We start from the raw sequence: 55,213 nt of genomic DNA on the forward strand, positions 1-55,213 counted from the left end.
CACTCCCGGTACAGGACGTCGTGGTGGTCGGCCTGGGCCATGGCCAGCTCGATCCGGTCCCGTACCGACTCCGGGACCACCAGGTCGTCCATCGAACGTCGCGGCTTGCGGGCGGCGAACGACGACGGCTGCTGCTGCGGCTGCTGCTCGTCCGCGTCCGCGGGCTGCGGGCCGGGCGCCGTCCGGTGGCCCACGGGTACCTCGGTCCAGTTGCGCATTGCGGCTCCTAAAGGTCCTGAAGGAAGTCGATGTTCACCTGATCGTGCTGTTCGAGCAGCGCCCTGACCTGCGGGTCGTCGATCTGGTCGAGGGTGAGCGTCTCCTCGGAGACGGTCTCGGGGACGGCGGCCGTCCGGACGACGACGCGGCGGCGGATCCCGACGGCGACCCGGTCCAGGACGATCACCGCTTCCAGCAGGGCGCCCTTGTCCAGGTTGCGAGCGCGCAGCCAGTTCATGACCTCCGTCCGGACGGTGTCCCAGAACGCGACAGCCGCCCCGGCCCCGAGCGCGGCCGCCACGAGACCGACCACGAGCCAGATCACGCGGCTGCCCGCCAGCTGCGCAGAGCCGGGGACGCCCCGTTCCGGAGCAGGTCGGCGCGGACGCCCTGCGGCACGTCCTCCCACGGCAGCGACAGCCGCGCGGTGGACCGCGCGCCGCCCTCGTCGTCGACGACCACGGTGGCGGCGACCGCGCCGTCCGCGCCGCTCTCGAAGGCCAGGTCGACCGCGCCGATCGCGCGGTCGATGCGCTCCCGCAGCACCGAGTCGCCGTTCTCGGCCAGTGCGGCGTGCAGCGCCTCGGCGGTGACTCCGAAGCGGTCGGTCCACTCGCTCTCGTACGCCTGGGCGACCACCCGGCCGAGCTCGTCGACGCGCGGCCGCGCGACCCACCGGCGGCGGGCCCACCACAGCGCCGCCGCTCCGACGAGAGCGGCACAGAGAAGGATCTTCAAGTCGTCGTCCTCCGTCCAGGACATCAGAGGGCCTCGCTCAGCAACTGGTCGCGGGTCTTGGTGACGTCGAACTCGCTGTCGTGCAGCCCGTTCGACAGGGCCTGGGCACGGACCTCCTTCGGCAGCTCCTCCCAGGCGAGCCTCTGCTCGGTGACGACCCTGACCACCGGCTTCTCGCCCTGCTCCAGCGTGCGGAGGTAGGAGGTGATCCGGACGGCCCATTCGTCGTTGACCGTCTCGACGAACTTGGCCGTCTCGTGCAGCAGCACCTTGCGCAACCGCCGCCAGGCGTCGCGGACCAGGCGCCGCATGTCGACGGCGATCCCGTCGAGGTTCTGGAAGGCGAGCCGGACGGCCTCGGCGAGCTCGGGGATGTTGCGGTCGACCCACGGCAGCAGGTGCTCGCGCGTCCAGCCCATGATCTCCGGCCAGAAGTACACCGCGACCGCGGCGACCGCCGTCCCCAGCAGGGGGACGAGAATCAGGACGAGTGGCATGTGGCGTCCTCCTCAGGTTCGCGGCTTGGCCGGGTAGAGCTGGTAGCGGACGGTCCGGGCGTCGCCGGTCAGGATCCGCTCGCGGGACCGGTCCGGCAGGTCCTCCCAGCCGAACTCCTGGGTGACCTTCCGGGAGACCGGGGCGCCGTCGCGCGCCCGGTAGACGATCTCCGCGCTGCGGCGGCACCGGCGGCCCCGCGGCACCTGGTAGGTCACGGTGATCCACACCAGGCCGGAGCGCAGCAGCGCGAGCTGGGCGGCGTCGGGTGCGGGCTGGCCGGCGACGAGCAGGCGAGCCGACGAGTCGTCGCACAGCTCCGCCAGCGCCCGGAACGCCTCCGGGACGGACATGCCGAAGACCTCCGCGACCTGCCCGGCGAGGGCGTCGTAGACGACGGCCACCTCCGCCATGTCGCCTTCGGCGAGCTCCTTCTGCGCCTCGCTCAGCACACGGCCCAGCAGGTCGAGTCCGTAGGCGATCGCAAGGTCCGGACGGCGGTCGGCGTCGAGGCTCTCCCGCGCCTGTTGGAGGTAGCCCTTGGCCGTGTTGATGAGCGGGCTCAGCGGTGATTCCTTCATAGGACGATCGGAGCATCGCGGCCGCTTCCCGCGCAGGCCCCCCGGTGCTTCCGGAGTGCTTCCGATCAGGCGCCGTGGTGGACGTGCGCCGCCCACAGCCCCGGGGCCCGCGGGTAGTCGTCGCGTACCGCCCTGACCGCGTGGTGCAGCGCGTGCGGGACCCGCTCGGGGTCGAGCCGCCCGTCCTGGACCGACCCGCCGTACACCGCGGCGGCGATCCGGGCGGCGATCCGGTCGCTGACGCTCCACAGCGTCCCCACCACCTGCGGGTATCCGGCGAGTTGGAACCCGGCGGCGAGGTGGACGGCCTCGTCCGCCAGCCCGACCCGCGTCCCGGCGGTCTCGCACGCCGACAGGTAGGCGAACCGGGCGGCGCCGAGGTCGAGCCGGGCGATCGAGGCCAGGGTGAGCGGCGCCCCCTCGGCGAGCACGATGCCGCTCGACATCGGCGACCCGAGGTCGGTGCGGGCGTGGCAGGCGAAGTGCGCGACCTCGAAGCGCGGAAGCGCCGCCAGCAACTCGTCCCTGACCGCGTCGCCGCCGCCGAGGACCCGGGCGCCGGGGAGCAGCCCGGCGACGGCGGCCGTCTCCCGCCGCACCCCCGGCAGCGGCGGCTGCCCCGCCGCCTCCGGCACGGCCACGACCAGCGCCCGTCCAGCGGCGGGCTCGGCGGTCCGGCGCGAGCGCGCGTGGACGAGCGAACGGACCGTCGGCGTGTACGAGGAGACCACCCGGTCCAGCACGCTGGCGCCGCCGCCGTCGAGGTGCCGTCCGGCGGCGTGCAGGGGCAGCAGGGAGAGCGGCCCCACCGGCGTCCACCACAGCCGCGTTCCCGGCGCGGGGGCGACGGCGTCGAGCACGGGCTCGGCGATCGTGTCCCACAGCCAGGCGAGCAGGTCCAGCAGGTGCTCCTGCGGGACGTCGCCCCCGCGGAGGTAGCTGGCCCAGGCGTCGGCCTGGGCGCCGTCGAGCCCCGGCAGCGGAACGGAACGGACCCCCGCGCGGTCGAGGATCAGCGCGTCCGCCCGGGCGGCGGAACAGGTCACGATGACGACGGGTTCGTCCGTCATCCCCGCGCGGAGATCCGCCAGCCTCGGCCGGCCGAGGAAGCCCTCCAGCCCCGGCACCCGGCGGATGCGGGCCAGCAGGTCGTCCCAGCGGTCGGCGTCCGCGCGCCGGGTCTCGGCCGCGGCGAGCACCGCGGCGTGCTCGCGCCCGGCGGCCGCCGGCTCGGCGAGCCGGTCGCGCAGCAGGGCCATCTCCCCGGCCAGGTCGGGACGGATCCTCGCCAGGTCGCGTCCCCTGGAGCCGATGGCCTCGGCGAGCAGGACGCCGCGCGCCTGCTCCAGCAGTTCGACCGCGCGCTCCGGACGGCCCGCCGCGAGCGCCGCCGCGGCCGACTCGGCCGCCAGGCCGTGGTGGCGTTCGAGGCCCCGCTCGCGAGCCCCGCGGACGAGGGAGCGCGGCGCGATCCGGGGCAGCAGGTCGATCGACCGCTCCAGCGCGCCCAGCGCCGCCGCCGGACGTCCCGCCCTGGTGTGCGCGAGCGCCAGGGCCCGGCCGCAAGCGACCCGGTCGTACGGTTGCGCCCCCTCGGCGGCCAGGCCGCCGGCGAGCACGTCCGCGACCTCGGGAAGGGGGGTGCTACCGGCCAGTTCGTGCGCACGGAGCAGGATCGTTCCAAGCACCAGCGCCACGGAGGGCCACCACCGGTGGCCCTCCGGAATCACCCCGACCGCCTCTCTCGCGTGCTCGACCGCCTCGGCGATCGCCTTCTCCTCGCCGGGCGACCAGGTCGTCTTCTGCAGCGCCCAGGCGAGGGTGGCCAGCATGCGCCCGCGCTCCTCGCCGGTCGTGCCGACGAGGGCGCGACGGGCCGCGTCGACGTTCTCCCTGCGCTCAGCCGGGTTCCAGGCGACCGTGTCGTCCTGGACGCCCAGGGCCGCGGCCAGCGTGTCGAGGAAAATGGCGCGCCGGGGGCCGTCGCCCGCCAGCCGCACGGCCTCCCGCGCTCTCTCGATCGCCTCCTGGCGGGCACCGGGCTCGTGAAGCACCTCATGGCGCGCACGCAGGACGATGCTGAGATTGTTCAGCAGCGGCGCGTAGGACGGGCTCTCCGGGGCGGTGTCCGCGAGGGCGTTCCGGACCGCGTCCAGCGCGTCGTCGAGCAGCTCCGCCTCCCCCGTGTGATCGAAGAGCATCAGCAGGGTCTCGCTGAGCGCGGAGCGGCATCCCGCGCGGTCCGGGTGGCCGTGCGGCAGCGCGTCCAGGGCCTTGCCGGTGACGTCCACCGCCTCTCGCAGCAGCGCCGTCTCCGCGGTGAGACGGAACAGCCCTCTGAGATGCATGGCGAGATTGCGCCTGTGGCCCGGCAGGTCGTGATGGGTCGGCGGAGTGGCGGCGACCGCCGCGCGCGCTAGCTCTACGGCCTCGCTCCGCGCCGCGCGATCGCCGGTGTGATCCGCCAGCGACGACACGGCGTTCGCCGTGATGTTGAGATAGGCGGACCGGTGAGGATCGCGGGGGTCACTGCCGGCGAGCCCCTCCCTGGCCCAGGCCACCGCACGGCGCAGGTCGTCCGGACGGCCCCGGCGCTGGTACCGCGCCATGTGGTGCGCCGCCAGGCTGATCAGGTACATGGGCTTGCCAGGCGCAGCCTCCGCAGCCTCGCGGCCCACAGCGCACGCCTCGTCAAGCGCGGACTCGTCGCCCGTCCGATCGTGGAGGCCGCGCAGCCTGGTCCCCAGGTTGTGCAGGTACGCCGCGCGGCGGGGATCACCGGGCGGGCAGGCGGCCACGGCCTCGCGCTCCAGGCGGACCGCCTCGCGCAGCGCGGCGGCGTCACCGGTGAGCTGGTAGCGCCGGTGCAGGTGGGAGGCGAGATGCCCCAACATGACCGGCCGCCGCGGATCACCGTCCGGCAGGGCGGCGAGAGCGGCGAAGCCGTTGTCCACCGCCAGGTCGAGCGCTCGCGGCTCCTGCGTCCTTTCGAACTCCAGACGCCACCGAAAGCTCTCGCCGTGCACGGTGGACGCGTGCTCCGGCGGCCCCTGGCGGCTCACCGCCGCTCCGGGCCCGGCCCCCCGGACAACCTGTGCACGAGATGGTTGAGGCGCTCCCGAACCGGCGGAGGCGGGGGGACCACCGGAGTGGCGCCGATCCTGGTGATCCGGACGGGACCGCGCAGTTCGAGGTCGGCGACCGCCTGCCGCACCGCCGCGAGATCGTCCGACTCCGCGGCCTCCGCGAGAGCGTCCAGGACTTGAGCGGCGCCGTCCCAGCGCGTCGCCGCCAACTCCCATTCGAAAATCTCCCGCACAATGGCGAGCGCCTCGGCGAAGACCTCATCCCGACCTTGATTATCCGCTAATCCCATAAACGCGAGCTTAACCTCGGAGCGGACGGCAGAGCCGCCCGTGCGCTGGAGAAACCCGCACCGGAAGCCGAATAACCACGGCGACGCCCGCGAAGAAATGGGCGTGTGACTTCGAACCGGTGAGCGACTTCTGACGGCCAGGCGCGGCAGAGCGGCACCTGTCCATGCCTGCGCTGATGAAACGGGGTGGGCGATACTGGGTTCGAACCAGTGGCCTCTTCGGTGTGAACGAAGCGCTCTCCCACTGAGCTAATCGCCCCGGTGGCCGAAACTCTAGCGCATGTCGGGGGTTGCGCGTGCATCCGTTGGGGCGGGGGTCAGGTCCAGAAGGTGGGGTCCTCGATGTTCCAGGGGACGACGAAGCCGTAGATGGCCAGGTAGGCGGCGACGGCCGCGGCGGCCAGGACGGCGGTGGTCGTGCCGAGGATCAGGTTGCGGCGGCGTTTGCGGGGGTCGAACGCCTTCTCCTTGGCGCGGTCGGCGGCGGTCTTGGCGCGGTGGAGGGCGCGCTGGGCCCAGGCGAACTCGGTGGCGAGGATCGCGAGGCCGATGACGATGCCGAGGAGGCCGGGGCCGGGGGTGACCATCATGACGAGGCCGCCGACGAGGACGGTGGCGCCCACGGCGAAGACGCCGGCGCGCCAGGCCGTGTTCAGGAGGGGGTTGCGGCGGAGGCGGGCGCGGAAACGGTGGAACCGCCGCTCCTCGGCCGGTTGGGCTTCCTTTTTGTCGCTGATTGCCACGGCTTTACTTTAAGCCAGGGAGTTGAAGTCGAAAACCGTGAAGATCCTGTGACGGGGGTCGCGAGGGGCGTCTTTGTGCAGGTCAAAGGCGGTGAGATGGGTCACAAGGCCCCAGGACGCCGGAATGTTCGGCCGCGCTCAGGCAGTTAGGCGTCATAGATCGCGGGGATGTCCGTGGGTGGGAGCACCGGGGGCACTCCCCGCCAGGGGACCGACGTCAGAGGGAATGGCCATGGACAGCAGTACCACAGTCTCAGCGGAGCTGGGCCTTCGTCTCGTCGTCCCCGACCGCACGACCGTCCCTCTGCTCGCCGGGATGGAGTACGCGGCCGACGACCCGTACGCGATCCGTATGGCCTTCTACGTGGGCGACGACGAGCCGGTGGAGTGGATCTTCGCTAGGGAGCTGCTGACGGTCGGCATCGTGCGCAAGGTCGGGGACGGGGACGTGGAGGTCTGGCCGGGCTCCGACGACGGCACGCTCAACATCGCGCTGTCGTCCCCGTTCGGGGACGCGCTGTTCGAGGTGCCGCTGTCGCCGCTCGCCGACTTCCTGCACCGCACCTACCAGGCCGTCCCGGCCGGTGAGGAGAGCGAGTTCATCGACATCGACGCCGAGCTTGAGAACCTGCTCTGGCCGTCCTAGCCGGACAGGCGGGCGATGTGGCGCATCTTGTTCATCGCGTCCAGGGCGGCGACCTTGTACGACTCGGCCAGTGTGGGGTAGTTGAAGACGGCGTTGACCAGGTAGTCGACCGTCCCGCCGCAGCCCATGACGGTCTGGCCGATGTGGACGAGTTCGGTGGCCCCCGTGCCGAACACGTGGACGCCGAGGAGCCGGTGGTCCTCCGGTGAGACGAGGAGTTTCAGCATCCCGTAGGAGTCGCCGATGATCTGCCCGCGGGCGAGCTCCCGGTAGCGGGACACGCCGACCTCGAAGGGGATCTTGGCTTCGGTGAGGGCGTCCTCGGTGCGGCCGACGAAGCTGATCTCGGGGATCGTGTAGATGCCGATGGGCTGGGTCTCGTGGATCTCCGCCACGGGCTCGTCGCAGGCGTGGTGGGCCGCGAGGCGGCCCTGCTCCATGGACGTGGCGGCGAGGGACGGGAAGCCGATCACGTCCCCGACCGCGTAGATGTGCGGGACCTCGGTGCGGTAGTTCTCGTCGACCTTGATCCGGCCGCGCTTGTCGGCGGTGAGCCCGGCGGCGTCGAGGCCGAGGTCCTCGGTCATGCCGTGGCGTCCCGCCGAGTACATGACGGTGTCGGCGGGGATGCGCTTGCCGCTCTCCAGGACGGTGATCGCGCCGCTCTCCATGCGCTCGACGGACGCGACCGTCTCCCGGAACCGGAACGTGACGGCGAGGTCGCGCAGGTGGTACTTGAGCGCCTCGACGATCTCCAGGTCGCAGAAGTCCAGCATGCGCTCGCGGCGCTCGACGACGGTGACCTTGGTGCCGAGGGCGGCGAACATCGAGGCGTACTCGATGCCGATCACGCCCGCGCCGACGACGACCATGGTCTCCGGGATGCGGTCCATGTGGATGATGCCGTCGGAGTCGATGATCGTCCGGTCGTCGAACGCGACGGTCTCCGGACGGGCCGGGCGCGTCCCGGTGGCGATCACGACCCGGTCGGCGCCGACCTTCTGCTCCCGGTCGCCGTTCCCGCTGATCCCGACCGTGTCGGGCGACAGGAACCGGCCCCGGCCGGGCAGGACCGTCACGCGGTTGCGGGCGAGCTGGCTGCGGATGACGTCCGTCTCGCGGCCGATGACGTGCTGCGTCCGCATGCCGAGGTCGGCGACCGTGATGTCGTCCTTGACCCGGTAGCTCTGGCCGTAGAGCTCGCGCTGGTTGAGGCCGGTCAGGTAGAGGACGGCCTCGCGCAGCGTCTTGGACGGAATCGTCCCGGTGTTGATGCAGACGCCGCCGATCATGTCGCGACGGTCCACGATGCCGACCCTGCGGCCCAGCTTGGCGGCGGCGATGGCGGCGCGCTGCCCGCCGGGGCCCGAACCGAGGACGAGGAGATCGAAGTCGTTCACGCCCCCAGTCTGACGGTCCGCGGGCGTCCGGTTAAAGGATTCTCGTCATGATCTGCCCAGATCATCCGGCCGGTGCGCCGGAGACCAGCCCGGCGGCGAGGGCGTCCAGGCCGTCCTTGATGCGGTCGAGCGGCATCCCGCGGGTGCGGCGCTGGTGGAGGAACAGGTTCGCGGCGAGGGGCGCGAGGAGCGCGTCGGCCAGGTAGGCGGCGTCGGCGCCCGGCCGGAGATCGCCGACGAGCAGGGCGAGGTGCCGGTGGTAGAGGCCGTACGAGCCGTCCCTGAACCGGGCGTCGGCGGGGTCGGACTCGGCCGTCAGCAGCAGGTCGGCCTGGGCCTCGGTGCGGTCGGCCAGGGCGTGCAGGAACGCGCGCAGGCGGTCGCCGGGGGGCGCGCCGGGCCCGAGCGGCGGCGGCCCCTGGATGAACGCGGTCTGGAACTCGCGCTCGCGCTCGTCGAGCACGGCGTAGACGAGCCGGGCGCGGTCGCCGAACCGGCGGTAGACCGTGCCGACGCCGACCCCGGCGGCGCGGGCGACCTCGTCCATGGACACGGCCTCCGGGCCGCGGGTGGCGATCAGCTCGGCGGCGGCGCGGAGGATGCGGCGCCGGTTGAGCGCCGCGTCGGCGCGCTCGGCTGGCGGGCTTCCGACGACCGGCAGGTTCCGCATCCCGTCCCCCTCTCGGTTCGGCTGGCAGCGTAGCGGAGTTGTATCCGGAGAATTCTCCAGTTAACCTCGCTAAGCGGAAACTTTTCCAATTACACCCCGGAGGACGGGATGGCTGCAAACCTTGAAGGACGGTCGGCGCTGGTCACGGGCGGCGGACGCGGCATCGGCGCCGCGATCGCGCTGCGCCTCGCCCGCGACGGCGCCGACGTCGCGGTGACCTATGTGCGGGCCCCGGAGCGCGCCGCGGAGGTCGTCCGCGGCATCAAGGCGGCGGGCCGGCGGGGGCTGGCGATCGCCGCCGACGCGGCCGACCCGGCGGCCGTGACCGCCGCCGTCGACCGGACGGCGGCGGATTTCGGACGCCTCGACATTCTGGTCAACAACGCTGGGATCGCCCCGTACGGACCGTTTGAGGACGTCTCGGCCGACGAGCTGAACCTGACGATCGACATCCACGTCCGGGCGGCGTTCGTGGCGGCGCAGGCGGCGTCCCGCCATCTCGGGCAGGGCGGCCGGATCGTCAACATCGGCAGCAGCATGGCCGAGCGCGTTCCCTACCCGGGCTGGACGCTGTACGCGATGAGCAAGTCCGCGCTGACCGGCCTGACGCGGGGCCTGGCACGCGACCTCGGGCCGCGCGGGATCACCGCGAACGTCGTCCAGCCGGGCTCGACCGACACCGAGATGAACCCGGCCGACTCGCCGGACGCCGAGTTCGAGCGCGGGTTCAGCGCGCTCGGCCGCTACGGTCGCGCGGAGGAGATCGCCGCGATGGTCGCGCACCTGGCCGGGCCGGGCGGCGACTACGTCACCGGCGCGGCGATTTCAGTCGATGGGGGGTACGCGGCCTGATGGCGTGGATTTTCTTGCTCGTCGCCTCGCTGATGGAGCTGGTGTGGGCGACGGCGTTGAAGCAGTCGGACGGGCTGACGAAGCTCTGGCCGACGGTGATCGGGCTGGGCGTGGCGGTGCTCAGCGTCGCCGTGCTGTCGCTGTCGCTGCGGCAGCTCCCGGTCGGGACGGCGTACGCGGTGTTCGTCGGCCTCGGCGCGATCGGCGTCGCCGTCGCCGGGATGGTCGCGTTCAGCGAGAGCACGTCGCCCGCCCGGCTCGTGTTCCTCGGGCTGATCGTGGCGGGGGTGGTCGGCCTGCAACTCGTGGAGGGCTCTTAACGCCCGCGCACACGGGGCAGAGTGGAGGCATGGCAAGCGAGATGCTGGGGATCGACATCGGCGGGTCCGGGATCAAGGGGGCTCCCGTGGACCTGTCGGACGGTTCGTTCACCCGAGACCGGTTCCGCGCGGCGACGCCGCATCCGTCCAGGCCGGAGGCGGTCGTCCGGGTCGTCGCCGAGATCGTGAAGCACTTCGGCTGGGAAGGGCCGGTCGGCGTCACCTATCCGGGCGTGGTGATCGACGGGGTGGCACTGTCGGCGGCGAACGTGTCCAGGCACTGGATCGGGGTGGACGCCGCCGCCCTGATCGCGGAGGCCACCGGGTGCGCGGCGACCGTCCTCAACGACGCCGACGCGGCCGGGATCGCGGAGATGCGGCTCGGTGCCGGACGCGGCCGGGGCGGCACCGTCGCGGTCCTCACACTCGGGACGGGCATCGGCAGCGCGGTGTTCACCGAGGGCGTCCTCGTCCCGAACACCGAGTTCGGCCACATCCAGATCGACGGGCGGGACGCGGAGCATCGCGCGTCCGCGAAGGCCCGCGAGGACGAGGGCCTCGGCTGGGAGAAGTGGGCCAAGCGGCTGAGCGTGTACCTGGGCACGCTGGAGGCGCTGATCTCCCCGTCGCTGTTCGTCCTGGGCGGCGGGGTGAGCCGGAAGGCGGAGCGGTTCGTCCCGCTGATCCAGGGGGTGCGGGCGGAGATCGTCCCGGCGCGGCTGGTGAACAACGCGGGCATCGTCGGCGCGGCCATGGCCGCCTCCGCGGCGCACTCCCCCGGCCGCGCCGCCGGTCAGGTCACCGCCTGAGCCGGACGGTCGCGATCTCCCATGGGCGGAGCGCCAGCGCGGCCGTCCCGTCGTGGACGTCCAGCGGCAGGACGGGCCGTCCGCGCAGGTCGACCCGGTCGGCCCGGGTGAACGCGCCGCGCAGCACGGCGGTGACCGGCTCGTCCCGCTGGGCGGTGAGCCGGGCCTCGATCCAGCCGCCGCGGGCGCGCAGCGAGGTCATGACGACGCCGTCGCCGGTGATCGCGAGGCCCTCGCGGGACGGCGTCGCGGGCGCGTCGGCGGCCCCGTACCCGGCGGCGGTGAGCAGGTCGTGGCGGAACTCGTCGGCGGCCCGCAGGACGTCCGGCCCCGGCCGCTCGCCGCAGGGCATGACGGCGAAGGAGACCGCGCGCTCGCCCCGGCACTGGGCGGCCGGGGTGGGGAGTTGCGGCCCGGCGGGCTGGTCGCGGTAGGCGTTGCGGTCCCGCGACAGGTAGCCGACCGAGCGGAGGAGGGTGAGCGCCAGTTCCCGTCCGCCGTCGGTGACCTCGTACTCGGTGACGTGCTCCAGCAGCACGGCGAGCCCGCCCGCCGCCACGAACCCGGACGCGGGGAACGTGGGCACCGGACGCTCCCCGAACCCGCCCTCCGCCGTCAGCCCCCGCTCGGTGATCGCGAACTGGCCCTCGGCGAACGACGACCCGGCCAGGCCCGGCAGCGGCAGGTGCAGCCGGACGCGGTGGTCGTCGCAGCGGTTGTCGAACGTGACGGACAGCCGCAGGAACGGCTCGCCCGCGCGCAGCTCCGCCCGCATGGTGACGGTCACGTCCTCCTCCGCCTCGGACCTGGCGTCGCGGTCGAGGTCCCCGGAGGCGGGCCACCGGTACGTCCGGACGATGTCGTACGCGGCGATCAAGGGGCCCGTCCAGACGGGCTCGACGCGGACGGTCAGCGGTTCGGAGACGAGCCGGTCGGCGGCGGGCGGCGCGTGGTTGTAGGTGTCGCCGAGGTCGCCGCCGTCCACGACGCGGCCGACGCCTTCGGCCGCCCAGCCGGACGGGGTCCGCAGCCCGAGGGTGCCGTCGTCGCGGATCTCGGCACGCAGGAGCCCGTTGTCCAGGACGTTCCCGGAGGCCGTCACCGGAACGACGTCCGGGACGGTGGCGGACGGCCCGCCGCGACGCAGCGAGGTCAGGCCCAGCGCGGGCACGTCGACCAGCGCGGCGACCGTCCGTCGCGGGTCGGCCAGGATGCGGACGCGCCATTCGCCGTCCGCGTCCCGCAGGGCGGAGCGCACGTCGCCGATGTCGAACGGCGTGTCGGCGCGGGACGTCACGTGGAAGGTCAGCGTCCGGTCGTCGCGGGACACCGACCAGTCGCGGACCTCCTGCCCGAACAGCACACGCCCGTACACGCGCTCCAGCACGATCGGCAGCGCGGACGCCGGGTGTACGGCGTCGTCCAGCACGGTGGGCGCGACCTCAAGCGTCTGCGCGGGCACCGGCTCACCGTCGCCGGTCACCAGGGGCTCATCGCCGCCGGGGACGTCCACGACGACCAGGCCCGTCCGGGCCGCCGGGGACGGGTTGAACACCGCATGCGCACCAAGCGGCACGAAGGCGGCCAGCTCGGCGGTCACGAGGTCGCAGACGGCGCGTCCGAGCTGCTCGGCCTCCGCCATGTGCGCGGCGACCTGCTCGGCGGTCTCGTCGCTGCCGCAGCCGGTGACGGAGTCGTGGCAGCTCGCCTCGACCAGCCGCCGCCAGGCCAGGTCGAGGAACCGCCGCGCGTCGCCCGTGTACCAGAGCGCGGTCAGCGGCTCGGCATACCGTTCGACGAGCCGCTCGGCCCGTCCCATCGACTGCTTCAGCCGGATACGGGCGGAGAGCACGCCGGGCAGGATGTTCGCGCGGGCGTGCGAGCGCAGCTCGCCCCGGACGCGGAGCAGCCCGTCCACGGACGGGTCCTCCCCCGCGAAGTATCCGGCGAGCGTGTCGAGGCGCATGTCGGTCCCGGCGTCCGCGACACGGTCGGCGAGGTCGGCGGCGGGCGCGGTGTGGTCGGCGCCGTACATGGCGAGCAGCGGCCCGCCGCGCGGATACCACCGGCCCATCGCCTCCGCGAACCCGGCGGCGCGCCCCGGCAGCAACGACGCGCCGTCGCCGAACTCCTCGAACATGGACGCGGCGTTCCCGTAGCCGCCCTCGGGGAGGTACTGGGTGCGGACGGCCGTCCCGTCCGGGGCCTCCCAGGCGAAAGCGTGCGAGCGGACCCGGTCCGGGACGCCGCGCCACACGCAAGCGTGCTCGATGCCCGCCAGCCGCAGGATCTGCGGCGTCTGGGCGCAGTGTCCGAACTGGTCGGGCAGGTAGCCGACCATCATCGAGCCGCCCAGTTCGTCCGCGCGGCGCGTGCCGAGCTCCAGGTTCCGGACGATGTTCTCCCCCGAGCACAGGAACTCGTCGTGCAGGATCTGCCAGGGCCCGACGGCGAGCCGCCCCTCCCTGACCAGCGCCGCCAACCGTTCCCGCCGCTCGGGACGGATCTCCAGGTAGTCGTCCACGGCGGCCATCTGCCCGTCGAGGGTGAAGCACCAGCGAGGGTCGGCCTCCATCCGGTCGAGGACGCCGTCGAGCAGCGACACCAGCCGCAGCCGGAACCGCTGGAACGGCAGGTACCACTCGCGGTCCCAGTGCGTGTGCGGGACGACGACGATCTCCGAAACGGGGTTCATCCGCACAGCGCGATCACCTCGTTCTCGTAGGTCTCCAGGCGGTGCATGCCCGGTCCGTCCGCCGCGACCCGGACGCGGTCGCCGCGCACCGCGACGCGCCGCCCGTCCGGCCGGATCAGGACGGTGCCGTCCGCGCCGACCGCGATCAGCTCGTCGTCGACGCGGAGCAGGACGGGCGCGTCCGGCCCGGCCGACACCGACGTGCGTCCGGCGGCGAGCGCGCCGAGCACGTCCCCGTCCTCGGCGAGGACCCAGGTGAGCGGGTCGCCGAGCGTCTTGTGCTGCGCCGGGTCGTGGAAGTCGCTGCCGCCGAGCGGGACGATCCCGTCCGGCCGCCACACGTCCGCCCAGGCGAGCGGCGCGCCCCAGCGGCGGTCCCACCAGGACGAGTGCCAGATCTCGGCGAACCGGGGCCGGGCGTCGGCGGGCAGCGGACGGCGCCACGCGCAGTCCCCGGACAGCGGATGGTTGATCGACATCACCCCGCCGCGCGCCTCGGCGAACGCCGCCCAGTCGGCGCTCGGCCGCCGGAAGTCGACCCAGCCGGTGTCGCCGAACACGTTGGCGTGCCCGAGGTCGGTCGTGACCTCCTGGCCGGGCACCAGGTGGATCCCGGCGTGGGCCCCGGCGGCGGGCAGCAGGGGATGGTGGCTGACGGTGTTGTGGTCGGTCACGGCGAGGAAGTCCAGCCCCCGCGACGCGGCGAGGCACGCCAGCTCGTGGACGGTCAGCGTCCCGTCGCTGTGGACGGTGTGCGAGTGCAGGTCACCTGCGAGCCAGCGCATGCCGCTCGGCGCGGGCAGATCCCGGCCGGGCGGACGTTCCGGCGCGGGCGGCGGGGTCTCCTCGGGCCGCCGCGCGGGCGACGTCGACGTGGTGACCGTGACCTCGTACGGGACGCCGTCCGGCAAGATCCGGTGAAGGCCGAGCCAGACGTGCCATGTACCGGGTTCCAGTTCCCCAGGCAGGTACCCGGGCGTCGCCCACTCGGGACCGATCGTGAACTGGGTGCGCGCTCCACCGGACCAGCCGCGGAACCCGTCCGGGCCTTGGCAGCCCAGGTCGATGACGCCTCCCTCAAAGGAAAGCTCGACCGTGATGGACGCCGTCCCGGCCGGGACGTCGAAAGGCAGTTCGCGGAGCCCTCGCTCCAGGCGGTCCTCCACGGTCCAGCGCCCTCGGTGCACCGTCGTCATGCATGTCCCCCGTCCTTGGTCAGCCCGTCTTCAGCAAGCGAGGCCACAGCCCGCTCCTCCCGTCCCGTCGCCCTTGCCGTCACCATTTCGCCGTCCCGGTAGAGGAGGAGGCGTCCGGGACGCGGCAGCGCCCACGCCTCCGCGCCGTGCACGACCTCCACCCCCTCCCCCACCACAACGGACAGCGGTTCTCCGTCCGTGGAACGCGCCCTCCGCGGGCTCCACTGCGTAATCCAAGTACTCGGGGCGTATCCCGCACACGACCGACTCGCCTTCGTCTATCTGGCCGCGCGCCTCGTCCGGGACGGGCAGCTCCGCGCCCGCGACGGCAACGCAACCGTCCCGGACCGTCCCGGACCGTCCCGGGCAGCAGGTTCATGGGCGTCGAGCCGATGAACGACGCGACGAACAGGTTCGCGAGCCGCCGGAACACCTCGACCGGCGTGCCGAGCCGGCGGACGCGCCCCGCCTCCATGACCGCGATCCGGTCGGCGAGCGCGAGCAGGGGCTCGTCGAGGAGCAGGATGCGCGGTTCGGCCACCAGCGCCCGCGCCAGCGCGACCCGTTGCTGCTGCCCGCCCGACAGCTCGCCGGGACGGCGTCCCTCCAGCCCGTCCAGGCCCAGCTCCCCGGCGGCGTCGGCGGCGCGGGCGTGCCGCTCCGCGCGGCGCCGCTTCTTGACCCGCAGCGGGTAGGCGATGTCGTCGCGGACGGTCATGTGCGGGAAGAGCGCGTAGTCCTGGAACACCATGCCGACGTCGCGCCGCCCCGGCGGGAGGCGGAGAAGACCATGCGGCGACCTCCTACAAGCGTCACCACATAACGTGCGCGAAGAAAGTGATCGCGTAAAGCCTCCGGGGAATGGCGAGTCGACGTCGAATTCCCCGCCCTGGTCAGGGGTCCGTCAGCTCGGCGGAACGGGCGGCGAACGCTTCCATCGCCTTCGCCGTGATCGGCCCCGGCGCGGTCGGGAGGAGCGTTCCGCCGACGGCCCGGATCGGCTGGACGTCCCGCGTCGTGGACGTCAGGAACGCCTCCTCCGCGCGGTACAGGTCGTCGAGCGCGACGTCCTCCTCCTCGCCGCCGCACCATTCCAGCGTCAGCGCGCGCGTCACCCCGGCCAGGCACCCGGACGCCAGCGGCGGCGTGACGAGCCGCCCGCCGAGCAGCACGAAGATGTTGCTGCCCGTGCCCTCGCACAGGTTCCCGACCGTGTTGCCGAAGATCGCCTCGCCGCCGCCGCGCTCGTGCGCGTACGCGAGGGCCAGCGCGTTCTCCGCGTAGGACGTCGTCTTCAGCCCGGACAGCGCGCCCCGCTCGTTGCGCGGCCACGGCACGACCGTCACGTCCGCGGTCGCGGGGAACGGGTCCTGCGGCCCGACGATGATCGACGCCGTCGGGCCCTCGTCGCCGCGGGCGGAGCCGAGCGGGCCCGGCCCGCTCGTGTAGGTGATGCGCACCCGCGCCAGCGGCCACTTCGGCGCCCCGGCGAGGACCTCCCGCACGCCCTGGGCGAGCGCGTCCCGGTCGGGCTCGGGCAGGCCGAGGCCCGCCGCGGACCGGGCCAGCCGGCGGAGGTGCCGGGTCAGCGCGAACGGCTCGCCGTGCGCCGCCTTCACCGTCTCGAAGATCCCGTCGCCGACCATCATGCCGTGGTCGAACACCGACACCACCGCGCGGTCAGGGTCGACGAGTTCCCCGTTCAGCCAGATCCTGGCCCGCTCCGTCACCGGAAGCCACCTCCAATAGCCGAGCCGCCTTCAGCTCGGTCTCGCGCCATTCGCGTCGCGGATCGGACTCCCACGTGATCCCCGCGCCGGTGCCGAACCGGAGCAGGCCGCCCTCCGCCCAGAAGCTCCGGATCCCCACCGCGAGGGCGCCGCGCCGGGAGTCCGCGTCCACCCAGCCGACGGCCCCACAGTACGGCCCTCTGGGAACGGGTTCGAGCTCTTCCAGCAGCCTCAGCGCGCTCGACTTCGGGGCGCCCGTCACCGAGCCGGGCGGGAACGTCGCGGCGATCAGCTCGGGCCATCCCGTCCCCTCCGCCTGCCGCGCCCGGACGGTCGACACCAGGTGCACGAGCCCCGGATGCTCCTCGACCGCGCAGAGGTCCGGGACCTCGACCGTCCCGACCTCGGCGACCCGTCCGAGGTCGTTCCGGACGAGGTCGACGATCATGACGTTCTCGGCCTGGTCCTTGGGCAGCAGGTCACCGGCCGTCTTCCCGGTCCCCTTTATCGGACGCGATTCGACCGTTCTTCCGTGCTTCGACAGATACAGCTCGGGCGACGCGCAGGCGATCTCCAGGCCGGGCGTCCTGAGCGTCATCGCATAGGGGGCCGGATTCCCCCGCGCGAGCCTCGCCCCGAGGCCCGCCATTTCCGCGTCCGGCGCCATTTCCGCGGACATCACGCGGCACAGGTTGGCCTGGTAGACGATGCCGTCCGCGATGGCGTCCCGGATCTTCTCGACGCCCGCGACGTACTGGGCCTCGTCCAGGGAACTGCTCCACTCGCCCGGCGCCGTCCACGAGCCGTCCGGGTGCTCGGCCCGGCGCACGTCGTCGAAACGGGCGCACGTGACCTTGCCCTCGTACGTCACCACGACCGCCCACCAGCCGCGCGAGTCCAGCGCGGACAGGTCACTGGTCACGTCCCGCAAGCCCGTCGCCAGCCGGCCATCCGCGTAGGCGAAGTTCACGCCAGCACGCACCCGAACGAGTCGGCGAGGCCGTTCAGGCCCGCGTCCGTGACGGTCAGCGCGCGTGGGGTCGTGCCGCGCTCGAACCAGGCCAGCTCGATCATCCGGGCGGTGAGCGCGGCGCCGAGCGCGCCGTTCAGGTGCGGGCGGCGCTCCGTCCAGTCGAGGCACTGCCAGGCGAACCGGCGCCGCGCGCGCCGCACGGCCGCGAGGTCGAGGCCGAGCGCCCCGAACCGCTCCTCGCCCTTCTCGGTCACCTCGAACGTCTCCCCGGCGCCGGGCTCGATGAGCCCGCCGTCGCGCAGCGCCGCGAACAGCGCCACCCCCGCCTCACCGGCCAGGTGGTCGTAGCAGGTGCGCGCCTCGTGCAACCGCCGGGCGTCCCGCGACTGCCGCAGGCTCCGCACCTCGACCCGCGGGCTGATGTGCGACAGCGCCTCGATCACCCGCGCGACCTCGTCTCCGCTCAGCCGGTAGTAGCGGTGCCGCCCTTGCGGGACGACCGTGACGAGGTCGCCGTCGAGCAGCTTCGCCAGATGCGCGCTCGCCGTCTGCGCGCTGACCCCGGCCGCCCGCGCCAGTTCGCCCGCCGCGAGCGGACGTCCGTCCAGGAGCGCGGTCAGCATCGCGGCCCGCGCCCGGTCCGCCAGCAGCGCCGCGACCGGCGCGAAGTCGGCGCTCACGGCATGGTCCGTACCCATGCCTCCGACCCTAGGCGACCCATGCTTCGACCGGCGTCGAAGCGTCCCGCGGCGATATCCGGTTTGGGGAACGGCCCGGGACGCGCTAAGGTTTCCCACGTCGCCGAGAGGCGCAAGCGGAAGTGGCTCAGGGGTAGAGCATCACCTTGCCAAGGTGAGGGTCGCGGGTTCAAATCCCGTCTTCCGCTCTGAGGGGCCCTTTCAGGCTATGACCCAGAAGGTCTCCTTCTGGTGGAGTGGCCGAGAGGCGAGGCAACGGCCTGCAAAGCCGTGTACACGGGTTCAAATCCCGTCTCCACCTCAACACCGTGCCTCCCCGGAGGCCACGGACCCGGGCGATTAGCTCAGTGGGAGAGCGCTACCTTGACACGGTAGAGGCCACTGGTTCAATCCCAGTATCGCCCACCCGATGCCGCTGACGGCCGGGCCGCTTCACAGTGACCCGGCCGCCTCCCCCCTCCGGCCAGGAAGCTAGAAGTCCTGGTTACGCCACACCGCCACGGCGTAGTCGGAACCGCTGAGCCAGCCGCAACTGGCGTACGAGCGGCTGGTCGCCCCCACCCACGGCCCCCAATGCCACTTGCCGTCCGCACACCTGAGGTGGACACGGTGCTCGACGCCATAGGTGCCGGGGGTACAGAAGGAGTATCCGCCGACTCCGGTCGTCTCCGCGGAGCACGTGTAGACGGGCGCCGACGCGGCCGCGCCTGCCGCCTGAGCCGCCATGACCGTGCCCGCCGCCATTCCCCCAAGGGAGAGCGACAGGACGGCCGTCCGGGTAAGGGCGTTTCGCATTCGGGTCCGCTTCATTTCTTTCCTCCTTTGTAGAGTTCCTGCGCATCAGCGCAGTCAACGCTCCGGCGCGGCCTGATCGATATGCCGCCAAGGAATGGTCGGCGCCTTACCTCCTCCCGCAGCGGGATTTTGTGGCGGCCACGCGGAATGAAGGTTCCACGAGGCGGTCGTGTGTGGGAAGATCGGAGCCTGTCCGAGCTTGTACGGAACACGGTTTCGGCTGGTCAGGTCAGGAGTGTCATGGGAGAACCCGTCAGCACGTCGACCACCGGCATCGCGTCCGGTCGACCGGATCCAAGTGACGCACGGACCGTTCCGCAATTTATGGAGCGACTCCGCTGCCTCAAAAGGTGGTCCGGAATGACCTATCGGCAGATCGAGCACCAAGCCGAGTGTTCCGGAGCGTTCCTGCCCCACAGCACCATTGCGGGAGCATTGTCCCGGAATCGCCTGCCTCGCCGGGAATTACTCGTCGACTTCGTTGGCGCATGCGGATGCCCTCCGGAAGAGGTGGCCAGGTGGGAGGCCGCGCACGCCGCATTGGCCGCGGGTCCGGCTCCCGAGTCCTTGTCAGGGCCGGTTCACAGCGAGCCCGCTACAGAAACGGCGCCCCCTCCGGCGCCACCACGGCCGTCGATCGTCCAGCCCGCCCCGGCGCCGAGGGGCTGGAGGCGGCGCGCGGGAGCCGGTCTGCTGGCGTTGGCCGTCCTGACCGGCGGCTTCCTCGTCGGTGAACCGGCGACGGGCGGCGGACATCGCGGGCCCCGACTGCTGACGCAGTGTCCCGAGCCGATGGAGCTGGGCATGCAAGGCCCGTGCGTCGAGGACTTACAAAGAGATCTGCGGCGGCACGGGCTCGACCTTCCCGCGGACGGCTGGTTCGGGCCCTACACCAAGATGCGCGTAATGGCCTTTCAGGCTCTTGAGGGATTGCCGCCGTCTTCCCGCGTCGATGCCGCCACCAAACGAGCGGCGCTCGACCTGCGAGAGGCACCGCTTCCGCGCCATACCCCTACTCAGATCGAGCACCGCATACGGGTGGTCTTCAGTGCCACGCCGGACCGGGCGGTCGCCCTCGCCCGGTGCCTGTCCAATCTCGACCCCTTACAGGTCATCCGGTACCGGTACCAACTGGCCAGATGGGGCCTGTTCCAATTCTCCGATTTCGAACTGCGTGAACTGGGCGCGACTCCGGCGACGGCCCTGGACGCCGAATGGAACATCCGGACGGCGCACGCGATCTGGAAACGCACGAGAAGTTTCCGCAACTGGAATTGCCTGGACGCCATCGACGACCCACGGTCCTGACCGGCGATCCTGGACCGGTTGGAAGGCTTTTCAGCGACGCGGAATGGCGACCGCGTTGTAGGAGACGTCGGGGGTCGGGCCGGTAGCGAAGAACCGGATGTTGGATAGATAGAGCCGGGAGCCGAAGGCGGCGATGGTCGTCGGCAGGTCGAAGCGGGGATCCGTTATCCGCTGAATGACGTGACCGTCGGTGCCCTCAGCGTTCAGTCGGAGGACCGCCACGGTGTTGAAGCGGTTCTGCACGGCGAACAACGTCCGGCCGTGGAGGAGTAGGCCGTCGCCTTCCGGCAGGGACTCGCCGTGCAAGTTCACGCGCCGGGTCGTGCCCGTTGCGGGGTCGACGCGGAACAGTCCCCCGGTGTTCGACTGCACGACGATCAGGCCCCGGCCGTCCGGTGTGGGGGTGATGCCGTTGGCGTTGAAGGCGGCGCTGTCCGGGCCGGTCCGATACACGAGGTCGCCGGTGAGCGGGATCCGGACGGCGGCGGTGGGCAGTTGTCCGTCGCGCAGCGGCAGTTTGTAGAGCACCGGGTTGGTGGAGTCGGTGAACCACGCCGCGCCCTGCGTGAGGATGACGTCGTTGACGAAGGCGGGGCCGGTCGCCAGCCGGTAGGTGGCCAGCGTCCGGCCGGTGCGGGTGTCCAGGACGCGGGCGTCGCCGCCCGTGCCGCCGGCCACGAAGAGCCGCCCGTGCCGGTCGGTCTTCAGCCCGAGCGCCTGCGTGCCGGGCCCGCGGCTGAGGAGCGCACCGTGTCCGGTGCGCAGGTCGGCGCGGTAGACCGAGCCGTCGGCCATGGAACCGACGTAGGCGAACGGGCCGGGTCCGGTCGCGATGCCCTCGGGCTGGAACCCGTTCGGCAACCGGATCGTGTCGGGATAGGCCGCCGCGTCGGGCCGCTGCCCGGCGGTGCGGCCGCCGGCGGCCGCTTCGACCGGCGCGCTCGTCGTGACGGCCAGTCCGAACGCCAGCACGGCGGCGGAGATCGTTCGAAGGCGCATGAGCTACCTCTCAACATTGAAATGTTTAGCGTTGAGGACGCTATGCCGAGTGCTAGCTTGATGTCAAACAGTTCAACGCTGAAAGGTGCGTGCCCGTGGAGCGTGACGCGGTCGACCTCGCCGTGGAGCAGTGGACTCGCGCGCGTCCCGACCTCGACCCGTCCCCCATGCGGGTCCTCGGCCGCCTCTCGCGGCTGACACGGCTCGCCGAGCGCGAACTCAAGGTCCTGTTCGGCGAGTTCGGCCTGGAGCGGGGCGAGTTCGACGTCCTCGCCACTCTCCGCCGCAGCGGCTCTCCCCACGGCCTGACGGCGGGAGATCTGGCCCGCTCGTCGATGGTCACCTCGGGCGCCGTCACCAACCGGCTCGACCGGCTCGTCGCCAAGGGTTACGTCACACGCGAGTTCGACCCCGCCAACCGGCGCACGGTCATCGTCGCCCTCACCCCCGCCGGCCGCGACCTCATCGACCGGGCCGTCGCCGCCCACCTCGACAACGAGCGCCGCGTCCTGGCGGCGCTCGACCAGGGCCAGCAGGACGACCTCGCCGCGGTCCTGCGCACCCTGCTGCTCAGCCTCGGCGACGAGGCGACCGACCCCCGCGCACCGGGCGACCTCTGAGTCCCGGGCGCGGCTCCCAGGACGGACCCGGGCTTCACTGGAGAGTGACAGGATAGTTACTTAGAGTTATCTCTCGCTACAGAGGGGCATGTGGGGATTCGTAACGTCGGAATGCTCACGGGGAGAGATCTCATGCAACGGCAGTACAAGATCGCCACCGTCCTGCTGGCCGGTGTCGTCGGGGCGGGCGTCGTCGCGCCGGTCGCGCAGGCGTCGTCTCCGCAGGCCACGTCCGGCCTGGTGGCGAGCCCGTTCGGCGGGGTCGTCAACGCCTATCCGAAGGGGCGGGTGATCAGCCGCCACCGCCTCGCGATCCGGGCGAAGCCGACCACGCGCTCGGCGATCCTCGGCCACCTGAACCCGGGCCAGATCGTCGACATCAAGTGCTGGTCGCGCGGCCAGAAGATCGGCAACACGCGCACCTGGTACCGGCTCGGGATCAGCACGCCCGAGTGGGTCTCGGGGCGCTACATCAAGATCATCAAGGGCCGGGTCACGCACTGCTGATCCGGCGGCGATCCTGGCCAGGGGCCCGGATCGCCGGTGCCGGCCGCGGGACGCGATCGCGTCCCGCGGCCGTACGGACCGGTCAGCCGGGGTGGATCTCTCCCCCGGCGGGGACGAGGTTCTGCCCGGTGTAGTAGGACGACAGCCGCCCGGCGGCGAAGAAGACGTAGGACGGCGCGATCTCGTCCGGGTCGGCCGCGCGCCCCATCGGGGCCTGCTCGCCGAAGCCCTCGACGCGGTCCTCGTCGAACGTCGCCGGGATGAGCGGCGTCCACACCGGGCCCGGGGACACGGTGTTGACCCGGATCCCGCGCTCCATCAGGGCCTTGGCCATGCACTGCGCGAAGGTCATCGCGGCCGCCTTGCTGGCCGAGTAGTCGATCAGGCTCTTGTTGCCGCGCAGCCCGTTGATCGATCCGGTGATGACGATCGACCCGTCGTCCGGCAGGTGGCCGAGGGCCTCCTGGACCGCCCAGAAGAGGCTGAGGACGTTCACCCGGAAGGTGCGGTCGAGCTGCTCGGTGTCGATCTCGCGGACGTCGTCGACGGGCTCCTGGGTGCCGTGGTGCAGGACCAGCACGTCCAGGCCGCCGAGCCCCTCGGCCGCGCGTCCGACGACCTCGCGGGTGTGGCGCTCGTCGGCCAGGTCGCCGCCGAACGTCAGGCAGCGGCGGCCCTCCCTCTCGACCAGCCCGGCGGTGTGCCGCGCGTCGGCGTCCTCCTCCAGGTAGGTGATCGCGACGTCGGCGCCCTCCTTGGCGAACGCGACCGCGACCGCGCGGCCGATGCCGGAGTCGCCGCCGGTGATCAGCGCCCGCCGTCCCGCCAGCAGGCCGCGCCCCTCGTAGCCGCGCATCTCGTCGCGCGGCCGCGGGTCCATCTTGCGCGTCTCGCCCGGATAGGGCTGGCTCTGGCCCGGAGGACTGCTCACGGTCTCGTCACCTCGCTCGATCTTCGCCGTTCCGCGTTCACCGGACGGAGCGTTCTCCGCACCGGCCCCGCGGCTGGTTCGTCCCAGGAACGGGTCAGGGGACTTCGGTCTGCGGGCTGTAGCCGTCGTCCTCGCCGCCCGGCGCGTCCGCCTGGCCGGGCCACTACCCGACACGGCACGGCGATAACGTGCCGCCGTGAGCCGTGCGGAGGGTCGATCGCGTGGGCGGTGGACGGTCGGCTTCGACGCTCGTCCCCGGTTCCGCGGCGGATGCGGTTTCGGCCGATCGGCTGGCTATGCTCGTTCCGTGGGTGAGCAGACCGGAAAGTCGACGCGGGTCCATGACGTGTACGCCCGGGTCCGGCAGGATCTTCTCGCCGCGCACTACCGGCCGGGCCAGTGGCTGCGGCTCGCCCCCTTCCAGCAGGAGTTCCAGGTCAGCCTTTCGGTCGTCCGGGAGGCGTTCTCGCGGCTGGCGGCCGAAGGGCTTCTCGAGTCGGTCGCGCTGCGCGGGTTCCGCGTCCGGGAGCTGTCGGGCGACGACCTGCAGGACCTCACCGACGCGCGCATCCACATCGAGGTGCTCGTGCTGCGGGAGTCCCTCGCCAGCGGCGGGACGCAGTGGGAGGCCGACCTGCTCGCCGCGCACCACGTCCTGGAGCGGACCCCGATCCGCGCGCCGTCCGGACGGGGGGTGAACCGCGAGTTCATCCCGGTGCACGCAGCCTTCCACCACGCCCTGCTCGCGGGCTGCCGGAACGCGCGGCTGCTGATGATCGCCCGGGAGCTGCGCGACAACGCCGAGCTGTACCGGATGTGGAGCCCCGTCGTCGACCAGAGCGGCCGGGACATCGCCTGGGAGCACCGCGAGTTGACCCGGCTGGCGCTGGAGCGGGACGTCGAGGCGTGCGCCGACCTGCTCGCCCGCCATATCGACCACACCCGCCAGGCGCTGCTCGGCGGGCGGGCCACGGCGGGCGACGGCGAGGTCAGCGCAGAGCGGTCCTGACGATCTTCCCGGACGCCGTCCGGGGCAGCGCGTCCGGCCAGTGGAACACCTTCGGGATCTTGTAGTCGGCGAGCGCGCCGGAGCAGAACTCGCGGAGCTCGTCCGGGAACGGGGCGCGTCCCGGACGCGCCACCACGAACGCGGCCACGGTCTCGCCGAACACCTCGTTGGGGACGCCCGCCACGGCCGCCTCGACGACGTCGGGGTGCCGCGCGATGACCGCCTCCACCTCCGCCGGGTAGACGTTGATGCCGCCGCTCAGGATGACGTCCTTGGAACGGCCGACGACGGTGAGGTAGCCGTCTTCGTCGATGCGTCCGAGGTCGCCGGTGCGGAGCCAACCGTCCGAGTTCAGCGCCTCGCGCGTGTCGTCCGGCCGTCCCCAGTATTCGGTCATCACGCTCGGGCCCCGCTGCTGGATCTCGCCGACGGTCCCGGCGGGACGCGGGACGCCGTGCTCGTCCGCGATCCGCAGTTCGACCAAAGCGCACGGCCGTCCCGCCGAGCCCGGGTGCGCCGCCGCCTCGGACGGGCGGAGCACCGCGCTCAGTCCCCCGCCCTCCGTCAGCCCGTAGGCGTGGCCGATCTCGACGCCCGCGCGCCGGTAGGTCTCGAAGAGGGCCGGTGAGACGGGCGCGGAGCCGGAGCCGAGGTAGCGGAGACTGCGCAGCGCGTCCGGGGAGAAGTCGGGGTGCCGCGCGAGCAGGGCCAGCATCGCCGGGACCGCCATGAAGACCGTGGGACGCTCCGTCCGCAGGACGTGCAGCACCCGCCCCGCGTCGAAGCCGTGCTCGATGAGGATCTGCCCGCCGGTCGCCAGCGCGGGTTGCAGGCTGGTGAGGATGCCGCCGGTGAAGCTCAGCGGCGACACGATCAGGTGCCGGTCGGCGGACGTGAGGTCCAGCGCCCGGCGGGAGTTCTCCGCGGTGGCGGCGAACGCGCGGTGGGTCAGCACCGCTCCCTTCGGCCGTCCGGTGGTGCCGGACGTGTAGAGCAGGGCGATCGGGTCCTCCGACCGCGGCAGGACGGCGGGGACCGCTGGGGCCGGGCCCTCGACGAGGAGCTCCTCGACCGCCGTGACCGCCACGCCGGAGGGCAGCGCGTCGAGCCCGCCCGCCTCGCCGATGAGCAGGCGGGGCTCGCAGTCGTCCACGACGACGGCCACCTCGGCGGCGCTCAGCCGGGGGTTGAGCGGAACGAACACCCCGCCGAGCCGGGTGACCGCGAGGAACGCGACGACCATCTCCGGCCGGTTCGATACCGAGACGCCCACGCGCTGGCCGCGTTCGACGCCGAGGGTTTCGAGCGCGCGGCCGGCGCGGCCGACCCGTTCGGCCAGCTCAGCCCACATCCAGGCGCCGCCGTCCCAGCGGAGCGCGGGAGCCGTGGGCCGCAGCCCCGTCCAGCGTGGAAGCCACTCGGCCGGGCAGGTCAGGTCCATCGAGAAACTCCCGTCACAGCTCTTGCGGGCGATCGGTGATTCCAATAATAATCGATGATATCTGGATCATCGATCATGTCACCATAGCGAGGAGCGCACATGACCGACGTGGCGAGGGTCGGGCCGCTACCGCCCGACGCGCGCACGGAACGCCAGCGCGAACTGCTGGAGCCCGTGCTCGGCCCGGCGGCGGCCAACCTCTTCAGCACGGTCGTGCGCAACGAGGACCTGTACGAGGTCTGGCTGCCGTTCTGCATGAAGCTGCTGCGGCGGTCCGCGCTCCCGCGCCGGGAGCGCGAGCTGGTCATCCTGCGGACGGCGGGCCACCGCCGCGTCCCCTACGAACTGGCGCACCACGAGCGCATCGGCGCCCGCGCCGGGCTCACCGGCGCGGAGATCGCCGCGGCCCGGGACGGCGGCGACGCGGGCTTCGCCGAGCGTGAGCTGACCCTGCTCCGCGCGGTCGACGAGCTCCTCGACGCGGACCGGTTCACGGCCGGGACCTGGTCGGGGCTGCGGGCGCACTACGACGCGGCCCAGCTCGTCGAGCTGCCGATGCTCGTCGGCCACTACGCGCTCCTGGCGATGCTGCTGAACGGCCTGGAGATCCCGCTGGACGAGAAGGAGGACGCGTGAGGGTCGCGGCGCTGCGGGGCCGGCTGGTCCTGATGTCGGACGCGGGCACGGTGGACGTCGCCGAGGCCAGCGCGGGACGGTTCGGACCGGACCCGATGGACGCCTACCGGGACTGGGACGAGTTCCGCGCCTGGGCCGCCGACACCGAGCTGGGCGCGGCGGCGGACTGCGAGCCGCGCGAGCTCACCAACCCCGTCCCGAAGCCCACGCAGGTGTTCGGCGTCGGCGCGAACTACCGCGACCACGTCGAGGAGGCCGGGGCGTCCCCGACCGCCGTCCCGCTGATCTTCACCAAGTTCCCGAGCTGCCTCGCGGGGCCCTTCGAGGACGTCCCGCTGCCCAGCCGCAAGGTCGACTGGGAGGTGGAGCTGGTGGTGGTGATGGGACGGCGAGCCGAGCGCGTCGCGGCCGCGGACGCCTGGTCCCACGTGGCCGGGCTGACCGCCGGGCAGGACATCTCGGAGCGGGTCGTCCAGCTCACCGGCGACCACCCGCAGTTCTCGATGGGCAAGTCGTTCCCGGCCTTCGGGCCGGTCGGGCCGTCCGTGGTCAGCGTCGACGAGTTCGCCGACCCGGACAACCTGGAGCTCGGCTGCGCCATCGACGGCGTGGTGATGCAGAAGGGCCGCACGGAGAACCTGATCTTCTCCGTCCCGGACCTGATCGCCTACCTGTCCGGCATCTGCACGCTGCTGCCGGGCGACCTGATCTTCACCGGGACGCCCGCCGGAGTCGGCGCGTTCCGCAGGCCCCGCCGGTTCCTCGGGCCGGGCGAGACGCTGACGACCTGGGTGGAGGGCGTGGGCGTGATGCGCAACACGATCACCGCGGGCCCGACCTACGTGGCACGTGCGGAGGCGCGCCATGCCTGATCCGAACGCCGCCGACCCGTCCGGGCGGCCCGAGCTGTACGACGTCGGCGGGGTCCTGCTCCCCCGGCCGTTCAAGATCCGCCGGTTCGGCCACTTCGGCTACAACACCGACCGGCTCGACGAGTCCCTGCGCTTCTTCACCGACGTCCTCGGGTTCCGGGTCACCGACGAGGCCGACCTGTTCGAGTCGGTGCCGCCGGAGGTGCGGGCGAAGGCGGAGGCCGTCGTCACCGACCCCCGGATGTACTTCACCTCGCACGGCTCCGACCACCACGCCCTGCTCCTCGCGCACCGCACGTTCGGGACGTTCAACCGCAACGACCGCTACGCGCCCGACAACACGCTGAGCCAGATCACCTGGCAGGTCGGCGGGCTCCGGGAGGTCGCGGACGCGGTCGGCTACCTGCGCGAGCGCGGCGTCCGCATCGGGCGGGTGGGCCGCGACATGCCGGGCAGCAACTGGCACGTCTACTTCCTGGACCCGGACGGCAACACGCTGGAGCTCTACTACGGCATGGAGCAGATCGGCTGGGGCCGCAACTCCAAGCCGCGGGCGATGCACGACCGCGCGTTCGACCGGGCGCCGGAGCTGCCGCAGATGTCGGAGGCCGCCGAGGTCCGGGAGGCGCGGGCGCGCGGCGTCGACGTCGACTCCGGGTGGCGTCCGGACGAGGCGCACCTCGACGAGCGCCACGACGTCGAGGGCGTGCTGCTCCCCCGTCCGTTCAAGGTGACCAAGCTCGGCCCGGTCTCGATGTTCACCGCCGACCTCGACGGGATGCTCGCCTTCTACACCGACGTCATGGGCTTCGCCGTCACCGAGACGGCCGACGTGGACGGCCACCGGGTCGCGTTCCTGCGCCACGGCGCCGAGCACCACAGCCTGGTGCTCGCGGACAAGGCGCTGCGCGAGCGGCTGCGGCTCAGCCCGCACACGTCGAACCTGTCCATGGGCATGGAGGTCGGGACGTACCGGCAGCTCCGCGACGCCGTGGAGTTCCTGACCGAGCGGGGCTTCGAGCGCCGCGACGACCTCCCGGCGGACCTGCACCGCGGCATCGACCTCGCGGCCTACTTCACCGCGCCCGACGGGCACCTGGTGCAGCTCTACTACTACATGGAGACCGTCGGGTGGGACGGCCGCCCGCGCCCGCGCGAACAGCGGCGGGACGTCTCCGGCGCGTGGCCGGAGACGCTCGAACCGCTCAGCGACACCTACACCGACCAGACCTTCATGGGCCCGCTCGGATGAGCGCCGTCGCGATCGTCGGCGCGGGCCCGGTCGGCCAGACGCTGGCGCTGCTGCTCGCCCGGTACGGCGTGGGGAGCGTCCTGGTCGAGCGGTGGGGCCGGCCGTATCCGCTGCCCCGCGCCGTCGCCCTCGCCCACGAGTCGCTGCGGACGCTGCGGCTCGCCGGGTTCGACCGTCCCGACCTGCTGGAGCCGTGGGGCCTGGACGGGCAGGAGTTCGTCTTCCAGGACGCCGCCGGGGAGATCCTCCTGCGGACGTCGTTCGCGCAGGAGTCCGAGTCCGGGCACGCGCAGATGTACGCCTTCTCGCAGCCGCTGCTCGAAGCGGAGCTGGCGGACCTCGTGTCCCGCACGCCCGGCATCGAGGTGCGGCGCGGCTACTCGGCATGCGACATCGAGCAGGGGCGGGACGGCGTGCGCCTGGCGGCCCGCGAGCACGACGGCATGGACTTCGTCCCGGACGGCCGGGAGCTCACGATCGACGCCGCGTACGTCGTCGGCTGCGACGGCGCCAACAGCACCGTCCGGGACCTGCTCGGCCTGGCGCTCGACGCCGACGACTTCCAGCGCCGCTGGTTCGTCGTGGACGTGGACCCGCACCCCGGGACGACGATCACGCCCTACGCGGCGCAGCACCTGGACCCGTCCCGGCCCACCACGCTCATCGCGGGCGGCCCCGGACGCCGCCGCTTCGAGTTCATGGTGATGCCCGGCGACGACGACGCCGCCATGGACACCGACGAGACGGCGTGGCGGCTGCTGGAGCCGTGGGGCGTCCACCCGCGGAACGCGGACCTCGTGCGGCACGCCCTCTACACGTTCGCCGCCCGCGTCGCCCCGCGCTGGCACCGGGGCCGCGGCGTTCTCGCGGGCGACGCCGCGCACCAGATGCCGCCGTTCCTCGGGCAGGGCTTCAACTCCGGGATCCGCGACGCCGCCGACCTCGCATGGCGGCTGGCGCTGCTGGTCGGGGGCGCGACCGCCGACCTGCTCGCCGACTACACGGCCGAGCGGCACGGGCAGGTCCGCGAGATCCTCACCGAGACGGTCGCCGCCGGACGGCTGATCTGCGAGACCGGCCCGGAGCCGGCGCGCCGCCGGGACGAGCGGATGCGGCGGCGCAGCACGGAGGTCCGGCCCGGCAAGGCGGTCTGGCCGCTGCGGCGTGGAACGCTCCGATCCGGCGACCCGGCGGCCGGGACGCTGGGCCTCCAGGCCCGCGTCCGCCGCGCCGGGCGCACCGCGCTCCTCGACGCGGCGACCGACCCGCGCGGGCCCGTCCTGCTGATCGCGCCGGGCCGGCCGCGACCGGACCTGCCCGCCGCGCTGCGGGCGCGCTGGGACGCCATCGGCGGAACCGTCGTCAGGCTCGGCCCCGCCGACGCCGACGCCGACGAGGCGACAGGACCGTTCGCCGATGTCGACGGCGACTACGGACGCTGGTTCGCCCGCCTGGACGCGGCGGCGGTCCTGGTCCGTCCCGACTTCTACCTCTTCGGGTCCGGCGCACGCCTCGCGGACGTGCCGCGACTCCTCGGCGACTTCCTCGCCGCCACCGGGACGGACACTGCCGTGCCGCCCCTCCCTCCGGATCCTCGGGAGCAGCAAGATGCCGTCAATTCGTAACACCTGGGCCGTCTGCGCGGCCGCCGCCCTCGCCGCGGCGACGCTCGCCGGGTGCGGCTCGTCCGACTCCGGCTCCGGGGCGGGCTCCGGCAAGGACACGACCATCCGCGTCGAGGTCGGGCCGTCCTACTGGGAGACGCCGATGCGGATCGCGATCTCCAAGGGCTGGTTCAAGGAGGCCGGATTCGACGTGAAGGCCGTCGAGTACGGGCCCGAGTCGTCCATCCCGCTGGTGCTGAACGGGCAGGCCGACGTGGGCGTGACCGGCCTCGGCACAGTGATCACGCACGCCGCGAAGGGCGTCCCGATCAAGGCCGTGGCGGGCCAGCTCGTCGAGGGTGAGCAGCGCGACCAGCAGCTCGCCTCGGTGGTCGCCCGCAAGGGCAGCGGAATCCGCAGCGTGTCCGACCTCGCCGGGCGCAAGGTCGCGAGCAACGAGCTGAAGGGCCCGTCGGCGGCGCAGGTCGTCCGCCGGACGAACGAGGCGGGCGGCAAGGGCGACGCCATCACGTGGGTCGCCGTCCCGTTCCCGGGGATGGTCGAGGCCATGAAGCGGGGCGACGTCGACGCCGCGGTGTCGGTCGCTCCGTTCACCGACCAGCTCCTCGCGGCCGGCGGCACCTACGTCAGCAAGGTGTCGCGGGCGGGCACGCCGGTGCCGGTCTACTTCGCGAAGAAGGAGTTCCGGCAGAAGCAGTCCGCGAAGGCGGACGCGTTCATGAAGGTGCTGGAGCGCGCCTACGCCTGGGCCAACGAGAACCGCGACGAGGCGCTCGCCGAGTTCGCGAAGACCGCGAACATCCCGCTCAAGGCGGCGCAGGCGCAGCCGAAGATGAAGTGGCAGGCGGCGTTCGACGAGAAGGCCGTCACCGGCAACATCGACGACATGCGCGCGGCGGGCTACCTCAAGGGCTCGATCGGCTACGCGGAGCTGGTCGCGGCCCCGCCGAGCGCGGGCTGACCGGATGACCGGCACGACGCTCGCCCCGGCCCGGTCCGCCCGGGCCGGGGGCGGGGCCGCGCGGCGGCGCGGCCGGGGCCGCGCCGCCCTGCGCGCCGTCTGGGCCCCGGCCCTGCTCGGGGCCGCGCTGTTCGGCGCGTGGCAGCTCGCGGCGGCGGCCGGGGCGACGCCCGGCTCGCTGCCCTCCCCCGCCGACCTCGCGACCTACCTCGGGGAGTCGGTCCTCAAGTCGGAGTTCTGGAGCGCCGTCGGGTCGACGATGCTGTCGTGGACGGCCGGGTTCGCCGTCTCCGTCCTCGTCGGCTGCGCGCTCGGCATGCTCGCCGGGCTGAACGGCGTCGTCGACCGGCTGCTGTTCCCGGTCGTCGAGTTCTTCCGGCCGATCCCGTCGATCGTGTACCTGCCGCTGGTGATCCTGGTGGCGGGCACGGGACGGCTCTCCGTCATGGTCCTCGTCGCCGGGGGCGCGATTTGGCCGGTGCTGCTGCAGACGGTGGCCGGGGTGCACGACACCGACCCCGTCCTGCGCGACATGACCCGCGCCTACGCCTTCACCCGGCGGGAGCGGATGCGGTGGTGCGTGCTGCCGAGCGCGGCGCCGTTCATCGCGACCGGGGTGCGGATCAGCGCCACCATCTCGCTCGTCGTGGTGGTCACCACGGAGCTGGTCGGCACCGGCAAGGGGCTCGGCGGGGTGATGTCCACGGCCTACCAGACGGGGAGCTACGTCGTCCTGTTCGGCACCGGCCTCGCCGCGGCGGTGCTCGGCGTCCTGCTCGACCAGGCGCTCGGACTGCTGGAGAAGCGCGCCCTGCACTGGCACGCCGCCTACCGGGAGGGAGCCCGATGACACGCCTGCTCGCACGGACGGCCACCTACGCGGCCCTGCCGCTGGCCGTCCTCGCGGCCTGGTGGTACCTGACGCGGGGCGGCGAGTCGCTGTACTTCCCGCCGCCCGGCCAGGTCTTCACCCGGTTCAGGGAGAACTGGCTGTTCGCGCTCGTCCCCGAGCACGTGATGCCGAGCCTCGTCCGGATGTTCTCCGGGCTGCTGCTCAGCGTCGTCGTGGGCGTCGCGCTGGGCGTGGCGCTCGGCATGAGCGACCTCGCGCACCGCGCGACCAAGCCGTGGCTGACCCTGCTGCGCTCCACCCCCGGCCCGGTCGTCGTGGTGACGTTCCTCGTCCTGTTCGGGACGGGCTCGGTCGGCAAGGTCCTGATGATCGCGTTCGTGTCGGTGTTCCCGGTGCTGCTGAACACCGTCGACGGCGTCCGCGCGGCCGAACCCGTCCTGCTGGACGTGGCCGCGTCCTACCGGCTGAGCCGCCGGGAGCGCGTCACCCGCATCGTGCTGCCCGGCGCGCTGCCGCAGATCAGCGTCGGCGTCCGCACCAGCGTGGCGCTGGCCTTCATCGTGATGATCGTCAGCGAGTACTTCGGCGGCTCCGACGGGGTCGGCTACTTCACCCGCGACTCGGCCTCGGGCTTCGCGATCCCGGACATGTGGTCGGGGATGCTGCTGCTCGGCCTGCTCGGGATCGCCGTCAACGTCCTCGTCGCCGTCGCGCAGCGGCGGGCCCTGCGCTGGTACGCCGGGGCCAGGGCCGCCGCCAAGAGCTGAGCCGCCAAGAGCTGAGAGGAAAGACCCGGAATGCTCGAAGTCGAAGGACTCGGCCACGTCTACCGGACGGCCTCGGGAGAGGTGGAGGCCGTCCGGCAGGTCGACCTCACGGTGGCCGAAGGGGAGATCGTCACGCTCGTCGGCCCGTCCGGCGCGGGCAAGACGACCCTGCTGCGCAGCCTCGCCGGGCTGCTCCCCTACTCGCGCGGCGAGGTGCGGCTCGGCGGCGACGTCGTCCGGTCGCCGCACCCGGACATGGCGCTGGTCTTCCAGGACTACACGCGGTCGCTGATGCCGTGGGCGACCGTCCGGCAGAACGTGCTGCTGCCGATCCGCAAGAAGGTGCGGTCGCGCGCGGAGCGGGACGCCCGCGTCGACGCGGCGCTCGCCGAGGTCGGCCTCGCCGACGCCGCCGACCGCTACCCCTGGCAGCTCTCCGGCGGGATGCAGCAGCGCGTCGCGCTGGCCCGCGGGCTCGCCTACCGGCCGAAGATGCTGCTGTTCGACGAGCCGTTCGCGTCCGTGGACGCGCAGACCCGCGCCGACCTGGAGGACCTCGTGCTGGACGTGTGCGCGCACCTGCGCATGACGGCGCTGTTCGTCACCCACGACATCGACGAGGCGGCCTACCTCGCGGACCGCATCGTGGTCGTGTCGCACCGGCCGTCGACCGTCCGCGCGGTGCTGGACGTCGACCTGCCGCGCCCGCGCGACCAGGTGACGACGAAGTCGCTGCCCGCGTTCGCCGAGCTGCGCTCGCGCATCTTCCCGCTGCTGCGCGCCGAGTCCGCCGAGGCGACGGCGTGACCGCCGGGTTCGCGGGCCGGATCGGCCGCACCACCCGGGAGTCCCGCCCGTCCTGGCAGGAGGAGCCCGAGGCGCCGCCGGGAGCGCCGAACATCGTGGTCGTCCTGGTCGACGACCTCGGCTACAGCGACGTCGGCCCCTACGGCTCGGAGGTGGACACCCCGCATCTGGACTGGCTGGCCGGGCGGGGCGTCACCATGACGAACTACCACAGCGCGCCGGTCTGCTCGCCCGCGCGGGCCGCGCTGCTGACCGGGATCAACCCGCACCGGGCCGGGTACGCGTCCGTCGCCGACCACGACCTCGGCTTCCCCAACACGGCCGTGGAGATCGCCGACGACGTCGTCACGCTGCCCGAGGAGCTCCGCGCGCACGGCTACGCCACCCTCGCAGTCGGCAAGTGGCACCTGACCAGGGGCGGGCTGATGAACGACGCGGCGTCCCGGCACTCCTATCCGCTGGCCAAGGGGTTCGACCGCTACTACGGCACCATGGAGGGCCTGAACAGCTTCTTCCACCCGAACCGCCTGATCCGCGACAACTCGGTGGTGGAGGCGGACGACCGGGGCGACGGCTACTACCTGACCGACGACCTCACCGACCAGGCCATCTCGATGATCAAGAGCGTGCGGGCGAGCGGCACGAAGCCGTTCTTCCTGTACTTCTGCCACCAGGCGATGCACGGGCCGCTCGGCGCCAAGCCCGCCGACCTCGCGAAGTACCGCGGCCGCTACGCCGCCGGATGGGACGAGACCCGCCGCCGCCGGTTCGCGCGCCAGCTCGAACGGGGCCTGTTCCCGCCCGGCACCGAACTGCCCCCGGACGAGCGGCGGGCCCGGCACTCGGTGCTTCCCTGGGCCGACCTCGGCCCGGACGAGCAGGAGCGCTACGCCCGCTATATGGAGGTCTACGCCGCCATGGTGGACAGCATCGACCAGAGCCTCGGCCGGCTGATCGCCACCATCGAGGCGCTCGGCGAGCTGGACGACACGATCATCGTGTTCACCTCGGACAACGGCGGCACCATGGAGGCCGGGCCGGACGGCACCCGCAGCTACTTCAGCCAGTTCCTCCGCATGCCCGGCCTGCCCGCCGCCTGGGACCGGGACGTCGACCGCGACCTCGACCTGATCGGCGGCCCGCGCGTGATGCCGCACTACCCGCGCGGCTGGGGACGGGTGTCCAACACCCCGTTCCGGCTGTACAAGGCGCACACCTTCGCTGGCGGCGTCCGGGTGCCGTTCATCATCTCGTGGCCGGGCGCGTCCGAGGCCCAGCGCGGGCTGCGCAGCCAGTTCCAGTACGTCACGGACGTCGCCCCCACGCTGCTGGAGCTGGCGGGCGTCGGCCGTACGACCGAGCGGGCGGGAGCTCCCGTCCAGGAGCCGGACGGGGTGAGCTTCCTCCCGGTTCTGACCGACCCGAAGGCGCCCGCGACCCGGCGCGAGCAGTACTCCGAGTACGGCGGGGAACGCGGCTTCTACCGCGACGGCTGGAAGATCCTCACCACCCACGACCCCGGCACTCCCTACGACGACGCGGAATGGGAGCTGTACCACGTCGACAAGGACCCGACCGAGTCCCGCGACGTCTCCGCGCAGCACCCGGAGCTGCGCGCCGAGCTGGCGGCGGCCTGGGAGGACGCGGCCGGACGCAACCGGGTGTTCCCGCTCGACGCCGGGGAGGGCTACCGGGGCGTGGCGCGGCGCCCGTCCGACGAGGCGATGGCGCGCCCGACCCGGATCCTGCCGGGGACGTTCACGCTGGAGCGCTACCGGTCGGCGCGGCTGATCGCGCTGCGCTCGTTCGAGGTCCGGATCGAGATCGGCCACCACGGCCCGGACGACGAGGGAGTGCTGCTAGCCCACGGCGACCAGGGCGGCGGCTACCAGCTCCACGTCGAGGACGGTCGCCTCGCCTTCACCTACAATGCGTTCGGCCATCTGCACGAGTTCGACGCCGGGCGGATGCCGACCGGGCCTGTCACACTCGTCCTGCGGGCGGAGGCCGCGCCGGAGTTCGGGTGGTCGTTCACGGTGGACAGCACGGCCGGGACGGGTTCCGTGCCGATGCTCGCCGCGACGGACCCGCTGCCCATGCTCCTCGTGCTGGCGCCGTTCTCGGGCATCGACGTCGGGATCTGCCGCGGCGGCCCGATCCACTGGGGCCTGTACGAGCGGCACCGCACCTTCCCGTACACCGGCGCGCTCCGCGCGGTGACCTACCTGCCCGGCGAACGCGCCGACTACGACCCGGCGGCGCTGTTCGACCTGACGGTCAGCGCCGCGCGCTTCGAGGACTGAGGAGCCCGACGACAGTGCTGCTGTACGAGCACATCGAGAACGCGGCGCGCCGCCGTCCCGCCGACACGGCGCTGGTGTGCGGCGGCCGCGCCACCACCTACGCCGAGCTGGACGCGGCGGCCCGGCGGATCTGCGCGGTCCTGGCCGCGACGACGGAGCCGGGCGACCGGATCGCCGTGCTGTCGGACAACCGGGCGGAGTTCGTCCAGCTCCTCTTCGCCGTGCCGGGATCCGGCCGGACGCTCGTCCTGCTCAACCCGCGGTCCGGCCCGAACGAGCTGGCCGACGCGGTCCGCCGGTCGGGGGCCCGCGTCCTCGTGACCGAGCCCGCGTTCGCCGACGGCCTCGCGGCGTGGCGCGACCGCGTGCCGCTTCGCGAGGTGGTCTGGATGGACGCCGCCCCGGACGGCTCGGCCGACCCGGACTGGGCCCGCTGGCTGGACGCCGACCCCGCCGGCGCCTGGCCCGTCCGCGACGACGCCTCGGACGCCTGGCTGATCTACACGTCCGGGACGACGGGCCGCTCCAAGGGCGTGGTGCTGTCCCACCGGGCCGTGTCCGCCGCGGCGGCCGGGTTCCTGCTGGCGCTGTCGCCGCGCGGCGGGATGCGGATGCTGATGCCGTTCTCCCTCAGCCACGTCACCGCGCACGCCGCCGTCGCCGTCTTCGCGGCCGGCGGGACGCTGGTGCTCCAGCGGCGCTTCCGCCCGGCCGACTACCTGCGGGCGATCGGGGAGCACCGCGTCACGATCGCCGCCGTCGCGCCCGCCATGCTGGCCATGCTCCTCGCCGAACCCGAGTTGGAACACGCGAACCTGGAGAGCCTCGACGTGCTCTTCTACGGGTCCTCGCCGATCAACCCGGACCTGATCCGCGCCACCATGCGCGCCTTCCCGGGGGTGAGCCTCGTCCAGGCGTACGGGCAGACCGAGTCGACCGGCGCGGCGGTGTGGCTGGACGCCGAGGCGCACCGGCGCGGCGTGGACGGCGAGGAATGGCTGCTGGGCTGCGCGGGGCGTCCCGGACCGCTGGTCGGGATGCGGCTCGTGGACGAGTCGGGCCGCGACGTGCCGTCGGGTGTGCCCGGCGAGGTGCTGCTCCGGGCGGACCAGGTCATGTCGCGCTACTGGGACGACCCGGAGTCCACTCGCGGCGCGCTCTCATCCGACGGCTGGCTGCGCACTGGCGACCTGGGCGTCCTGCACGAGTCGGGGGTGCTGCGGCTGATCGACCGCAAGAAGGATCTGATCATCACGGGTGGCGAGAACGTGTCGAGCGTGGAGGTGGAGAACGCGCTCCTCGCCCATCCGGACGTCCGCGAGGCCGCCGTGGTCGGCGTCCCCGACCCGGTGCTGGGCGAGGCGGTGTGCGCGGTCGTCGTCCGCCGTCCCGGGTCGTCCCTGGACGAGGAGGCCGTCGTCGCCCACGCCCGCGCGGAGCTGGCGTCCTACAAGAAACCGCGGATCGTCCGGTTCGTGGAGGCGTTGCCCCGCAACGCCGCGGGCAAGGTACTGAAGCAGGAGCTGAGGGCGAACGTCTGAGGCCCGCTGCGCTGTATACAATATTTCCTGCACAACGTGGGGCGACGGATGCGGCTGACCCAGTACGCGCACGGTGGCGGATGCGCCTGCAAGATCCCTCCGGGCGAGCTGGAGGAGGTGGTGGCGGGCCTCGGCGGGCGACCGGACGGCGACCTCCTCGTCGGCCTCGACTCCGGCGACGACGCCGCCGTCGTGCGGATCTCCGGCGACACGGCGGTGGTGGCCACGGCCGACTTCTTCACCCCCGTCGTCGACGACCCGTACGACTGGGGCCGGATCGCCGCCGCCAACGCGCTCTCCGACGTGTACGCGATGGGCGGCCGTCCGCTCGTCGCGGTGAACCTGCTGGCCTGGCCTCGGGACGTGCTGCCGTTCGACGTGGCCCGCGAGGTGCTGCGCGGCGGCCTCGACGTCGCCGTCCTCGCCGAGTGCCACGTCGGCGGCGGGCACAGCGTGGACGACCCCGAGCCCAAGTACGGGATGGCGGTGACCGGCATCGCGGACGCCGGCCGCCTGCTGCGCAACGACCGGGGCCGTGCGGGCACGCCGCTCTCGCTCACCAAGCCGCTCGGGCTCGGCGTCCTGAACAACCGGCACAAGGCCACCGGCGAGGTGTTCGAGCAGGCCGTCGCCATCATGACGGAGCTCAACCGCGACGCCGCCGCGGCCGCGCTGAAGGCCGGTGCCGTCTGCGCGACCGACGTGACGGGGTTCGGGCTGCTCGGGCACCTGCACAAACTGGCCCGCGCCTCCGGCGTGTCCGCCGTGGTCGACGCGGCCGCGGTCCCCTACGCGGACGGCGCGCGCGAGGCGGTGCGCGACGGCTACGTCAGCGGCGGGACCAGGCGGAACCTCGACTGGGTCGCCCCGCGCACCGACTTCGGCTCGGCGGACGAGGAGACCCGGCTGCTGCTCGCGGACGCGCAGACCTCCGGCGGCCTCCTGGTCGCCGGTGAGGTGCCGGGGGCGCCGATCGTGGGCGAGCTGGTCGCCGCCCGCGACCGCAGCCTGCTGGTGCGCTGAACCGGAGACTCGTACCGTCCATCGCTTCATACTCTATTTTCTATTGACACACCCGATTTCGTATATGATCCTGTGCCCCAGGCGCCGGTCGGACAGCCACCGGACAGAGGGAGCTCAGATGAGCCGCAGGATCACCGTGCCCGGCGGCTGGTGGCGGCGGCGTCGGGAGGACGGGCCCGCGGGCGGGGCCCGGAAGCCGCCGTGGACGCTCGCCTTCGTCGGCGTCGTCCTGCTGATCGGGATGCACTTCGCCGCCCCGCTGTCGGGCGGCGTCTACGCCTTCACCGACTGGGACGGCTTCAACTCCGCGAACTTCGTCGGCTGGGACAACTTCCGCGAGATCATGGACTCGCAGGTCCAGCGCAACGCGCTGCTCCACACGCTCGTGCTGGCCGCCTGCTACCTCGTGCTGGTCAACGTCGTGGGCCTGGTGCTGGCCCTCGCGCTGAACCGGACGCTTAAGTCGCGCAACGTCCTGCGGACCCTGTTCTTCGCGCCCGCCGTCCTCAGCCCGCTCGCCGTCTCGTACGTCTGGCAGTACATGTTCACCTACGACGGCGCGATCAACCGGATGCTCGGCGGGATCGCCCTGGACTCCCTGCGCCATGAATGGCTCGGCGACCCGTCAACGGCGATCTGGTGCGTGCTGGTCGTCATGGTCTGGCAGCACTCCGGCCAGGCGATGATCATCTATCTGGCCGGGCTGCAGGGCGTGGCCGACGAGCTGGAGGAGGCGGCCGTCATCGACGGCGCGCGGACGTGGATGCGGCTGCGGCGCGTCACGCTGCCGCTGCTCGCGCCCGCGTTCACCATCGTGTCCACGCTGATGCTGATCTCCGGGCTGCGGGTCTTCGACCAGGTGTACGCGCTCACGGGAGGCGGCCCCGTGTACTCGACCGAGACCCTGGCGACGCAGGTCTACCAGCAGACGTTCGTCGAGGGCCGGTTCGGGTTCGGCGCGTCCATCGCGATGGTGATGACCGTGCTGATCTCCATTCTGGGAATCGTCAACATGATGTATCAGCGACGCCGGGAAAGGCGGTTGTAGATGGGTGCCTTCCGGTACACCTCACGGTCTTTCGTCCGCGAGTTAGCGATGATCCTGGCGGCGATGCTGTTCTCGTTACCCTTCTACTTCCTGATCGCCATCTCGCTGAAAAGCGACCGGCAACTCACGCGCGAACCGCTCAAGCCGCCGCTGGCCGACCCGAACTGGGGCAACTACGCGGACGCCTGGTCCAACGGCGGCACGACGGGCGGCATGGGACGCGCGTTCTTCAACACGGTGATCATCACGGTCGGCAGCGTGGTCTGCCTGGTATTGGTGTCGTCGATGACGGCGTACGTGATCGCCAGGCGGACGTCGAAGCTGAGCAACGGGCTCTACGTCCTGTTCGTGATCGGGTTCATCATGCCCGCCACGCTCGGTCTCGTGCCGGTCTACGTCGTCATGCGCAGCGCGGGCCTGCTCGCCACCTACCACGGGATCATCATCCTGCACACGGCGGGCATCCTGCCCTTCGCCGTGTTCCTCTACGTGGGTTTCATCCGCGCGCTGCCCACGGAATATGAAGAGGCCGCGCAGGTGGACGGCGCCGGGATGCTCCGCACATTCTTTCGGGTCGTGATCCCCTTGCTGCGGCCGATCACCACGACCGTGGCGATGCTGTCCGGGCTGATCGTGTGGAACGACTTCTTCATCGCGCTCATCTTCATGAGCGGCAGCTCGATCGGGACTTTGCCGGTCGCGCTGAACTCCTTCGTCAACGAGAACTACACCCAGTGGAACCTTGTGTTCGCGGGGGCGACGATCGCCATTCTCCCCGTGCTCGGCGTCTTCGTCGTCGCGCAGCGGCAGTTCGTCCGAGGCTTGGCCGGCGGAATCCGAGGCTGACCATGGGAACGATCGGCATTCGCGGGCTGGGCAAGGTGTACCCGGGCGGGACGCGGGCGCTCCGCGACCTCGACCTGGAGATCGCGGACGGCGAGTTCATGGTCTTCGTCGGGCCGTCCGGCTGCGGCAAGACGACCGCGCTCCGCATGATCGCCGGGCTGGAGACGATCGAGGAAGGCGAGATCAGCATCGGCGGGACGGTCGTGAACCGGGTCGAGCCCCGCAAGCGCGACGTCGCCATGGTCTTCCAGAACTACGCCCTCTACCCGCACATGAGCGTCTACGACAACATCGCCTTTCCCTTGCAGTGCGAGGGCAGGCGCAAGCAGGAGATCAAGGAGCGGGTGGAGGAGGCCGCCCGGCTCCTCGGCCTCGACGAGCTGCTGAAACGCAAGCCGCGCGCGCTGTCGGGCGGTCAGCGGCAGAGGGTCGCGATGGGGCGGGCGATCGTCCGCAAGCCACAGGCGTTCCTGCTGGACGAGCCGCTCTCCAACCTGGACGCGAAGCTGCGCATGCAGATGCGGGCCGAGCTGTCCACCGTCCAGCGGACGCTCGGCGTCACCACCGTCTACGTCACCCACGACCAGGTCGAGGCGATGACGATGGGCACGCGGATCGCCGTCATGCGCGACGGGCTGCTCCAGCAGGAGGGCACTCCCGAGCTGGTGTACGGACGTCCGAGCAACATGTTCGTGGCGACGTTCATCGGGTCGCCCGGCATGAACCTGCTGAGCTGCCCGCTGGTCGCCGACGGCCCGGACGACCTGCGCTGCGTCGTGGGCGAGGAGCGGATTCCGGCGCCGCGCGAGATGCACCGGGCGCTGGAGCGCTTCGCCGGTTCGGAGGTCGTCGTCGGCGTCCGTCCGGAGAAGCTCACCGACGCGCCGCGCGCCGCAGCCGGGGACGCCGCCGGGCGGCTGCGCGGCGAGGTGACGGTCGTGGAGATGCTCGGGCACGAGCGGCTCGTCCAGGTGGAGCTCCCCGGACGGCCGGTGGCCGCCGACCCCGGCGCCGCGGACAAGGTCACCGTGTACGCGCGGTTCTCGCCCGCGTCCCCGGTGAAGCCGCTGGAGACCGTCGCCATCCCGGTGAACCCGGCCGACCTGCACTTCTTCGACCCCGAGACCGGGGAGGCGATCAGATGACGGACGACTTCGAGATCCTCGTCGCGGGCGGCGGCGTGGCCGGGCTGACCGCCGGGTTGTTCGCCGCCCGCAACGGACGCCGGACAGGGCTGCTGCTCGGCGACGGCATCGGCGGCGGGCACCTGATCGGCGTCGGCCGCATCGAGGACTTCCCCGGCTTCCCCGAGGGCGTCCCCGGCTACGACCTGTGCCCGATGATCCAGGAGCAGGCGCAGGACGCGGGCGTCGAGTTCGTGACGAGCGCCCTCAAGGGCCTCGCCCCGGCGGACGGCGGCTGGGCGGCCACCACCGGCGACGGCGAGGTCCGCGCCGGAGCCGTCATCGTCGCGACCGGGTCGGCGCTGCGCGCGCTGGAAGTGCCGGGCGAGGAGAGGCTGCGCGGGCACGGCGTCTCGAGCTGCGCGACGTGCGACGGGCCGCTGCACCGGGGCAAGGCCGTCGCCGTCGTCGGCGGCGGCGACTCCGCGCTGCTGGAGGCGCTGGAACTGACCGACCACGTGGAGCGGGTCGTGCTGTTGCATCGCGGTGAGAGCCTCACCGGGCAGCACACGTACGCGAGGCGCGTCCTGGAGCACCCGTCGATCGAGGTGCGCGGCTCGACCGCCGTCGAGGAGATCGTCGGCGACACCGCCGTGGCAGGCGTCAAGATCAGGCACACCGGCACGGGCGAGACGGCGGAAGAGCAGGTCGCCGGCGTGTTCGTGTACGTGGGGCTGCGTCCGCAGACCGACATGCTGCGCGGCCTGCTCCCGCTGGCCGACGACGGGCGCGTCCCGACGGACGGCGCCATGCGCACCGCCCTGCCCGGAGTGTTCGCGGCGGGCGACATCAGGACCGACTCGGCCGCGCAGGCGGTCGCCGCGGCGGGCGACGGCGCGACCGCCGCGCTCGCCGCGCACCGCCACCTCGCCGACCCCGGCCGTCCGTGGCCGGTCCTTTCCGCCCCTTGAAAGGGCTCGGCTCAGCCCCGGGTGGCGTCCCAGGACTCGTCCATGGCCTTGAGGATGTCGTCGACGGTCCGGGTCTTGTTGTAGAGGCCCGCCATCATCTTGTAGGCGGCCAGCGCCGGGGCGTCGGAGGGCCACATGGTGCTGGCGCCCAGGCTGTACCTGCCCTGCTTGGCCAGCGGTTCCAGCGGCTTCAGGAAGGCGGGCAGCTCACCGCGCGCCATCTGGGCGGGAGAGAAGGAGCCGGTCGCCGTGGCGAGCTGGTCGCGCCGCTGCGCCACGAAGTCGAGGAACTCGATCGACTGCTTGACGTGCTTGCCGTGGGCGGCCACCGACATCGCGCCCACCTCCAGTGGGAGCGTGCTGCTGCGCCGTCCCGGCACCGGGATCGCGGCCCACTTGCGCTTCGGGTTCCGCGCGGTGACATAGGTCGAGGCCGTCGACGGCCCGATCCCCATCGCGGCCTTGTCGCCCTTGATCTGGAGGTTCTTGCCCTCCTCGGTGGTGCGGCCCGCCCCGCCGGGGTAGTAGCAGTCCGCGTTGATCATGTCGACGACCTGCTGGAAGGTCTGCCGCCAGCCCGGCGTGGTCTGGAACCTGACCTGCCCGGCGGCACGCTGCTCGTCCCAGTCCGGGTCGTCGCTGTAGACGTTGGCGGCGGAGAAGGACTGCAACAGCATGCGATTGCCCGCCGGGTCGGCGGCTCCCGGCACCAGCGCGTACTTGCCGTGCTTGCGGATCTCCCCGCAGAGCTTCAGCAGGTCGGCGAACGTCGACGGCGGCTTCAACCCCCACCCCTTCAGCTCGTCGACCGTGTAGTCCATGAACTCCGTGGACATGCCCGTGACCAGGGCGTACACCTTGCCCTTGTAGGTGACGGTGGGGGCCAGCAGCGGCGGCAGGCCCTTCGTCCACGGCTTGGAGCTGAGGTCCTCCAGGCGGTGGGCCTTGGCGAGCTTGTAGAGCGGCAGCCCGGTGGCGCCGCCGCCCGATCCGGGCGAGATGCCGAGGATGTCGGGCGGGTTTCCGGCCTGGATCTCGGTGGTCGCGGCCGGGCCGATCTTCGGCGCGGGCATGTACCGCACCGTCATCTTGATGCGCGGCGCGTTGGCGGTGTTGAACTCCTTCACGAGCGCGTCGAGCCCGGTCTTGACCGCGGGGGACGCGTACATCCGCAGCGACGCGTCGCCCGAGCCGCCGCCGGACCCGCCGCAACCGGCGGCCATCACCGTCAGCGCCGAGGCCCCGGCGATGGAGGCGATCCAGGCGGGCCGCCTTCCGCGGCCCCGCCCTCCGTGCCGGTTCCCGGGGAGCGTGGGAGGTCGGCCCCCCACGGGGAAGCCGAGCGGTCTGCCTTCCATGGGTCCTGGTCCTCCTCTGTGCCGGTTGCCTGTCACGGGCGCGCACCCTCCGTGCTCAGCGCCATTCGTCGACGGACACGGTCCGGCCGGACAGCGACCGGTCCAGCTTGGTGCCGTTGGCCATGCCTTCGAGGACGCTCCAGGCGGCGGCGCTCCGTCCGCCGACGACGATGACGTGGACGTCCTCGGGGACGTTGATCCGCACCTGCTCGTCGGGATCCGCCGCCAGGTAGCTCGCCCACGGCTCCTCGCCCGCGCGGGCGCGGTAGCCGAAGAACAGCTCCTGGAGGCCGTGGCCCCACCAGCGGCGCGCGGTCATCCGCCCGGTGTCGGAGATGAACTCGATGAGGTCCGCCTTGCGGGCGAAGCCCTGGTGCTCGACGAGGTTCTGCGCGGCCAGGGGGTCGAGCAGCAGCACGACGCCGCCGCTCGCCCGGGTGGCGTTGAAGATCCGCCGGGCGGAGTGCTCGCGCCAGTCGTCCGCGATCCCGCCCGATGTGATCATGGTGCGGACGCCGCGGAAGATCGTCGCGGTGCTGTCGCCGGGCGCGAAGCCGTGCTGGACGTGGTACGGCTCCCACGGGCTGCGCTCCTCGTTCTCGGCGAACGTGAGGTTCGTGAACGAGAACGGGTTGCCGAGCGACCCCATGTAGCTGATCCCGGGCGCCGAGCCGCCCTGGAGGTTCTGCGATCCGATGCCATAGGCGCGTCCGATCGTGGCATTGGCCCGGCTGTAGGGGCCGAGCGCGCCGATCCCGGAGTTCATCCCGATCTCGTCGCGGACCGGGCCGTTGACCACGACCGCCTCCGACATGGAGGAAATGCTGCTGTGCCGGGCGGAGTAGCCGCTGCCGAGCAGCGCGAGGATCACCGGGAGGTACTCGGGCCTCGCCCCCGCCATCACAGCGTTCGCGGCGGCCTGCTCGACGGTGAACTCCCAGTAGTCGCGGGTGGACGCGGCCCGGAGCCTGCCGACGACCTCGCCGGGCGCGCGGCTCGTCCCGGCGAGCATCGCGGCGACGCGCTCCTCGGTGGGCAGGACGATCGGCAGCTTGTCGGTCCAGCCGTTCTCCAGGAACAGGTCGTGCAGGTCGTCCTCGGTGGCGGGCTCCAGCAGCCGGGACCGCGCCCGCTCGAACGTCGCCCCGGCCATGTCGGCGTCGTCGAGCGGCCTGGTCAGCCCGTCGAAGAGGTCCCTGGAGAACGGGTTGCCGGAGACGGGGTTGTCACCCTCGACGTATCCGCGCAGCTCGGCGGACGTGCGGCCGGGCACCGGCGAGGGCACGAAGGCGTGCCGCAGCGTCGGGACGCCCGCGAGTCGGCTGGTCGACGCGACGAGCCGCGCGAACGCGTCCGCGTGGACGGAGACGGTGGGAACGCGGTACTCGGACTCGAGCCGCGTGGCGTGGCCGGCGACCGCCGGCGCGCAGCCGCTTCAAAGGCCGACGCCGAGGATCGCCGCGTCCCCCTCCGCCGCGATCCGCGCGTACAGGTCGGGCGCCGGGTCGAACGGCGTGGACAGGTGCTCGGTCACGGTCGTGATGCCGGGCCGGTGCTCGTGGAGGGAGGCGCGGAGCTGGTCGACGAAGTCGGCGGAGTTCTCGAAGCCCGCGTCCACGAGGAAGACCGTCCGGCCTTCCAGGCTGTCGGGCCGCGGGGCCAGCGACTTGCCGCCCACGGTCGGCGCGTTGCCCTCAGGGTTGAACACCGTGATCTTTCCGGCCATGACGCTCCCTCTCCGCGCCGCGATCGTGGCGATCCGTCGCGCGAAATCAGGACGAATGTTCGGATAGTTGATTCTGTGCGCGGGTGTTGATGTTGTCAACAGACCGGATGTCCGGTTCTCAGGGCTCGGCGACGTGCGGCGGCACGGATGTTTGTCATCCGAACAGGGCTCCCGCATGATGAGCGGATGACTCCGCGCTCTCGCCGCCGGACGTCGCCGAGGTGATCGCCGCCGGACGCCGCCGCCCGGATCGGGGCCGACCCGCGCGCCGCGCGCGACCGAACCGGCCGCCACCCACGCGGGAGGAGGAGGCATGCATGTGATCGCCACCGCCGGGCACGTCGACCACGGCAAGTCCACGCTGGTCAGGGCGCTGACCGGGATGGAGCCCGACCGGCTGGAGGAGGAGCGCAGGCGGCGCCTCACCATCGACCTCGGGTTCGCCTGGACGACGCTGCCGGGCGCGGGCGAGGTCGCCTTCGTCGACGTCCCCGGGCACGAGCGGTTCGTCGCCAACATGCTCGCCGGGGTCGGCCCGGCGCCCGCCGTGCTGTTCGTCGTCGCCGCCGACGAGGGCTGGATGCCGCAGAGCGCCGAGCATCTGGAGGCGCTGGACGCGCTCGGGGTGTCCCACGGCGTGCTGGCGGTCACCCGCTCCGACCTCGCCGACCCGGCCCCGGCGATCGCGGAGGCGCGCGAGTGGACGGCGGGCGGGACGCTGCGCGACCTGCCCGCCGTCGCGGTCAGCGCGGCCACCGGCGCCGGGCTCGACGACCTCCGCGCGGCCCTCGTCGCCCTGGTCGCCGGGCTGCCCCGGCCGGACGCCGCCGCGCCCGTGCGGCTGTGGGCGGACCGGTCGTTCTCCGTGCGCGGCGCCGGGACCGTCGTCACCGCCACGCTCGGCGCGGGCACGGTCCAAGTAGGTGATGAGCTGCTCAACACCGAGGGTCGGGCGGTCCGGGTGCGGGGCATCGAGGCGCTGGGCGAGCGGCGGGACCGGGTGACCGCCACCGCGCGGGTCGCGCTCAACCTGCGCGGCGTCGACCGCGCCGACGTGCCGCGCGGGCTGCCGCTGCTCACGCCCGGCGCGTGGCGGACCGCGTCCGAGGTGGACGTGGAGCTGCGCCCGACCTCGTCGACCGCGCCGCCGGAGCGGCTCGTCCTGCACATCGGGACCGCCGCCGTGCCGTGCCGGCTGCGCCCGCTCGGCCCGGCGCACGGGCGGCTGCGGCTGGACCGCCCGCTGCCGCTGCGGTACGGGGACCGCGCCGTCCTCCGCGACCCGGGGCGCCGCCGGATCGCCGCGGGCCTGCGCGTCCTGGACGTCGACCCGCCGCCGCTCCGCAGGCGCGGCGCGGCGCGGGTCCGGGCCGCCGAGCTGGCCGGGGTGCGGACGGCCGCGGACGTCGCAGCCGACCGGCTGAGCCGCGGCCTGCTGCGAGGCACCGAACTCGCCGCGATGGGATTGCCCGCGCCGGGCACGCCCCGGCACGGCGACTGGTGGACGTCCGACGAACGCTGGGCCCAGTACGCGGCGGACCTCGCCGAAGCCGAACGGCGGCACCGGGCCGACCATCCGCTGGAGCCGGGGATGCCGGTGGCGGCGGCCGTCCAGCGGCTCGGCCTGCCCGACCCCGCGCTGGTGCCCGCACTGGCCGCGGACGCGGGACTCGACTGCGCCTCCGGCCTGCTCACGCCGCCCGGCCACGTGGCCGCGCTGCCCGGCGCGCTGGACGAGGCCGTCCGGTCCCTGGAGCTCGACCTCTCCGCCGCCCCGTTCGCCGCGCCGACCGCCGACCGGCTCGCCGAGCTGGGCCTCGGCAACGCCGAACTCGCCGCCGCCGAGCGGCTCGGGCGCCTGGTGCGCGTCGCGCCGGGGATCGTCCTGCTTCCCGACGTGGACCGCCGCGCGCTGGACGTCCTCAAGGCGCTGCCGCAGCCGTTCACGCTGAGCGCCGCCCGGCAGGCGATGGGCACGACGCGGCGGGTGGCCGTCCCGCTGCTGGAACTGCTGGCCTCGCGCGGCCTGACCCGCCGCACCACCGACGACGAACACGAGATAACCGGGTAGGCCCTGGGCAGCGGACGCACCCGGGGACGGCCCGGTGTCAGGCGGGCGGCGGGGTGTTCCGCCGGAGCCGCGCCGCGTGCAGGATGTGCTCGGTCATGGAGCGCCGCGCGTCGTAGGGGTCGCCGCGTTCCAGGGCGTCGATGATCCGGCGGTGGTCGTCCGAGAGGGACTGGGCGTTCTTCTCGTCCTTCCAGATGGTCATTCGCGGCGGGACGAACGCCCAGAGGGAGGCGGCCTGCAGCGCCACCAGCGACGACCCCGCCTCGTAGATGGCGAAGTGGAGCGCGCGGTTCAGCACCGGCAGCCGCGACTCGTCGCCCGCCTCGATCGCGTCGTTCAGGTCCTGGTGGGCGGCGCGGATGCGGTCGAGGGCGGCGTCCTCCATCCGCTCGACGGCGAGGGCGGTGGCGAGGCCCTCGACCTCCGAGCGCAGGAGGTGGAGGTCCTCGATCTCCTGGGGGCTCATGTCCTTGACGGTGGCGCCCCGGTGGGACTCGTATTTCAGCGCGCCCTCCGCCTCCAGCAGGCGAAATGCCTCGCGCACCGGTGTGGGGCTGACGCCGTAGCGCTTCGCCACGTCGGTCTGCCGCAGGCTCGTGCCGGGCTTGATGAGCCCGTCCGCGATCTCCCGGCGCAGCCGCTCCAGGACGTAGGCGGTCTTGCTCAACGGCGGACCGCTCGCCGTTGGATCCGTCACGCTCGACACGTCGTCCTCCGGGAGTCAAAACAGCGGACCTAGAGAATACTCTATCGACTATGGAAGATCCGCTCTTCCTGGTGCCCGAGGTGACCGCGCGTGGAGCCAGTTTCACCCTCCAGAAATTTTATAGAATATAGTCAGCCGTCGTGCGCAAGCGTGGAGATGTCCCTGTCGGCGTCGGCCGCCCCTAGGTGGTGTGCCAGGATCCGGGTGATCGTGGGGAGCAGGTCGAGCCGCGTGCCGAGGCTCTCGGCGAACTCCGCGACCAGGGTCGCGTCCTTGTGCAGGATCCGGGTGCTGCCGCGCACCGGTCCCGGCTCCTCCGCCAGCCGCGCGACCAAGACCTGGAGCATCGTGGAGTCGGCGGCCGTCCCCGCCAGCAGTCCGGCGACGGCGGTCTCCGCGAGTCCTGCCGCCTCCGCCAGCCGGACCGTCTCGGCCGCCGCGACGACGTGCGCCGCGACTAGGTGCTGGTGCAGGAGTTTCACGGTCGTCCCCGCGCCGAGCGGGCCGCACGCCACGACGCGGGACGAGTACGCGGCGATCACAGGCTCGGCCGCGCGCAACGCGTCCGGGTCGCCTCCGGCGAAGACCGTCAGCGTCCCGGCGACCGCCGACTCGGTGCCGCCGGAGAACGGCGCGTCGAGGACGCGGCAGCCGGTCCCGGCGAGCGAGCCGAGCGCGACCGCGTCCCGCACCGCGACCGTCGAGTGGTTCACCAGGACGTGGTCCGAGCCGACGAGCGGCGCCAGCTCGGCGGCGACGCCGCGCACCGCCGCCGCCGTGGGGAGGACGAGCAGCAGCACCGGCGCCGTCTCGACCAGCGCGGCCAGGTCGTCCACGCGCTCGGCCTCGGTCGTCCCCCCGAAGGGGTCGTAACCGAGCACCCGCCGGCCCTCCCCCGCGAGGCGGTCGGCGAGGCGTCCGCCCATCGCCCCTAGCCCGACGACCCCGACGACCGTCTCCGCGTCCGGACGCATCAGGCCGCCTCAGGCCCGGTGACCGGCGGCGGAGCCGTCGCGGACGTCGCGCCGCACGCTGCCGAGCGCCTCGGCGTAGGCGGCGTCGAGGTCGTCCGGGGCGAGCGGCCCGGCGTGGACGCCGCCGCGCACGAGCACGTAGCCGCGGTCGACGCGGCGGAGCAGCCGGGTGCTGGTCGGGCTGGTGAGCAGCGCCGCCACCCCGTCCTCGGCGAGGCCGGTCAGCAAGTCGAGCAGCTCACCGACGATCACCGGCGCCAGCCCGGTGGACAGCTCGTCGAGCAGCAGGACCCGCGGCTCGCCGAGCAGCGCCCGCGAGATCGCCAGCATCTGCTGCTCGCCGCCGCTGAGCACGCCCGCGGACTTGCGCACACCGCGGCGCAGCGGCTCGAACCGCTCGATGCCCCGGTCGACGGCCTCGTCCGGGAGGCCGAGCAGCTCGGCCATCACCTGGAGGTTCTCCCGGACGGTCATCCGCGGGAAGAGCTGCCGCCCCTGCGGGACGAGCGCCATCCCCCGCCGGGCCCGCTCGACCGCGCTCGCGGCGGAGACGTCCGCGCCGTCGAGCAGCACCACGCCCGTGCCGCGCACCGCCCCGTACGCCGCGTTCACCAGCGACGACTTCCCGGCCCCGTTCGCGCCGAGCAGCAGCGTCACTCCCCCGGCGGGGACGGTGAGCGCCTGGCCCGCGAGGTTGAGCGCCACGGCCTTGCCGTAGCCGACCCTGAGATCGCGCACCTCCAGGGCGGCGCGGCCGTTCTCCGAGGGCGTCTCGGGGGTGGTCTCAGTCGTCGCCAAAGTACACCTCCTTCATCTCCTCGCTCGCCATGCACTCGGCGGGGTCGCCGTCGAAGCGCACCTCGCCGTCCGCCATGAGCACCACCCGGTCGACGAGGGAGACGACGATGTCGATGTTGTGGTCCACGAGCAGGACCGCGCATCCGGCGTCGGCCATCGTGCGGATCGCGCGGGAGAGGCCCTGGATGCCGTCGCCGTCCAGTCCGGCGAACGGCTCGTCGAGGAGCACGACCTCCGGGTCCTGGCTGAGCGCCCGCGCCGCCTCCAGCAGCCGCAGCTGGCCGAGGGTCAGCTCGGACGCGGGACGGTCGAGATCGCTAAGGCTCAGCGAGCCCGCCATCTCCTCCGCGCGGCGCCGCAGCCGCTCCGCGCGCGGGTCGACCAGCCCCCGGACGATCGTCGACGCGAACGACAGCGGCCCGCTGAACGTCGTCGCGTAGGCGCCGATCAGGACGTTCTCCAGCGCGGTGAGCTCGTGCGCGACCTGCGGGTACTGGAAGGTGCGCGCCAGCTTCGCGCGCTTGGCGCGGCGGGCCGCGGTCCCGCTCAGCACCCGGTCGGCGACCTTCACCGTGCCGGTGTCGGCGGGCTGCTCGCCGCTGATCAGGTCGACGACCGTGCTCTTCCCGGCGCCGTTCGGCCCGACGAGGCCGACCACCTCGCCGCGGGACACGTGGAAGCTGACGCCGTGGACGGCGCGGACGCCGCCGTACGCCTTGTGCAGCCCCTGGCAGCTAAGCGCTGGGCTGGACATGGTCCCTCCCCTCCTTGTGCAGCGGCCCGTCCCGGCGGATCAGCCTGACCGCCCACGCGAGGACGTCGCCGAGCAGGCCGAGCAGTCCGCGCCGCGCGAAGATCAGCACCACCAGCACGGCGATCGCGAACGCGAGGGTGCCGGTGTCCTGGAACCAGGTCAGGTTGAAGGTCAGCTCGGTGACGACCACGGCGCCGACGACCGCGCCCCAGGGCGACCGGTAGCCGCCGAGGAACGGGATGAACAGCGCCACGAACGCGACCGAGAGCGGCACCGACTCGGGCAGCATCGACAGGTTCACCGCGGCGAAGTACCACCCGGCGACGGCGCCGAGCCCGGCGCCGATGCCGAGCGACACCAGCGTCAGGGCGCGCGTCGAGACGCCCGAGGACTCGACCGCGCGGGGCGCGTCGCCCTTGGCGCGCAGCGCGATCCCGAACGGCGACGTGCGCAGCCGGTCCAGGCCCCACGCCGCGAGGAACAGGGTCACCAGCGCGGCGATCACCAGGTGCTGGCGGGTGACCTCGCTCCCGAACAGCGTCAGCCCGCGGGTGAGCGTCACGCCGGACGCGCCGCCGGTGATGCCGGTGCTGTCCACCAGCCAGGCCGCGAACGCCTCCCCGAACAGGAGGGTGACCGCCGCCAGGTAGAAGCCGGACAGCTTGTACGTCGTCAATCCCAGCAGGACCGCGACCGCCGCCGAGATCACGATCCCGATCGGCAGCGCCAGGAACATCGACAGGTCGGTGCGCACGCACAGGACACCGAGGGCGTAGCCGCCGATCGCCACGTAGGCGTTGTAGGCGACCGACATCGAGTTGCCCATGATGTAGTGGCTGTACAGGCCGAGGCTGATCAGGCCGTAGGTGACCATCAGGATCGCCAGGTCCTGCCGGTAGCCGTTCTGGCCCACCCACAGCACGACGAGGATCAGCATCGCGAACGCGATCGGCGTCCGCCAGCGGGCGAGGCGGCTCATGCGCGCACCCGCTTGACGAAGATGCCCTCCGGGCGCAGCGCGAAGAACAGCGCGGCGACGGCGAAGGTCACGTAGGTCAGCGCCGCCGGACCGAAGTAGTAGATCGCGAACGCCTGGAGGAACGCCAGGCCGATCCCCCCGGCGAGCGGCCCCCACACGTTGGCCGCGCCGCCGATCACGAAGGCGAGGAAGCCGAACAGGGTGAACTGGAGCGCGCTCGTGAACGCGACGCCCGCGCGGTTGGCGAACAGCGCGCCCGCCAGCCCGGCGAGCAGGCCGGACGAGGCGAACGCGAGCAGCCGGATCCGCCGGACCGGCATCCCGAGCATCGTCGCGGCCTGCGTGTTGTCGCCGATCGAGCGGAACTGCCGCCCGAGCCTCGTCCCGCGCAGCAGCATCCCGATGGCGACGAACAGGCCGAGGGTCACCGCGATCTCGATGAGCGCCTGCGCGCTGACGACGAACTTGCCCACGTCGAGGACGTCTCCTTTCATCCAGGTCGCCCCCGGCAGCGCCGACTTGCCGAAGGCGACCCCGGCGATCTGCTGGAGCGCGAAGAGGCCCGCGACGAGCGCCATCACGACGTGGTGGTCCTCACCCCCGCCCGGTTTGACCAGCGGGGCCACGACCAGCACCTCGATGCACAGGCCGAGCGCGACGCCGAACGCGACCGCCGCGAGGACGCCGAGCACCAGCGGCAGGCCGTGGCCGACCGTGATCGCCGAGCTGGCCATCCCCCCGACGACCGCGAGGCCGCCGACGGCGAAGTTGAACAGCGCGGCGCTCTCCTTGACCATGAACAGGGCCAGCGCGATCAGGCCGAAGAAACACCCGGTCTCCAGCGTGGGGACAACGAGCTCGATGGGCATAGGGGGGACTCCTTCTAGGGCTGCCGACGCGCTGGGGTCACTCGACCCGCTGGTTGATCTCCACGACGTTCATCGACGGGTCGTAGGTGTAGACCTGGTGGAATCCCTTGTAGGACCAGGTCCCGGCGTCGTTGAAGGGCATGCCCTGCTCGCCGAGCCGCCGCATGACGCCCTGGATGTCGTCCACCTGGATGGCGATGTGGCCGTTGATGACGGGGTGCACGCGCAGCTCGTTGTCCCAGGGCAGCGACGGGGTCGGCTTGCAGATGTGGATCTGGCGGCCGTTGCCGTCCTCGAACAGCGCGACGAAGTCGCTCCCGGTCTCCAGCTGGCCCTGCTCGCCGTCACCGGACCACGGGAACTGGATCTCCTTCATCCCGAAGACGGCGTTGTAGAAGCGGACCATCGCCCGGACGTCGTGGGCGGGGATGTTGACGTGGTGCAGGTTCCAGCTCATGATTCCTTCGTTCTCCCGTTTCTTTCGAGGACGTTCGGGGGCAAGGTCTCGGTCAGATCCGCAGTGGGAAGCCGCCGCCGACGGAGAGGGTCTCGCCGGTGACGAACCCGGCGGCCTCCGAGGCGAGGAAGAGCGCGGGCCCGACGAGGTCGGCGGTCCGGCCCTGCCGCGCGATCAGCTGCTTGGACGAGATGAAGTCGGCCAGCAGCGCGGGCGGCAGGTCGGCCATCGCGGAGTCGGTGTCCATCGGGCCGGGCGCGACGCAGTTCACCCGGATCCCGTCGGCGGCGAGCTCGGCGGCGAGCGCCGTGGTCACGCCGCGCACGGCCAGCTTCGTCACGCCGTACACGTCGCGGGGCACGATGCCGGACACCGACGAGACGTTGATGATGCTGGCGTTCGGCGACTCGGCCAGCCACGGCCGGGCGCTCCGCGCGCACCGGACGAGGCCGACGACGTTGACCGACAGGATGGACATCCAGCCCGCGCTGTCGATCTCGGTCGCCGGACGGGACCACGCCATCAGGTGCAGTCCCGCGTTGTTGACCAGGCAGTCGATCCGGCCCGCCCAGCCGGCGATCTCCTCCATCGCCGCCTGGACCGACTCGTCGTCCCCGACGTCGCAGCGCACCCCGTGGGCGACGTCGCCGCCGAGCTCCGCGGCGGTGGCCTTCGCCTGGTCGAGGTCGAGATCCGCCAGCGCCACCCGGGCGCCGTCCGCGACCCACGCCTCGGCGAGGGTGCGCCCGATCCCGCGGGCGCCCCCGGTGATCACGACCAGCGGCCGGCCCGCCATCAGCCGCAGCTCGGCTGGTAGGTGGCCCAGTTCTGGCCGGGCTGGTTCTGCGCGTCGAAGGTGCGCAGGACGATCCCGCACAGCCCGTCCGAGCCCATGTGCTTGTCGGCGCCGAACGACATCGTGAACCCGGTGCCGCCGAAGCTCGCCTCGAACTTGGTGACCTTCTGCAGCGCCTCGTTGATCGCCTTCGAGTCGGCGTCCGCGCCCGCGTCCTTGATCACCTTCGCGATCAGGTGGACGCTGTCGTAGCCCTGCGCGGAGAACGCCGTGAGCGCCTTGAACTTGTCGCCGTTGCGCGCCTTCAGCTTGGTGATGAGGTCGTTGGACCGGGTGTTCTGCGAGGAGATCGCGCTCGCGTAGACGAGGCCGTCCAGCGTCCCCGGCTTGGCGAGCGCCCAGGTCTCGGGCTGGTTGCCGATCGAGGCGAGCGAGAAGCGCGGCTTGTCGGGCAGGGCCTGCTTGAGGGCGTTCTGGAAGAGCACCTCCAGCTGACCGCCGAGCGAGGAGACGAGCACCGCGTCCGGCTTGGACCGGCTCAGCCTGCTGACCTGGGTGGTGACGTCGGTGGCGTTCAGCGGCGCCTTCTCCTTGGCGACGAGTTCCACGCCCGCCTTCTCCAGGGTCGGCAGCAGCGCGTCGTTGAGGCCCGCCATCGTCGGGGAGTCGTCGGTGAGGACGGCGACCCGCTTGTATCCGGCCTTGGCGAAGGCGGCGCCGTAGACGGTGCCGACGTCGGTCACCGGGTTGGCGAGGATGTAGGAGTAGCCGTTGTTCGGCGGCTGCGCGATCGCGCCGAGGATGTTCGTCGGGGAGATCGCCGCGACGTGCTCCTGCTGGACGATCGGCTTGACCTGCGCCGCCGACGCGGAGCCGGAGTTCATCAGGATGATCCGGGCCTTCGCGTTGACCAGCTTGCGCACCAGCGCGGGCGACTGGCTGGGCTCGCCGCCGTCGCTGTAGCGGACGAGCTTCAGCTTCTTGCCGTCGATCCCGCCGCCGTCGTTGACCTCCGACAGCGCCAGCTCGATCCCGCGCGTCGCCTCGGCGGACGTCGCGGCGGTGCCGCCGGCGGTGTCCTCGATCATGCCGACGACGATGTCGCCGCCGTCCCCCGACGAGCCGCCGCACGCGCCGGCCGAGAGGCACAGCAGGGCCGCGGCGAGGCTCACCCCCAAAGACCGGGTTCCAACCGCCATGGCGGGCCTCCATCGTTCGTGTTTCCAGTGGGGTGGGTACGTGTTCTCGCGGTTTGTTCTCATACAAGAACAACGTTCTGCATAACGTAAGCCAGGTCGATGGAGCACGTCAACCACCTGATGACACCCTTTTCACAGCGGCCACC

Annotated in this window: 56 protein-coding genes and 4 tRNA genes (1 of these 60 running past the window's edge); 27 read left to right on the forward strand and 33 right to left on the reverse strand. The window is 72.5% G+C overall.

Features of this window, described 5'->3' with window-relative positions; translation table 11 throughout:
- From FXF65_RS35715 to FXF65_RS35750, 9 genes are all read right to left on the reverse strand, one after another.
- Positions 1-218: the beginning of an ATP-binding protein gene (locus FXF65_RS35715; RefSeq protein ID WP_148354506.1), read on the reverse strand. 745 nt of this gene lie to the left of the window's left edge; only the first 218 of its 963 coding nucleotides appear in the window; its start codon is at positions 216-218; its stop codon lies beyond the left edge, outside the window.
- Positions 219-226: 8 nt separating this feature from the next.
- Entirely contained in the window at positions 227-532 is a 306-nt protein-coding gene (locus FXF65_RS44135; protein WP_222868911.1) for a hypothetical protein, read from the reverse strand.
- An 8-nt stretch (positions 533-540) separates the two neighbouring features.
- Positions 541-981, reverse strand: coding sequence for a hypothetical protein (locus tag FXF65_RS35725; protein ID WP_148354507.1), 441 nt, complete (start codon positions 979-981; stop codon positions 541-543).
- Entirely contained in the window at positions 981-1,454 is a 474-nt protein-coding gene (locus tag FXF65_RS35730) for a hypothetical protein (RefSeq protein WP_148354508.1), read from the reverse strand. The genes FXF65_RS35725 and FXF65_RS35730 overlap by 1 nt, the downstream gene beginning before the upstream one ends.
- Before the next feature lie 12 nt (positions 1,455-1,466).
- Positions 1,467-2,033: a hypothetical protein gene (locus tag FXF65_RS35735; protein ID WP_148354509.1), complete on the reverse strand. Its 567-nt coding sequence runs from the start codon at positions 2,031-2,033 to the stop codon at positions 1,467-1,469.
- A 65-nt stretch (positions 2,034-2,098) separates the two neighbouring features.
- A complete protein-coding gene (locus tag FXF65_RS35740) occupies positions 2,099-5,095 on the reverse strand; it encodes a CHAT domain-containing protein (protein ID WP_187412684.1) in 2,997 nt (998 codons plus the stop codon).
- Entirely contained in the window at positions 5,092-5,409 is a 318-nt protein-coding gene (locus FXF65_RS44140) for a CATRA system-associated protein (RefSeq protein ID WP_187412685.1), read from the reverse strand. The genes FXF65_RS35740 and FXF65_RS44140 overlap by 4 nt, the downstream gene beginning before the upstream one ends.
- 187 nt (positions 5,410-5,596) lie before the next feature.
- Positions 5,597-5,668, reverse strand: a tRNA-Val gene (locus FXF65_RS35745).
- A gap of 58 nt (positions 5,669-5,726) precedes the next feature.
- Positions 5,727-6,152: a TIGR02611 family protein gene (locus tag FXF65_RS35750; RefSeq protein ID WP_148354511.1), complete on the reverse strand. Its 426-nt coding sequence runs from the start codon at positions 6,150-6,152 to the stop codon at positions 5,727-5,729.
- Positions 6,153-6,384: 232 nt separating this feature from the next.
- Between FXF65_RS35750 and FXF65_RS35755 the strand changes: the two genes are divergently transcribed.
- On the forward strand, positions 6,385-6,798 hold the full coding sequence (locus tag FXF65_RS35755) for an SsgA family sporulation/cell division regulator (RefSeq protein WP_067887785.1): 414 nt from the start codon (positions 6,385-6,387) through the stop codon (positions 6,796-6,798).
- Here the strand turns inward: FXF65_RS35755 and sthA are convergent.
- The gene (sthA, locus tag FXF65_RS35760) at positions 6,795-8,198 is read right to left on the reverse strand and encodes a Si-specific NAD(P)(+) transhydrogenase (protein WP_148354512.1); all 1,404 of its coding nucleotides are present in this window, start codon (positions 8,196-8,198) and stop codon (positions 6,795-6,797) included. The genes FXF65_RS35755 and sthA overlap by 4 nt on opposite strands.
- Positions 8,199-8,259: 61 nt before the next feature.
- The gene (locus FXF65_RS35765; RefSeq protein ID WP_148354513.1) at positions 8,260-8,868 is read right to left on the reverse strand and encodes a TetR/AcrR family transcriptional regulator; all 609 of its coding nucleotides are present in this window, start codon (positions 8,866-8,868) and stop codon (positions 8,260-8,262) included.
- Between the two features lie 108 nt (positions 8,869-8,976).
- Between FXF65_RS35765 and FXF65_RS35770 the strand changes: the two genes are divergently transcribed.
- The 3 genes from FXF65_RS35770 to ppgK are packed head-to-tail and all read left to right on the forward strand — an operon-like array spanning position 8,977 to position 10,849.
- On the forward strand, positions 8,977-9,720 hold the full coding sequence (locus tag FXF65_RS35770) for an SDR family oxidoreductase (protein WP_148354514.1): 744 nt from the start codon (positions 8,977-8,979) through the stop codon (positions 9,718-9,720).
- On the forward strand, positions 9,720-10,040 hold the full coding sequence (locus FXF65_RS35775) for a DMT family transporter (RefSeq protein WP_148354515.1): 321 nt from the start codon (positions 9,720-9,722) through the stop codon (positions 10,038-10,040). The genes FXF65_RS35770 and FXF65_RS35775 overlap by 1 nt, the downstream gene beginning before the upstream one ends.
- Positions 10,041-10,069: 29 nt before the next feature.
- Positions 10,070-10,849 (forward strand): polyphosphate--glucose phosphotransferase, encoded by a 780-nt coding sequence (gene ppgK, locus FXF65_RS35780; RefSeq protein ID WP_148354516.1) that lies wholly within the window; start codon positions 10,070-10,072, stop codon positions 10,847-10,849.
- Here ppgK and FXF65_RS35785 read toward each other — a convergent pair.
- From FXF65_RS35785 to FXF65_RS35810, 6 genes are all read right to left on the reverse strand, one after another.
- Positions 10,839-13,544: a glycoside hydrolase family 38 N-terminal domain-containing protein gene (locus FXF65_RS35785; protein ID WP_148354517.1), complete on the reverse strand. Its 2,706-nt coding sequence runs from the start codon at positions 13,542-13,544 to the stop codon at positions 10,839-10,841. The genes ppgK and FXF65_RS35785 overlap by 11 nt on opposite strands.
- On the reverse strand, positions 13,541-14,740 hold the full coding sequence (locus FXF65_RS35790) for a CehA/McbA family metallohydrolase (RefSeq protein ID WP_148354518.1): 1,200 nt from the start codon (positions 14,738-14,740) through the stop codon (positions 13,541-13,543). The genes FXF65_RS35785 and FXF65_RS35790 overlap by 4 nt, the downstream gene beginning before the upstream one ends.
- Positions 14,741-14,819: 79 nt before the next feature.
- Complete coding sequence (locus FXF65_RS35795; RefSeq protein WP_148354519.1) at positions 14,820-15,491, reverse strand: ATP-binding cassette domain-containing protein; 672 nt, start codon at positions 15,489-15,491, stop codon at positions 14,820-14,822.
- Between the two features lie 142 nt (positions 15,492-15,633).
- A complete protein-coding gene (locus tag FXF65_RS35800; protein ID WP_246199338.1) occupies positions 15,634-16,470 on the reverse strand; it encodes an aminotransferase class IV in 837 nt (278 codons plus the stop codon).
- The gene (locus FXF65_RS35805) at positions 16,421-17,440 is read right to left on the reverse strand and encodes a chorismate-binding protein (protein WP_246199339.1); all 1,020 of its coding nucleotides are present in this window, start codon (positions 17,438-17,440) and stop codon (positions 16,421-16,423) included. Before FXF65_RS35805 ends, FXF65_RS35800 begins: the two co-directional genes overlap by 50 nt.
- Complete coding sequence (locus FXF65_RS35810) at positions 17,437-18,141, reverse strand: helix-turn-helix domain-containing protein (RefSeq protein WP_148354520.1); 705 nt, start codon at positions 18,139-18,141, stop codon at positions 17,437-17,439. The genes FXF65_RS35805 and FXF65_RS35810 overlap by 4 nt, the downstream gene beginning before the upstream one ends.
- A gap of 116 nt (positions 18,142-18,257) precedes the next feature.
- Here FXF65_RS35810 and FXF65_RS35815 point away from each other — a divergent pair.
- From FXF65_RS35815 to FXF65_RS35825, 3 genes are all read left to right on the forward strand, one after another.
- Positions 18,258-18,329, forward strand: a tRNA-Gly gene (locus FXF65_RS35815).
- A 42-nt stretch (positions 18,330-18,371) separates the two neighbouring features.
- Positions 18,372-18,442, forward strand: a tRNA-Cys gene (locus FXF65_RS35820).
- 32 nt (positions 18,443-18,474) lie between these two features.
- A tRNA-Val gene (locus FXF65_RS35825) sits at positions 18,475-18,546 on the forward strand.
- Positions 18,547-18,612: 66 nt separating this feature from the next.
- Here FXF65_RS35825 and FXF65_RS35830 read toward each other — a convergent pair.
- Positions 18,613-18,951, reverse strand: a complete 339-nt coding sequence (locus tag FXF65_RS35830) for a hypothetical protein (RefSeq protein ID WP_148354521.1) — start codon at positions 18,949-18,951, stop codon at positions 18,613-18,615.
- A gap of 684 nt (positions 18,952-19,635) precedes the next feature.
- Between FXF65_RS35830 and FXF65_RS44145 the strand changes: the two genes are divergently transcribed.
- Complete coding sequence (locus FXF65_RS44145; protein WP_187412686.1) at positions 19,636-20,244, forward strand: peptidoglycan-binding domain-containing protein; 609 nt, start codon at positions 19,636-19,638, stop codon at positions 20,242-20,244.
- Positions 20,245-20,274: 30 nt separating this feature from the next.
- Here FXF65_RS44145 and FXF65_RS35840 read toward each other — a convergent pair whose 3' ends face one another.
- A complete protein-coding gene (locus FXF65_RS35840) occupies positions 20,275-21,243 on the reverse strand; it encodes an NHL repeat-containing protein (RefSeq protein ID WP_148354523.1) in 969 nt (322 codons plus the stop codon).
- Positions 21,244-21,338: 95 nt separating this feature from the next.
- Between FXF65_RS35840 and FXF65_RS35845 the strand changes: the two genes are divergently transcribed.
- A complete protein-coding gene (locus FXF65_RS35845; protein ID WP_246199340.1) occupies positions 21,339-21,863 on the forward strand; it encodes a MarR family winged helix-turn-helix transcriptional regulator in 525 nt (174 codons plus the stop codon).
- Between the two features lie 132 nt (positions 21,864-21,995).
- The gene (locus FXF65_RS35850; RefSeq protein ID WP_187412687.1) at positions 21,996-22,370 is read left to right on the forward strand and encodes an SH3 domain-containing protein; all 375 of its coding nucleotides are present in this window, start codon (positions 21,996-21,998) and stop codon (positions 22,368-22,370) included.
- Positions 22,371-22,452: 82 nt separating this feature from the next.
- Here FXF65_RS35850 and FXF65_RS35855 read toward each other — a convergent pair whose 3' ends face one another.
- On the reverse strand, positions 22,453-23,250 hold the full coding sequence (locus FXF65_RS35855; protein ID WP_148354722.1) for an SDR family oxidoreductase: 798 nt from the start codon (positions 23,248-23,250) through the stop codon (positions 22,453-22,455).
- Positions 23,251-23,608: 358 nt separating this feature from the next.
- Between FXF65_RS35855 and FXF65_RS35865 the strand changes: the two genes are divergently transcribed.
- Positions 23,609-24,310 (forward strand): GntR family transcriptional regulator, encoded by a 702-nt coding sequence (locus tag FXF65_RS35865; protein WP_187412688.1) that lies wholly within the window; start codon positions 23,609-23,611, stop codon positions 24,308-24,310.
- Here the strand turns inward: FXF65_RS35865 and FXF65_RS35870 are convergent.
- On the reverse strand, positions 24,291-25,751 hold the full coding sequence (locus tag FXF65_RS35870; protein WP_148354526.1) for a class I adenylate-forming enzyme family protein: 1,461 nt from the start codon (positions 25,749-25,751) through the stop codon (positions 24,291-24,293). The two genes, FXF65_RS35865 and FXF65_RS35870, sit on opposite strands and share 20 nt — an antisense overlap.
- A gap of 99 nt (positions 25,752-25,850) precedes the next feature.
- Here FXF65_RS35870 and FXF65_RS35875 point away from each other — a divergent pair, with 99 nt between their 5' ends.
- The 15 genes from FXF65_RS35875 (at position 25,851) to FXF65_RS35945 (ending at position 42,380) form a co-directional block, all read left to right on the forward strand.
- The gene (locus FXF65_RS35875) at positions 25,851-26,387 is read left to right on the forward strand and encodes a carboxymuconolactone decarboxylase family protein (protein WP_148354527.1); all 537 of its coding nucleotides are present in this window, start codon (positions 25,851-25,853) and stop codon (positions 26,385-26,387) included.
- On the forward strand, positions 26,384-27,259 hold the full coding sequence (locus FXF65_RS35880) for a fumarylacetoacetate hydrolase family protein (RefSeq protein ID WP_148354528.1): 876 nt from the start codon (positions 26,384-26,386) through the stop codon (positions 27,257-27,259). The genes FXF65_RS35875 and FXF65_RS35880 overlap by 4 nt, the downstream gene beginning before the upstream one ends.
- The gene (locus FXF65_RS35885) at positions 27,252-28,511 is read left to right on the forward strand and encodes a VOC family protein (protein WP_148354529.1); all 1,260 of its coding nucleotides are present in this window, start codon (positions 27,252-27,254) and stop codon (positions 28,509-28,511) included. The genes FXF65_RS35880 and FXF65_RS35885 overlap by 8 nt, the downstream gene beginning before the upstream one ends.
- Entirely contained in the window at positions 28,508-30,136 is a 1,629-nt protein-coding gene (locus FXF65_RS35890; protein ID WP_148354530.1) for a bifunctional 3-(3-hydroxy-phenyl)propionate/3-hydroxycinnamic acid hydroxylase, read from the forward strand. The genes FXF65_RS35885 and FXF65_RS35890 overlap by 4 nt, the downstream gene beginning before the upstream one ends.
- Entirely contained in the window at positions 30,120-31,097 is a 978-nt protein-coding gene (locus FXF65_RS35895; protein WP_148354531.1) for an ABC transporter substrate-binding protein, read from the forward strand. The genes FXF65_RS35890 and FXF65_RS35895 overlap by 17 nt, the downstream gene beginning before the upstream one ends.
- 4 nt (positions 31,098-31,101) lie before the next feature.
- Positions 31,102-31,947, forward strand: coding sequence for an ABC transporter permease (locus FXF65_RS35900; protein WP_148354532.1), 846 nt, complete (start codon positions 31,102-31,104; stop codon positions 31,945-31,947).
- Positions 31,944-32,717: an ABC transporter permease gene (locus FXF65_RS35905; RefSeq protein WP_148354533.1), complete on the forward strand. Its 774-nt coding sequence runs from the start codon at positions 31,944-31,946 to the stop codon at positions 32,715-32,717. The genes FXF65_RS35900 and FXF65_RS35905 overlap by 4 nt, the downstream gene beginning before the upstream one ends.
- Before the next feature lie 30 nt (positions 32,718-32,747).
- A complete protein-coding gene (locus FXF65_RS35910; RefSeq protein ID WP_148354534.1) occupies positions 32,748-33,524 on the forward strand; it encodes an ABC transporter ATP-binding protein in 777 nt (258 codons plus the stop codon).
- Complete coding sequence (locus FXF65_RS35915; RefSeq protein WP_148354535.1) at positions 33,521-35,827, forward strand: arylsulfatase; 2,307 nt, start codon at positions 33,521-33,523, stop codon at positions 35,825-35,827. Before FXF65_RS35910 ends, FXF65_RS35915 begins: the two co-directional genes overlap by 4 nt.
- A 14-nt stretch (positions 35,828-35,841) precedes the next feature.
- Positions 35,842-37,368, forward strand: coding sequence for a class I adenylate-forming enzyme family protein (locus tag FXF65_RS35920; protein ID WP_187412689.1), 1,527 nt, complete (start codon positions 35,842-35,844; stop codon positions 37,366-37,368).
- Positions 37,369-37,404: 36 nt separating this feature from the next.
- Positions 37,405-38,391 (forward strand): selenide, water dikinase SelD, encoded by a 987-nt coding sequence (gene selD / locus FXF65_RS35925; protein ID WP_246199341.1) that lies wholly within the window; start codon positions 37,405-37,407, stop codon positions 38,389-38,391.
- A gap of 118 nt (positions 38,392-38,509) precedes the next feature.
- A complete protein-coding gene (locus FXF65_RS35930; protein ID WP_222868912.1) occupies positions 38,510-39,439 on the forward strand; it encodes a carbohydrate ABC transporter permease in 930 nt (309 codons plus the stop codon).
- A 63-nt stretch (positions 39,440-39,502) separates the two neighbouring features.
- On the forward strand, positions 39,503-40,285 hold the full coding sequence (locus FXF65_RS35935) for a carbohydrate ABC transporter permease (RefSeq protein ID WP_187412690.1): 783 nt from the start codon (positions 39,503-39,505) through the stop codon (positions 40,283-40,285).
- Between the two features lie 2 nt (positions 40,286-40,287).
- Positions 40,288-41,430 (forward strand): ABC transporter ATP-binding protein, encoded by a 1,143-nt coding sequence (locus FXF65_RS35940; RefSeq protein ID WP_148354538.1) that lies wholly within the window; start codon positions 40,288-40,290, stop codon positions 41,428-41,430.
- The gene (locus FXF65_RS35945) at positions 41,427-42,380 is read left to right on the forward strand and encodes an NAD(P)/FAD-dependent oxidoreductase (protein ID WP_148354539.1); all 954 of its coding nucleotides are present in this window, start codon (positions 41,427-41,429) and stop codon (positions 42,378-42,380) included. The genes FXF65_RS35940 and FXF65_RS35945 overlap by 4 nt, the downstream gene beginning before the upstream one ends.
- Positions 42,381-42,391: 11 nt before the next feature.
- Here FXF65_RS35945 and FXF65_RS35950 read toward each other — a convergent pair whose 3' ends face one another.
- The 3 genes from FXF65_RS35950 to FXF65_RS35960 form a co-directional block, all read right to left on the reverse strand.
- On the reverse strand, positions 42,392-43,738 hold the full coding sequence (locus FXF65_RS35950; RefSeq protein ID WP_148354540.1) for an ABC transporter substrate-binding protein: 1,347 nt from the start codon (positions 43,736-43,738) through the stop codon (positions 42,392-42,394).
- A 55-nt stretch (positions 43,739-43,793) separates the two neighbouring features.
- Positions 43,794-45,023: a hypothetical protein gene (locus FXF65_RS35955; protein WP_148354541.1), complete on the reverse strand. Its 1,230-nt coding sequence runs from the start codon at positions 45,021-45,023 to the stop codon at positions 43,794-43,796.
- Positions 45,024-45,173: 150 nt separating this feature from the next.
- Positions 45,174-45,464 (reverse strand): UGSC family (seleno)protein, encoded by a 291-nt coding sequence (locus FXF65_RS35960; RefSeq protein ID WP_148354542.1) that lies wholly within the window; start codon positions 45,462-45,464, stop codon positions 45,174-45,176.
- 313 nt (positions 45,465-45,777) lie between these two features.
- Between FXF65_RS35960 and selB the strand changes: the two genes are divergently transcribed.
- Positions 45,778-47,535: a selenocysteine-specific translation elongation factor gene (gene selB / locus FXF65_RS35965; RefSeq protein ID WP_148354543.1), complete on the forward strand. Its 1,758-nt coding sequence runs from the start codon at positions 45,778-45,780 to the stop codon at positions 47,533-47,535.
- A gap of 37 nt (positions 47,536-47,572) precedes the next feature.
- On the opposite strand, the gene FXF65_RS35970 is transcribed toward selB, so the two are convergent.
- From FXF65_RS35970 to FXF65_RS36010, 9 genes are all read right to left on the reverse strand, one after another.
- Complete coding sequence (locus tag FXF65_RS35970) at positions 47,573-48,232, reverse strand: GntR family transcriptional regulator (protein ID WP_187412691.1); 660 nt, start codon at positions 48,230-48,232, stop codon at positions 47,573-47,575.
- Positions 48,233-48,372: 140 nt separating this feature from the next.
- Positions 48,373-49,215, reverse strand: coding sequence for an NAD(P)-dependent oxidoreductase (locus FXF65_RS35975; RefSeq protein ID WP_148354545.1), 843 nt, complete (start codon positions 49,213-49,215; stop codon positions 48,373-48,375).
- Positions 49,216-49,224: 9 nt separating this feature from the next.
- Entirely contained in the window at positions 49,225-50,013 is a 789-nt protein-coding gene (locus tag FXF65_RS35980; RefSeq protein WP_148354546.1) for an ATP-binding cassette domain-containing protein, read from the reverse strand.
- Positions 50,000-50,767 (reverse strand): ABC transporter ATP-binding protein, encoded by a 768-nt coding sequence (locus FXF65_RS35985; protein ID WP_148354547.1) that lies wholly within the window; start codon positions 50,765-50,767, stop codon positions 50,000-50,002. The genes FXF65_RS35980 and FXF65_RS35985 overlap by 14 nt, the downstream gene beginning before the upstream one ends.
- A complete protein-coding gene (locus FXF65_RS35990; protein WP_148354548.1) occupies positions 50,748-51,746 on the reverse strand; it encodes a branched-chain amino acid ABC transporter permease in 999 nt (332 codons plus the stop codon). Before FXF65_RS35990 ends, FXF65_RS35985 begins: the two co-directional genes overlap by 20 nt.
- Positions 51,743-52,615 (reverse strand): branched-chain amino acid ABC transporter permease, encoded by an 873-nt coding sequence (locus FXF65_RS35995; protein WP_148354549.1) that lies wholly within the window; start codon positions 52,613-52,615, stop codon positions 51,743-51,745. Before FXF65_RS35995 ends, FXF65_RS35990 begins: the two co-directional genes overlap by 4 nt.
- Before the next feature lie 37 nt (positions 52,616-52,652).
- The gene (locus FXF65_RS36000) at positions 52,653-53,072 is read right to left on the reverse strand and encodes a VOC family protein (protein WP_148354550.1); all 420 of its coding nucleotides are present in this window, start codon (positions 53,070-53,072) and stop codon (positions 52,653-52,655) included.
- A gap of 52 nt (positions 53,073-53,124) precedes the next feature.
- The gene (locus FXF65_RS36005; protein ID WP_148354551.1) at positions 53,125-53,868 is read right to left on the reverse strand and encodes an SDR family NAD(P)-dependent oxidoreductase; all 744 of its coding nucleotides are present in this window, start codon (positions 53,866-53,868) and stop codon (positions 53,125-53,127) included.
- On the reverse strand, positions 53,868-55,067 hold the full coding sequence (locus tag FXF65_RS36010; protein WP_187412692.1) for an ABC transporter substrate-binding protein: 1,200 nt from the start codon (positions 55,065-55,067) through the stop codon (positions 53,868-53,870). The genes FXF65_RS36005 and FXF65_RS36010 overlap by 1 nt, the downstream gene beginning before the upstream one ends.
- Between the last annotated feature and the right edge of the window lie 146 nt (positions 55,068-55,213).

Origin of the sequence: Actinomadura syzygii (genome assembly GCF_008085905.1) — a bacterium.
GTDB lineage: Bacteria > Actinomycetota > Actinomycetes > Streptosporangiales > Streptosporangiaceae > Spirillospora > Spirillospora syzygii.

Excerpts from the sequence above, each read along its gene's own strand:
- FXF65_RS35725 (WP_148354507.1), bottom strand. The coding sequence starts at position 981 with ATGTCCTGGACGGAGGACGACGACTTGAAGATCCTTCTCTGTGCCGCT.
- FXF65_RS35730 (WP_148354508.1), bottom strand. The coding sequence starts at position 1,454 with ATGCCACTCGTCCTGATTCTCGTCCCCCTGCTGGGGACGGCGGTCGCC.
- FXF65_RS35735 (WP_148354509.1), bottom strand. The coding sequence starts at position 2,033 with ATGAAGGAATCACCGCTGAGCCCGCTCATCAACACGGCCAAGGGCTAC.
- FXF65_RS44140 (WP_187412685.1), bottom strand. The coding sequence starts at position 5,409 with ATGGGATTAGCGGATAATCAAGGTCGGGATGAGGTCTTCGCCGAGGCG.
- FXF65_RS35755 (WP_067887785.1), top strand. The coding sequence starts at position 6,385 with ATGGACAGCAGTACCACAGTCTCAGCGGAGCTGGGCCTTCGTCTCGTC.
- FXF65_RS35765 (WP_148354513.1), bottom strand. The coding sequence starts at position 8,868 with ATGCGGAACCTGCCGGTCGTCGGAAGCCCGCCAGCCGAGCGCGCCGAC.
- FXF65_RS35770 (WP_148354514.1), top strand. The coding sequence starts at position 8,977 with ATGGCTGCAAACCTTGAAGGACGGTCGGCGCTGGTCACGGGCGGCGGA.
- FXF65_RS35775 (WP_148354515.1), top strand. The coding sequence starts at position 9,720 with ATGGCGTGGATTTTCTTGCTCGTCGCCTCGCTGATGGAGCTGGTGTGG.
- ppgK (WP_148354516.1), top strand. The coding sequence starts at position 10,070 with ATGGCAAGCGAGATGCTGGGGATCGACATCGGCGGGTCCGGGATCAAG.
- FXF65_RS35785 (WP_148354517.1), bottom strand. The coding sequence starts at position 13,544 with ATGAACCCCGTTTCGGAGATCGTCGTCGTCCCGCACACGCACTGGGAC.
- FXF65_RS35790 (WP_148354518.1), bottom strand. The coding sequence starts at position 14,740 with ATGACGACGGTGCACCGAGGGCGCTGGACCGTGGAGGACCGCCTGGAG.
- FXF65_RS35795 (WP_148354519.1), bottom strand. The coding sequence starts at position 15,491 with ATGGTGTTCCAGGACTACGCGCTCTTCCCGCACATGACCGTCCGCGAC.
- FXF65_RS35810 (WP_148354520.1), bottom strand. The coding sequence starts at position 18,141 with ATGGGTACGGACCATGCCGTGAGCGCCGACTTCGCGCCGGTCGCGGCG.
- FXF65_RS35830 (WP_148354521.1), bottom strand. The coding sequence starts at position 18,951 with ATGAAGCGGACCCGAATGCGAAACGCCCTTACCCGGACGGCCGTCCTG.
- FXF65_RS35840 (WP_148354523.1), bottom strand. The coding sequence starts at position 21,243 with ATGCGCCTTCGAACGATCTCCGCCGCCGTGCTGGCGTTCGGACTGGCC.
- FXF65_RS35850 (WP_187412687.1), top strand. The coding sequence starts at position 21,996 with ATGCAACGGCAGTACAAGATCGCCACCGTCCTGCTGGCCGGTGTCGTC.
- FXF65_RS35855 (WP_148354722.1), bottom strand. The coding sequence starts at position 23,250 with ATGGACCCGCGGCCGCGCGACGAGATGCGCGGCTACGAGGGGCGCGGC.
- FXF65_RS35870 (WP_148354526.1), bottom strand. The coding sequence starts at position 25,751 with ATGGACCTGACCTGCCCGGCCGAGTGGCTTCCACGCTGGACGGGGCTG.
- FXF65_RS35875 (WP_148354527.1), top strand. The coding sequence starts at position 25,851 with ATGACCGACGTGGCGAGGGTCGGGCCGCTACCGCCCGACGCGCGCACG.
- FXF65_RS35885 (WP_148354529.1), top strand. The coding sequence starts at position 27,252 with ATGCCTGATCCGAACGCCGCCGACCCGTCCGGGCGGCCCGAGCTGTAC.
- FXF65_RS35890 (WP_148354530.1), top strand. The coding sequence starts at position 28,508 with ATGAGCGCCGTCGCGATCGTCGGCGCGGGCCCGGTCGGCCAGACGCTG.
- FXF65_RS35895 (WP_148354531.1), top strand. The coding sequence starts at position 30,120 with ATGCCGTCAATTCGTAACACCTGGGCCGTCTGCGCGGCCGCCGCCCTC.
- FXF65_RS35900 (WP_148354532.1), top strand. The coding sequence starts at position 31,102 with ATGACCGGCACGACGCTCGCCCCGGCCCGGTCCGCCCGGGCCGGGGGC.
- FXF65_RS35905 (WP_148354533.1), top strand. The coding sequence starts at position 31,944 with ATGACACGCCTGCTCGCACGGACGGCCACCTACGCGGCCCTGCCGCTG.
- FXF65_RS35910 (WP_148354534.1), top strand. The coding sequence starts at position 32,748 with ATGCTCGAAGTCGAAGGACTCGGCCACGTCTACCGGACGGCCTCGGGA.
- FXF65_RS35930 (WP_222868912.1), top strand. The coding sequence starts at position 38,510 with ATGAGCCGCAGGATCACCGTGCCCGGCGGCTGGTGGCGGCGGCGTCGG.
- FXF65_RS35935 (WP_187412690.1), top strand. The coding sequence starts at position 39,503 with ATGCTGTTCTCGTTACCCTTCTACTTCCTGATCGCCATCTCGCTGAAA.
- FXF65_RS35940 (WP_148354538.1), top strand. The coding sequence starts at position 40,288 with ATGGGAACGATCGGCATTCGCGGGCTGGGCAAGGTGTACCCGGGCGGG.
- FXF65_RS35945 (WP_148354539.1), top strand. The coding sequence starts at position 41,427 with ATGACGGACGACTTCGAGATCCTCGTCGCGGGCGGCGGCGTGGCCGGG.
- FXF65_RS35950 (WP_148354540.1), bottom strand. The coding sequence starts at position 43,738 with ATGGAAGGCAGACCGCTCGGCTTCCCCGTGGGGGGCCGACCTCCCACG.
- FXF65_RS35960 (WP_148354542.1), bottom strand. The coding sequence starts at position 45,464 with ATGGCCGGAAAGATCACGGTGTTCAACCCTGAGGGCAACGCGCCGACC.
- selB (WP_148354543.1), top strand. The coding sequence starts at position 45,778 with ATGCATGTGATCGCCACCGCCGGGCACGTCGACCACGGCAAGTCCACG.
- FXF65_RS35975 (WP_148354545.1), bottom strand. The coding sequence starts at position 49,215 with ATGCGTCCGGACGCGGAGACGGTCGTCGGGGTCGTCGGGCTAGGGGCG.
- FXF65_RS35985 (WP_148354547.1), bottom strand. The coding sequence starts at position 50,767 with ATGTCCAGCCCAGCGCTTAGCTGCCAGGGGCTGCACAAGGCGTACGGC.
- FXF65_RS35990 (WP_148354548.1), bottom strand. The coding sequence starts at position 51,746 with ATGAGCCGCCTCGCCCGCTGGCGGACGCCGATCGCGTTCGCGATGCTG.
- FXF65_RS35995 (WP_148354549.1), bottom strand. The coding sequence starts at position 52,615 with ATGCCCATCGAGCTCGTTGTCCCCACGCTGGAGACCGGGTGTTTCTTC.
- FXF65_RS36000 (WP_148354550.1), bottom strand. The coding sequence starts at position 53,072 with ATGAGCTGGAACCTGCACCACGTCAACATCCCCGCCCACGACGTCCGG.
- FXF65_RS36005 (WP_148354551.1), bottom strand. The coding sequence starts at position 53,868 with ATGGCGGGCCGGCCGCTGGTCGTGATCACCGGGGGCGCCCGCGGGATC.
- FXF65_RS36010 (WP_187412692.1), bottom strand. The coding sequence starts at position 55,067 with ATGGCGGTTGGAACCCGGTCTTTGGGGGTGAGCCTCGCCGCGGCCCTG.